The organism is Microbacterium jejuense, assembly GCF_019511665.1.
GTDB lineage: Bacteria > Actinomycetota > Actinomycetes > Actinomycetales > Microbacteriaceae > Microbacterium > Microbacterium jejuense_A.
Genome location: NZ_JAEUAW010000004.1, coordinates 170,140 through 227,810, shown reverse-complemented (window position 1 = coordinate 227,810; position 57,671 = coordinate 170,140). Strand labels below are relative to the sequence as shown.

Sequence of the window (57,671 nt, the reverse complement as noted above, 5' to 3'; positions counted from 1 at the left end):
ATCTGTGGTTCGCGTTCGCCGGCGCGTGCGTGGCCGCCGTGTTCGTCTGGTCGATCGCCTCACGCGGGCGCGACGGCGCCACGCCCGTCAAGCTGGCACTGGCGGGCGCGGCCGTCGCCGCGGCGTTCTCGTCGCTGGCCTCGGGGGTGCTCATCGCCGACCGGCAGGCGCTCGACACCATGCGGTTCTGGCAGGTCGGCTCCCTCGCCGGCCGCGGGTTCGACGTGCTGCTGCCGGCGCTGCCGGCCATCGTCGTCGGGGCCGTCGCCGCGCTCACCCTCGGGCGCACACTCAATCTGCTCGCGCTCGGCGACGACACGGCGGCGGCGCTCGGCGTGCGCGTCGGCCGCTCACGGCTCATCGGCGGAGTGCTCGTGGCCGTCCTCGCCGGTGCGGCGACGGCCGTCGCCGGACCCATCGCGTTCCTCGGGCTCATCGTGCCCCACGCGGTGCGCATCCTCACGGGAGCCGACTACCGCTGGATCCTGGCGTACTCCGCGCCGGCCGCGGCGACCCTGCTCGTGGCGGCCGACGTCGTGGCGCGCGTGGTGGCGCGTCCGGGAGAGGTGCAGGTCGGCATCGTCGTCGCGGTGATCGGAGCGCCGGTGTTCATCGCCCTCGTGCGGCGCGGCAAGGCGGCGACGCTGTGAGCGGGCAGACCGCGCCCTCCCCCGTCGCGACACCGGGTGCCGTGACGCGTCACTGGCGGGGGCGGCTGCGCCGTCGCACCGCCGTGGTGTGCGGATCGCTGGCCGCGCTGGTGCTCGCGCTGTTCGTGACCGCGCTGCTGCTCGGCGAGGCCGGGCTGTCGCCGGCGGAGGTGCTGTCGGCGTTCACCGGCAGCGCCGATCGCATCACCGCCTATGTCGTGCTCGAACTGCGCCTGCCGCGCGCGGCCGCGGCGGCGGTCGTCGGCGCGTGCCTGGGCGCGTCGGGCGCCGTGTTCCAGTCTGTCGTGCGCAACCCGCTGGCCAGTCCCGACATCGTCGGGATCACCGCCGGCGCCGGGTTCGCGGGCGTCCTGGCCGTGCTCGTCCTGCACCTGTCAGGTCTCGGCCTCTCGCTGGCGGTGATCGCGGGAGGCCTGCTCGCCGCCGTCAGCGTCGCCCTGCTCACGTGGCGTCGCGGCATCCACGGTCTGCGTCTCGTGCTCGTGGGGATCGGCGTGGCCGCGCTCGCCACGGCGCTCACGTCGTATCTGATGACGACGGTCGACGTGCGCGAGGCGGGCGTCGCGTACACGTGGCTGGTCGGCAGCCTCGCGGGCGCATCCTGGCCGATCGTGACGATCACACTGGTGCTCGCCGTCGCGGCCTTCACGGCGCTCGCCGCGCGCGTCCGCTCGCTGCGCGCGCTCGAGCTCGGCGACGCGACGGCGACGGCGCTCGGCTTCCGCGTCGAGCGCGACCGGATCGTGGTGCTGCTCATCGCGACGGTGCTCGCCGCCGTCGCGGTCGGCGCGAGCGGGCCCATCCCGTTCGTCGCGCTCATGGCGCCGCAGATCGCCCGCCGGCTCGTCGGGCGCACGTCGGTGTCGCTCACGGCCGCGGCCGCGACCGGCGCCGCGGTGGTCAGCGCCGCCGACCTTCTCGCGCAGTACGCGGTGCCCGGCATCTCGTTCCCCGTCGGCGTCGTCACCGGCGTCGTCGGCGCCCCCTACCTCGCCTGGCTCCTCGCCCGGTCGAACCGCACCCGTTCCGGAGGGACGACATGACCGCCTCCCGCACCCTCGCCACGCGCGACCTCACCCTGGCCTATGACGGCCGCACCGTCGTCGACGGGCTGACCTTCGACGTGCCGCCCGGGCGGATCACGGTGATCGTCGGCGCCAACGCGTGCGGCAAGTCGACGCTGCTGCGGGGACTGTCGCGGCTGCTCGCGCCTCGCGCCGGGTCGGTGCTGCTGGACGGCGGCGACATCCACCGGATGCCGACCGCGCAGGTCGCGCGGGTGCTCGGGCTGCTGCCCCAGGCGCCGGTCGCGCCCGACGCCATCACGGTGGCCGACCTCGTCTCGCGGGGACGCTACCCGCACCAGGGATGGCTGCACCGCCGCAGCGGCGACGACGACGCCGTCGCGGACGCGGCGATGGCGTCGGCCGGCGTGCTCGACCTCGCCGAGCGCTCCGTCGACGAGCTGTCGGGCGGGCAGCGGCAGCGCGTGTGGATCGCCATGGCGCTCGCGCAGCAGACCGACCTGCTGCTCCTGGACGAGCCGACCACGTATCTCGACATCAGCCACCAGATCGACGTGCTCGACCTGCTCGTCGACCTGAACGCCGAGCGCGGCACGACGATCGTCATGGTCCTCCACGAGCTCTCGCTCGCGTGCCGCTACGCAGATCACCTCGTCGCGATGCGCGACGGCGCCGTCGTCGCCGCCGGCGCGCCGGCCGACATCGTCGACGCCGACCTCGTCCGTGAGGTGTTCGGCATCGACTCCCTCGTCGTGCCCGACCCCGTCAGCGGCACGCCGACCGTCGCACCGTTCGGACGCCACCACCGCCCCCGCCAGGGCTGAGCGCCGGCGGCGCGGGCGCGCGATACGATCGAAGGCTATGTCTGCGCCCGCACCCGTCATCACGTATCCGCCGGAGCTCCCCGTCAGCGCCGCGCGCGACGAGATCGCGCGCGCCGTCCGCGACCACCAGGTCGTCATCGTCGCCGGTGCCACGGGGTCGGGCAAGACGACGCAGCTGCCCAAGATCGCGCTCGAGCTCGGCCGCACGCGCATCGCACACACGCAGCCGCGCCGCCTGGCCGCCCGCACGATCGCCGAGCGCGTGGCCGAAGAGCTGCAGGTGCCCCTCGGCACGACCGTCGGCTACAAGGTGCGCTTCACCGACAAGGTGTCGGCCGACACGAGCATCGCGCTCATGACCGACGGCATCCTGCTCAACGAGATCCACCGCGACAGACTTCTGCGCCGCTACGACACGATCATCGTCGACGAGGCGCACGAGCGCTCGCTCAACGTCGACTTCCTGCTCGGGTACCTGCGCCGCATCCTCGTGAAGCGCCCGGACCTCAAGGTCATCATCACGAGCGCCACGATCGACCCCGAGAGCTTCGCGACGCACTTCGCCGAGCCCGACGGCACGCCGGCGCCCATCATCGAGGTGTCGGGCCGCACCTACCCGGTCGAGATCCGCTACCGGCCTCCGGCCAAGCCGGCCAAGGGCGACGAGGAGTCCGACGACGTCGACGGCATCACGTCGGCGCTGCGCGAACTCGACCGCGAGCCCGCCGGCGACGTGCTGGTGTTCCTCCCCGGCGAAGCAGAGATCCGGGATGCCGCCGATGCGGTCCGCGGCCTGTACGCGCGGGACGCCGCCCCCACGGAGGTGCTGCCGCTGTACGGCCGCCTCTCGTCGGCCGAGCAGCATCGCGTGTTCGAGCCCTCGCAGGTGGCGGGCGTCCGCCGGCGGGTCATCCTCGCGACCAACGTCGCCGAGACGAGCCTCACCGTGCCCGGCATCCGCTACGTCGTCGACACCGGCACGGCGCGCATCTCGCGCTACAGCAACCGCAGCAAGGTGCAGCGTCTGCCGATCGAGCCGGTGTCGCAGGCGTCGGCCCAGCAGCGGTCGGGTCGTGCCGGGCGCACCAGCCCGGGCGTGGCCATCCGCCTCTACGCCGAGGACGACTTCATCGCGCGGCCCGAGTTCACCGAGCCCGAGATCCTGCGGACCAGCCTGGCGTCGGTGATCCTCCAGATGCTGTCGCTCGGCTTCGGAGACATCTCGTCCTTCCCGTTCCTGACACCGCCCGACTCGCGCGGCGTGAAGGCGGCGTTCGACCTGCTCGTCGAGCTCGGCGCCGTGAAGCCGGGCCGCGACCACCACACGCTCACGGATCTCGGCCGCGAGATCTCGCGGCTGCCCATCGACCCGCGCTTCGCGCGCATGCTGATCGAGGCGCGGCGCACCGGCGTGCTGCGCGACGTCCTCGCGATCGTCGCGGGGCTGTCGATCCAGGATGTGCGCGAGCGTCCGGAGGAGCGTCGTGAGGAGGCCGACCGGCTGCACGCGCGGTTCACCGACCCGACGAGCGACTTCCTCAGCCTGCTCAATCTGTGGAACCACCTGCAGGAGAAGCAGGCCGAGCTCGGCTCGAGCGCGTTCCGCCGGCTGTGCCGCGCGGAGCACCTCAACTACGTGCGCGTGCGGGAGTGGGCCGACGTGCACCGTCAGCTCAGCGCCCTGATCGGCTCTCCGCGCTCGAAGCGGGACGAGGCGCCGGCCGGCGCGGCCGACCCCGACGCCGTGCACAAGGCGATCCTGTCGGGCCTGCTGTCGCAGCTGGGCGTGCTCGACGAGCGCACGCCCGCACGCACGGGCGCACGCGGACCGTCCGGCGAGGCGAAGCGCCGCACGCCGCCGGCTGAGTATCTCGGCTCGCGCGGCACGCGGTTCGCGATCTTCCCCGGATCGGGCCTGCGCAAGCAGCGCCCGCAGGCTGTCATGGCCGCCGAGGTCGTCGAGACGAGTCGCCTGTTCGCCCGCACGGTCGCGGCGATCGACCCGGAGTGGGCCGAGCCCCTCGCGGGCGACCTCGCCAAGAGGTCGCTCAGCGAACCGCACTGGTCGAAGGCCTCGGGTGCCGCGTCCGCGTACGAGAAGGTGACGCTCTTCGGCGTCGAGATCGTCCCGAAGCGGCGGGTGCAGCTCGCCCGGTTCGACCGGCCGTTCGCGCGCGAGCTGTTCGTGCGCCATGCGCTGGTCGAGGGCGAGTGGGACACGTCGCATCTCGACAAGCGGCTCACGGCCTTCGAGCGCCGCAACCTCGAGCTGCGCCGGCGGCTGGAGAAGATCGAGGAGCGCGAGCGCCGCCGCGACATCCTGGTCGGCGACGAGGCCGTGTTCCGGTTCTACGACGCGCGGCTTCCGCACGACGTCTTCGACGCCCGCTCGTTCGAGGCGTGGTGGAAGGATGCCGCAGCCCGAACGCCGCGCCTGCTCGACATGACCGAGGCCGACCTCGTGGATGAGGCCTCGCGCGGCGACGAGCGGGACTTCCCCGCCCGCTGGCGCCAGGGCGATCAGGTGCTCTCGCTCGCGTACCGCTTCGAACCCGGCGCTTCGGACGACGGCGTGACCGCGGTCGTCCCGCTCGCCCTCCTCGCGCAGCTGCGTCCGGACGGCTTCGACTGGCAGGTCCCCGGCATGCGCGACGAACTCATCACCGCGCTGCTGCGGGCGCTGCCCAAGTCCATCCGGCGGCACGTCGTGCCGGCGGCCGACTGGGCGGCCTCGTTCGCCGCCGACCTCGCCGGCCTCGGCCCCGAGGCGCACGACGGCCTGCCGCCGACGGCGCTGCGCGACGCGCTCGCGGCGCGCATCCAGCGCGTGGCGAACCAGCCCGTGACCGCGGCGGACTTCGAGCTCGGCCGCGTGCCCGGGCACCTGCAGGTGTCGTTCCGCGCCGTCGACGAGCGCGGCCGCACGGTCGGCTCCGACCGCGACCTCGGGGCGCTGCAGGCGCGGCTCGCCGACCGCGCGCGGGCGTCGGTGTCGCGGTCGCTGAGCCGGGCATCGCTCGCCGCGCCGTCCCAGGGAGACGGGACGCCGCAAGGTGCTCCTGGGACGCCACCGCGTTTCGCCTCGCTCGTTCCTCGCTCGCTCAACGAACGGGATGCCGGGACGGCGTTCGTCGAACGCACCGGTCTCACCGAGTGGACGTTCGACGACCTGCCCGAGGTCGTCGACACGAAGGTGGCCGGCGGCGTCGTGCGAGGGTACCCCGCGATCGTCGACGAGGGCTCGTCGGTGGCTCTGCGCATCGAGGCGACCCCCGAAGCCGCGACGGCCGCCACGCGCGCCGGCGTCCGCCGCCTCGTGCTGCTCGCGGTGCCGTCGCCCGTCGCGTACGTGCTGGATCACCTGACGTCGCCCGAGAAGCTCGCGCTGGCGGCATCCCCGTATCCGTCCGCGAAGGCCCTCGTCGAGGACGCCCGCGTCGCGGTCGCGGATGCCGCCATCGCACGCGTCTCGCCCGACGCCGTTGTGCGCACCCGGGCCGGATTCGAGGCGGTGCGCGATGCGCTGTCGGCCGTGATCGTGGACGAGCTGTTCCAGACCGTGTCGCTGACGGCCCGCATCCTGACGGCCGCACGCGACGTGGAGCGCGGCATGCGCGATGCCAACTCGCTGACGCTCCTGGGCGCGCTGAACGACGTCAAGGCGCAGCTCGCCGGCCTCGTGTACCCGGGATTCGTCTCGCGCACCGGCACGGCGCGCCTCGCGCATCTGCCGCGCTATCTGCGCGGCGCCCTCGAGCGCGTCAAGTCCCTGCCCGACAACCCGGGTCGTGATCGGCAGCGCATGACGGAGTTCGAGCGGGCCGCGCTCGTGTACGCCGAGGCGGGCGGGACGATCCCGGCCGCCCCGGACGCGCCGCCGGCGATCGTGCACACGAGGTGGCTGCTGGAGGAGTATCGGGTGAGCCTGTTCGCGCAGGCTCTCGGCACGGCAGAGCCGGTGTCGCTGCAGCGCATCGGCAAGGCCCTGCGCGAATGACCGAAGACACACGGGAATGACCCGCCGCCCCGGAGGATTTCACTCGACATGACCAGAGCGATCGCGTACACCGAGTTCGGGGGCCCCGAGGTCCTGCACGAGATCGAGACGCCGCCCGTCGAGGCCGGTCCGGGCGAGGTCGCGATCCGCGTCGAAGCGGCTGGCGTGAACCCGATCGACGGGAAGCTCCGCTCCGGCCTGCGCGTGTCGGCGCCCATCGTCGAGCCGCGGCGCGTCGGCAGCGACGGCGCTGGCGTCATCACGGCGGTCGGAGAAGGCGTCGACGGCCTGCGCGTGGGAGAGGCGGTCGTGTTCGGGGGTGCGCGCGGCGCCTACGCGGACGCCGTCGTGGTGCGCGCCGAGAACGTCCACCCGCGTCCGGCGGGCGTCAGCGCCGCCGAGGGCGCAGCGCTCGGGGTCCCCGTCGGCACCGCGTACCAGACGCTGCGGTCGCTCGCCGTCGGCCCCGGCGACACTCTGCTCGTGCACGCGGGCTCGGGCGCCGTGGGCCAGGCCGCGGTCCAGTTCGCCGTCCTCTGGGGTGCGACCGTGGTCGCGACCTCCTCGCCCGCCCGGTTCGAGCGCCTGCGCGCACTCGGCGCGATCCCCGTCGCGTACGGCGAGGGCCTCGCCGACCGCGTCCGCGAGGCCGCGCCGCAGGGCGTGTCCGTCGCGATCGACGCCGCAGGGACTGACGAGGCTCTGCACACGTCGCTCGAGCTCGTGCCCGACCACCGGCGCATCGCGACGCTGGTGCGCGGCGCGGATGCCGCGGGCCTCGGCATCCGCGCGTTCTCGGGCGGATCGCCCGAGCCGCTCACCGCTCAGCAGCAGGCGTGGCGCGCCGAGGCCGTGCCGGTGACGCTCGCACTGCTCGCAGCCCGGGCGTTCTCGGTCGAGCTCGGACCCGAGTTCGCCCTCGCCGACGCCGCCGACGCGCATCGCGCGCTCGAGGCCGGCGCGGACGGCAAGATCACGCTCGTCCCCTGAGACCGCGGCTCACGGCGTCGCGCCGGTGGCGACGGGGCGGCCGGGCGTGTTCGACCACTGGCTCCACGATCCCGGGTACAGCGCGAGGTGCAGTCCTGCCAGCTCCGCGGCGAACACGGCCTGGGCGGCCGTGACGCCCGAGCCGCAGTAAGCCGCCGCCGCGACCCCGGGCACCACGCCGACAGAGGCGAACAAGCCGGCCAGGGTGGCGGCATCCGCGAATCTCTCGCCGTCCATGTACGCGGTCGTCGGAAGGTTCACCGCGCCGCGGATGTGGCCGGCGATGGGGTCGATCGGCTCGACCTCGCCGCGGTAGCGCTCGGCCGCGCGGACGTCGAGCAGCACCCCGGCGTCCGGGAACGCGGCGGCGTCGTCGATCGACAGCACGGGCTCGGCGACCTCGTGCACGACGGCGTCGCCCGCCTCGGGCTCGACCGGCCCGGATTCCAGCGCGAACCCGGCGTCGATCCAGCCGCGCAGGCCGCCGTCGAGCAGCCGCACGTCGGCGATGCCCGACCGCGTCAGCAGCCACCACGCGCGCGAGGCGCCGAGGGCGCGCGCGTCGTCGTAGACGACCACGGTCTCGCCCGTGCGCAGGCCCCAGCGGCGGACGGCCGCCTGCAGGTCGGCGACGGCGGGGAGCGGATGCCGTCCCTCGTGCGCCGCGCCGTGACGCGAGAGCTCCGACTCGAGGTCGACGTAGACGGCGCCCGGCACGTGCCCTGCCGCGTGGTCGGCGCTGCCGTCCGGCTTGTCGAGGCGGTAGCGGACGTCGAGGACGCGCACGGGGGCCTCGGCGCCGAGGAGGAGGTCGAGTTCTGACGGGGTGATGAGCTGCGCCACGGGTCCATTCTGTCCCGCGCGCGACTACTCCCCGGCCCGGCAGGGAGGGGCGGAGTCCGCAACAGTACGACACACGAGGGGGCGGCGCACGCCCTCCGGCCCGACAATGGGTGCCATGCCTGAAGCCACTCGTCCCGCCGCCGTCCCTCGCTCCTTCGCGACGGCGCAGGTGCAGGCGGGTTTCGTCTCGGGCGTGGCCGAGAACACCGCAGTGCCTTCGATCCACCAGTCCAACGGCTTCGAGTTCGCCTCGCTGAGCGAGGCGCGCGACCTCTTCGCCCTCCGCAAGGACGGCAACATCTACAGCCGCGCGGCCAACCCCACCGTGCTCGTCTTCGAGCGCCGGGTCGCGGAGCTCGAAGGCGGCATCGGCGCCGCGGGAGTGGCATCCGGTCAGGCGGCCGTCGCCGTCGCCCTGCTGGCCCTCGCCAAGCAGGGCGAGCACATCGTCGCGGCGCGCCAGCTCTACGGCGGCACCGTCGACCTGCTGCAGGACACCTTCGCCGACTGGGGCATCGAGGTCACCTTCGTCGACCAGGACGACGTCGCCGCGTGGGAGGCCGCCGTGCGCCCCACCACGCGCGCGCTGTTCGCGGAGTCGATCTCGAACCCGATCGCGCAGGTGCTCGACCTGGGTGCCGTCGCCGCCGTCGCCCGTCGCGCCGGCGTGCCGCTCGTGATCGACAACACCGTCGCGACGCCGTACCTGCAGCGCGCCAAGGACTTCGGCGCCGACATCGTCGTGCACTCCGCGACGAAGTTCCTCGGCGGCCACGGCACGTCACTCGGCGGCGTCGTCGTCGACCTCGGGACGTTCGACTTCACGGCCGAGCCCGAGCGCTGGCCCCAGCTCACGCAGACGTACCCGCGCGTGCCCGACGGCAGCCTCGTCGAGCGGTTCGGCGCCACCGCGTCGCCGTACATCGCCCTGGTGAAGACGAAGTACGTGCACGACCTGGGCCCGTCGCTGTCGGCCTTCAACGCCTTCCAGCTGCTGCAGGGCCTGGAGACCCTCGACTTGCGGATGCAGCGGCACTCCGCGAGCGCTCTCGCGGTCGCCGAGTTCCTCACGACGCACCCCGCCGTCGCCCGCGTGCACCACCCGGGCCTGGCGTCCAGCCCCTGGCACGCGAACGCGCAGACCTACCTGCCCGACGGCGCGAGCTCGGTCTTCGCGTTCGACCTGCACGCCACCGGCGACGCCGAAGCGGACTTCCGCCTCGTCGAGGACGTCATCTCGCGCCTGCAGGTCGTCCGGCTCGTCGCCAACATCGGCGATGCCCGCAGCCTCGTGGCCCATCCGGCGTCCATGACGCACAGTCACATGTCGCCCGCACAGCTGGCCGAGGCGCACATCTCGCCGACGACCGTCCGGCTCTCGATCGGCCTCGAGGACCCGCGCGACATCGTCGACGACCTCCGCCGCGCACTCGACGGCGCCGCCGTCGCCCCGTCGGACGACGCGGAGCGTCAGCTGGCCGAGAGCAGCTCGCGGTAGAAGCCGATCCCCCGCAGCCACACCTCGACGCGGATGCGCTCGTCGTGCGCGTGCAGGGCGTCGCGCTCGGCGCGCATCAGGTGGAACGGCGTGAAGCGGTACACGTGGTCCGAGATCGCGGTGAACCACCGGCTGTCGCTCGCGCCCAGCTGCAGGTAGGGCAGCGTCACGACCTCGTCGCCGAGGGATGCCGTCACGGCCGACACGATGCGCCGCCACGCGTCGCCGCGCCACGGTGACACCGGCGACGGGTCGGATCCGTGCGCGACGGTCACCTCGACGTGCGAGTCGGCGACGACGCGGCGCACCCGCTCGGTGGCACCGGTGACGGTGTCGCCCGTCAGCAGGCGGATGTTCACGGACGCCGTCGCCGAGGTCGCCAGGACGTTGTCGCCGGGGGCGCCGCGCAGTCGCGTGGCGACGGCGGTTGTGCGCACCGTGGCGTTCATCTCGGGTCCGAGCAGCGACAGCACGCGGGCCACGAGCGGCCCGGTCACCGCGAGGCTGCGGAACAGCGCGCGCAGCGGCTGCGGGGCATGCGGCGCGACGGTGGACAGCATCGCCCGCACGGGCGGGGCGAGGCGCGTCGGGAAGGGATGCCGGTGCAGGCGGTCGACGGCGCGCGCGAGGCGCGCCGTCGCCGGGTAGGACGGCGGCGTCGAGGCGTGCCCGCCGCCCTCGCGGGCGGTCAGCTCGAGGGTCATGACGCCGCGCTCGGCGACGCCGACCATCGCGGTGGGAACGGTGACCCCGGGGATCGCACCCTCGACGACCGCTCCGCCCTCGTCGAGCACGAGCGCGGGACGGACGCCGCGCTCGCGCAGCAGCGCGACGATCGCCTGCGCACCGCCGCCGGCGGTCTCTTCGTTGTGACCGAACGACAGATACACATCGCGGGCCGGCGTGAAGCCTTCGGTCACGAGCTGCTCGACCGCCTCGAGGATCGCCACGAGCGACCCCTTGTCGTCGATCGAGCCGCGCGCATGCAGGACGGCATCCTCCCCCTCGCCGACGATCTCGGCCGCGAACGGGTCGTGCTCCCATTCCTCGGCCACGACCGGCACGACGTCGATATGCGCCATCAGCACCAGCGGGTGAGCGGACTCGGCGCCGTGCCACCGGTACAGCAGCGAATGCCCGTCGACGCGCTCGCGCGCGAGTGCCCCGTGCAGCGCCGGATAGAGCCGCTCGACAGCAGCGGCGAAGGCGTCGAACGCCGCCCAGTCCGTCTGGGACTCGTCGGCGTGCGACACGGTGGGGATGCGCAGCAGCTCGCGGAAGCGCTCGACGGAAGAACTCACGCGAAGAGCTTACGCAGGCCGCTAGCCTCGGACTCATGACTTCTCAGGCATCCCTCCGCTGGGGCATCCTCGGTCCCGGCGGCATCGCCCGCGCCTTCACCGCCGACCTGCGCACGGCCGGGCTCGACGTCGTCGCGGTGGGCTCGCGCCGCCTCGACGCGGCGCAGGCGTTCGCCGCGGACTTCGGCATCCCCCACGCCCACGGCTCGTACGAGGACCTCGTCGCCGACCCCGACGTCGACATCGTCTACGTCGCCACGCCGCACCCGATGCACGCCGCCAACGCGCTGCTCGCCCTCGAGGCCGGAAAGCACGTCCTCGTCGAGAAGCCGTTCACGCTGACCGCCGCCGAGGCGGCCGCCGTCCGCGACGCGGCCGCCGCCCGCGGCCTCCTCGCGATGGAGGCCATGTGGACCCGCTACCTGCCGCACATGATCCGCATCCGCGAGATCGTCGCGTCGGGCGTGCTGGGCGAACTGCGTGCCGTGACGGCCGATCACACGCAGCTCATCACGAGCGACCCGGCGCATCGCCTCAACGCCCTGGAGCTCGGCGGCGGCGCGCTGCTGGACCTCGGCGTCTACCCGGTGTCGTTCGCGTGGGACATCCTCGGCGAGCCGCTGTCGATCGTCGCCTCCGCACGGCTCGGCGAGACCGGTGCCGACACCGAGGTGGCGACGATCATGGCCCACGCCTCGGGCGCCCTCTCGACCACGCTCTCGGCCTCCCGCGCCGCCGGCCCGAACGCCGCGTCCGTCATCGGCACGGAGGCGCGCATCGACATCGACCGCGTGTGGTACACCCCCACCTCGTTCCGCGTCGTCACTCCCGACGGGCGCGTGCTGGAGGAGTACCGCTCCGACATCGAGGGCCGGGGCATGCAGTACCAGGCGCTCGCGGCAGAGCGCATCATCGCGGCGGGACGCACCGACTCCGACGAGCTGCCGATCGACGAGACCGTGGCGATCATGGCGACGCTCGACGAGATCCGCTCGCTGATCGGCGTCCGCTACCCCGGAGAGGACTGACATGGCCGACCTGCAGGGCGCGCGCGTCGCCGTCTATCTCGACTTCGACAACATCGTGATGTCGTGGTACGACCGCGTGCACGGCAAGAACTCGTACTCGCGCGACCGGCAGAAGATCGCGACGGATGCCGCCGATCCCGCGATCGCCGAGCGCCTGGCCGCGGCGACCATCGACGTCGGGGCGATCATCGACTACGCGACCTCGTTCGGCACGCTCGTGCTGACGCGGGCGTACGCCGATTGGTCCTCGCCCGTCAACGCGGAGTACCGGTCGCAGCTCGTCGCCCGTGCCGTCGACCTCGTGCAGCTGTTCCCCGCCGCCGCGTATGCGAAGAACGGCGCCGACATCCGCCTCGCGGTGGATGCCGTCGAAGACATGTTCCGCCTGCCCGACCTGACGCACGTCGTGATCGTCGCGGGCGACTCCGACTACGTGCCGCTCGCGCAGCGGTGCAAGCGCCTGGGCCGCTTCGTCGTGGGGGTCGGGGTGGCGGGCTCGACGGCCAAGTCGCTGGCCGCCGCGTGCGACCAGTTCGACTCGTACGACGCGCTGCCCGGTGTGGCTGCACCCCCGACGGGAAAGAAGGATGCCGCGCCCGCAGCCTCCTCGCGCGGTGGACGCCGCACGAAGAAGGCGTCCGCGGACCCGGTCGAGAGCCTCCTCGAGCGCGCACTGCGCCTGGAGAGCGACAAGGAGGGCGTGGAGTGGCAGCACGCATCCGCGGTGAAGAGCCTGATCAAGCGGCTGGACCCCTCCTTCAGCGAGAAGGGGCTCGGCCACAAGAGCTTCTCGGAGTTCGTGAAGGCGCACCCCGACGTGGCCGAGGTCGACGAGTCCGGCAACATCGTCCTCATCCGCCTCGCGCCCTCGCGCCGCTGATCCGCATCACGGTTCGCACCGATCCAGCCGCCGAAAACGGCCTGTCCGGTACAGTGTGACCCGTGGCACGCCGTCAAGCCCCGCCGGGCTCGCAGACCTCGCTGCGCGAGGCCAATCGCGCGCGCGTGGTCGAGTCGCTGAAGCGTCACGGCCGCCTCACGCAGATCGAGCTCGCCGGCAGCACCGGGCTGTCGCCTGCCACGGTGTCGAACATCGTGAAGGAGCTCACCGCCTCAGGGCTGCTGCACACGTCGTTCACCACGAGCAGCGGCCGCCGCGCGACCCTCGTGTCGCTCGCCCGACGGCTGGGCCTGGTGGCCGGCGTGCACTACAGCTCGAGGCACCTGCACATCGCCATCGCCGACACGGCGCGCACGATCGTGACGCAGTCCTCGCTGCCGCTGCCGCTCGACCATCGCCACGACTCCGAGCTCGACCGGCTCGCGCTGCTCCTCGGCGACATGATGGAGTCGCTCGGCAGTTCGCTGTCGGACCTTCTCGCGGTCGGCCTGGCCCTGCCCGCCCCGATCGACCCCCGCACCGGCATGGTGTCGACCCCCGGCCTGCTGCGCGGATGGGAGGGCGTCGACGTCGCGGAGTCGCTGTCGGTCCGCATCGGCCGTCCGGTCTACGTCGACAGCGAGGCGAACCTCGGCGGGCTCGCCGAGGCGCGCGAGGGGAACGGCCGGGCCGCGGCATCCACGGTCTTCATCCGCGTCGGGCACACGATCAGCGCGGGGCTCGTCGTCGGAGGCGACCTGTTCCGCGGCGTCAACGGCAAGGCCGGCCAGATCGGGCACGTCACGCTCGACGAGAACGGGCCGATCTGCCGCTGCAGCAACCGCGGCTGCCTCGAGACCTACGCGGGCGGACCGGCGCTGCTCTCGCTGTTCCCGCCGAGCGAGGGCATGCACCGACTGGGCGACCTGCTGCAGGCCGCCGAAGCGGGCGACGGCAGCGCACGACGCGTCATCGCCGACGCGGGTCGCCACATCGGCATCGCGGCCGCCAGCCTGTGCAACCTCTTCGATCCCGAGCTGATCGTCGTGGGCGGCGAGCTCGGGCAGGCCGGCGAGATCCTCATGGCCCCGATGCGGCACTCGCTCGAGCGCACCGCGCTGCCGTCGGCCGACGGCCTGCCCGAGATCGTCGGAGCCTCGTTCGGCGAGTGGGCCGAGACGCGCGGCGCGATCGCCATCGCCCTCGACCATGTGACCGTCCTCGACGCCGGTGCCGGGCTCGACGGCGCATCGGCGACGGGGTCGGCTGCATCCTCCCTGCCGATCACGGCTTAGGCTCTTGCGATGCCCCTCACGCGACTGCTCAGGCCGCGACGGCGCCCGGCGCCCTCGCGTCGTGCAGTGATGCGCGCGCTGGGTACGGCATCCACTCTGCTCTTCGGAGCGGCGATGCTGGCCGCATGCACGGCGACCCCCGCGCCGACGGGCACACCCGGCGACACGACGATCGCACTGCTGCTGCCCGACGCCAAGACCGCCCGCTACGAGACGTTCGACCGGCCGCTGTTCGAGGAGCGCGTCGCAGAGCTGGGCGACTACGACGTGCTGTACGCCAACGCCGATCAGGACGCCGCGAAGCAGCAGCAGCAGGCGGAGTCCGCCCTGACGGCAGGGGCGGGCGTCCTCGTGCTCGACCCCGTCGACGCCACCGCGGCCGTGAGCATCGTCGCGTCGGCGAACGCGCGCGGCGTGCCCGTCATCTCGTACGACCGCCTCATCGCCGGCGGCGACCTCGCCTACTACGTGTCGTTCGACAACGAGAAGGTGGGCGTCCTGCAGGCGACCGCGTTCGTCGAGGGTGTGCGCGACAGCGTGGACGGAGGCGCCGAGGGCAGCGGCATCCTCATGGTCAACGGCTCGCCCACCGACAGCAACGCGGCGCTGTTCAAGGACGGCGCGCACAGCATCATCGACGACAGCGGCCTGCACGTGCTCGCGGAGTACGACACCCCCGGCTGGAACCCCGAGAAGGCGCAGGAATGGGTGTCGGGCCAGATCGCGCAGCATCGCGACGAGATCGCCGGCGTGTATGCCGCCAACGATGCGACCGCCGGCGGCGCGGTGGCCGCGCTGCGGGTCGCGAACGTCAGCCCGTGGCCGATCGTCACCGGGCAGGACGCCGAGCTGTCGGCGATCCAGCGGCTGCTCACGGGCGACCAGTACATGACCGTCTACAAGGCGATCAAGCCTCAGGCGCGCCTCGCGGCCGAGGTGGCGGTCAAGCTGCTGCACGGCGAGACCGTGACCGCGCCGCTGGAGATCCAGGGCACGCCGTCGACGCTGCTCGACCCCGTCGCCGTCACGGTCGACAACATCATGCAGACGGTCGTCGCCGACGGGTTCTGGACCGTCGAGGACATCTGCACGCCGGCCTACGCCGATGCGTGCGAAGCCGCGGGCATCGAGTAGGGTCCCGATGATGTCGATGACGCCCCCGCGAACCGGACGATCGCGCGAACGAGTGTTGACGATGCGCGGCATCGGCAAGCGCTTCGGTGCCGTCAAGGCGCTCACCGACGTCGACTTCTGGGTCAACGAGGGCGAGGTCGTGGCCCTCGTCGGCGACAACGGCGCCGGCAAGTCCACGCTGGTCAAGGTGCTCGCCGGAGTCCATCCGCCCGACGCGGGCACGATCGAGTTCGACGGCGAGCCGGTGCACATCGACTCGCCTGCCGACGCGCAGCGACTCGGGATCGAGACGATCTTCCAGGACCTCGCGCTGTGCGACAACCTCGATGTGGTCGCGAACCTGTGGCTCGGGCGCGAGCTGCGCGACGGCGCGACGCTCGACGAGGTCGACATGGAGCAGCGCACCTGGACCCTCCTGCGCGAGCTGTCGGCGAAGATCCCGTCGGTGCGGGTGCCGGTCGCCTCGCTCTCGGGCGGTCAGCGTCAGACCGTCGCCATCGCGAGGTCGCTCATCGGCGAGCCGCGCGTCGTCATCCTCGACGAGCCGACCGCCGCCCTCGGCGTGGCGCAGACCGCCGAGGTGCTGAACCTCATCGAGCGGCTGCGCGAGCGCGGCCACGGCGTCATCCTCATCAGCCACAACATGGCCGACGTGCTCGCGGTGGCCGACCGCGTCGTCGTGCTGCGTCTCGGCCGCAACAACGGCGTGTACAACGTCGCCGACGTCACGAGCGAGACGCTCATCGCCGCCATCACGGGGGCCGTCGACCACTCCGGAGCCCGGTGGACGCGGCCGGCTCCCACGCCGGAGCCGACGCCTGTGCCCGCACCCGAGCCCGCGGCCGGATCCGCGCGGGCCGACGACTCCGACCTGGGCGACGACGACGACGGAGACACCGGCGGGACCGTGATCCGCATGCCGCGCACGCGTCCGCGGCGGCTCCCCCGCGAGGACGGGCGCCGGTGAGCGCGCGCGGCGATGAGCGGCTGGCCGAGACGGGAGCGGACGAACGGCTGCTGAGCGGACGCGGGATCCGCAGCATGCTCCAGGGGTTCGTGGAGCGCGTCCGCGGCGGCGACCTCGGCGCGGTCCCGGTGGTGCTCGGGATCGTGGTGATCTGGACCGTGTTCGAGGCCCTCAACCCGGCCTTCCTCTCCAGCGAGAACCTCGTCAACCTCACGATGCAGTGCGCGGCGATCGGCACGATCGCCCTCGGTGTGGTCGTCGTGCTGCTGGTCGGCGAGATCGACCTGTCGGTCGGCTCGGTCTCGGGGCTCGCGGCCGCCGTCCTCGCGGTCACCTTCGTGCAGCTGCAGTGGAACCTCGTGCTCTCGCTGGTCGCGGCGCTGGCGATCGGCTGCCTCGTCGGGCTCCTGTACGGCTACCTGTTCACCCGCTTCGGCCTGCCGAGCTTCGTGATCACGCTCGCCGGCCTGCTCGGCTTCCTCGGCCTGCAGCTGTGGGTGCTCGGCAAGACCGGGTCGATCGCCATCCCCTTCGACTCGTGGATCGTCCAGTTCGCGCAGCAGCTCTTCCTGCCGCCGTGGGCGGCCTACGCGCTCGCCGTCGCGTCGACCGGCGTGTACGCGTGGTCGCGCGTGCGGCATGCCCAGCGGCGCGCGGCCGCCAATCTCGTCAGCCAGAGCTATGCCGCCATCGCCGTGCGCAGCGGCGTGCTCCTGGCGTTCCTCGTGGCGGCGATCTGGTACCTCTCGCTGGATCGCGGCGTCGGGGTCATGTTCCTGTTCTTCCTCGCCCTCGTGGTCGTCATGAACTTCCTCCTCACGCGCACGCGGTGGGGCCGCTCGGTCTACGCCGTCGGCGGCTCGGTCGAGGCCGCGCGTCGCGCCGGCATCCGCGTCGACCGCATCTACCTGTCGGTCTTCGCACTGTGCGCGACCCTCGCCGCCGCAGGCGGGATCCTCGCCGCCGCGCGGCTCGGGTCGGCGAATCAGAGCTCGGGCACCGGCGACGTCAACCTCAACGCGATCGCGGCCGCCGTGATCGGCGGCACCAGCCTGTTCGGCGGACGCGGGTCGGCCTTCTCGGCCCTCGTCGGCATCGTGGTGATCCAGTCGATCTCGTCCGGGCTCACTCTGCTCAGCCTCGATTCGTCCGTGCAGTTCATGGTCACGGGGGTCGTCCTCGTGCTCGCGGTGATCGTCGACTCGCTCTCGCGCCGCACCCGCGCAGCGACGGGACGCGCCTGAACGAAGGATCGGCGCTGCCTTCACTTGACGAACGCGGTCGGGTGCGGCATCCACGACACCTCCTGCGTAGCTGCGCATAATTCCTGATCAGGATGCCGCCAGCTGTGCATTCTGCACGGTAAGCGCTGTCTCGGGAAGAGCCGATCGTCGTCGGTCGGCCAGCGCATCGACGCGTTGCCAAAGCGTTACGTTCAAGACTTGACGACAAGAATCGTCATCGTCGATGATCGCTCTCAGCGATGAACGCAGGGACGATCCTGCGCAGACCCGCTCGCTTCAACGACGAAAGGCGCAAGATGAAGAAGTCTTCTCTCCTGGCCGTGGCCGCCCTCGCGGGCGCCGCCGCCATGACCCTCGCCGGCTGTTCCAGCAGCGGCAACGGCGACGGTGGCAGCACCGACGCCGGCTCCGACGCGCAGGGCCGCGCCTGCGTGATCCTGCCCGACGCGGCGTCGTCGCCGCGCTGGGAGAACTTCGACAAGAAGTACCTGCAGGAGGGCCTGGAGGCCGCCGGCTTCGAGGCCGACATCCAGAACGCCCAGGGCGACGTCAACAAGTACTCGACGATCGCCGACCAGCAGCTCACCAAGGGCTGCGGCGTCATGCTGCTCGTCGACTACCAGGGCGCAGCCGAGGCCGTCGCCGAGAAGGCGAAGGGCGAAGGCATCCCCGTGATCGCCTACGACCGCCCCTTCACCGGCGCGGACTACTACGTGTCGTTCGACAACGTGAAGGTCGGCGAGCTCGAGGGCCAGACCGTGCTCGACGGCCTCGCCGCCGCCGGCAAGGACCCGGCGACCGCGGTCGTCGTGTACATGGGCGGCGACCCGACCGACGGCAACGCCGCGATGTTCCACGACGGCGCCGTCGAGGTCATGGAGGCCGCGGGCATCAAGCCGGCCGCCGAGCCGACCGGTGTGTGGGACCAGGCCAAGTCCCAGACCAACTTCGAGCAGGCGCTGACCTCGCTCGGCGGCAAGGTCGACGGCGTCTGGGTCGCGAACGACACCAACGCGGCCGGCGTCATCAAGGTCCTGCAGGACAACAACCTGACCGGCGTCGCCGTGTCGGGTCAGGACGCGAACGTCGCGGGTCTGCAGAACATCCTGCTCGGCTGGCAGACCGCCACGGTCTACAAGCCGGTCAAGGACGAGGCGACCGCCGCGGTCGACACCGCCGTCGCGCTGCTGAAGGGCGACAAGCCCTCGACCAGCGCCAAGCTCGACGACGGCACGCCCTACATCCAGGTCACGCCGATCCTCGTCGGCCCCGACAAGGTCAAGGACGTCATCGCCGCCGGCGACGCCGACTACGACGACGTCTGCACGCCCGACGTGATCGCCGCGTGCGAGCAGTACGGGGTCACGCAGTAAGTTCCGCTGCACGGCGAGGGCGTCGCGTCGACCAGGCGCGGCGCCCTCGCATGCACGAGACCCTCTCCTCGAACTCCGAACCCACGCGAGACCCGCAAGGAAGCGAGCATGTCAGACACCATTTCCCCACCCGCGGTCGATGCCCCCGTCGGCGTCGGGGCGGAGCCGATCATCCAGCTGGTCGGCGTCAAGAAGTCGTTCGGCCCGGTGAGCGTCCTCAAGGGCGTCGACCTCGTCGTCCGCCCGGGCCGGGTCACGGCCCTCGTCGGCGACAACGGCGCCGGCAAGTCCACCCTCATCAAGGGCCTCGCCGGCGTGCAGCCCTACGACGAGGGCGAGGTGCTCATCGACGGCACCCACCGCGACCTGCACGCGCCGCGTGACGCGGCCGGACTGGGCATCGAGGTCGTGTACCAGGACCTCGCGCTGTGCGACAACCTCGACATCGTGCAGAACATGTTCCTCGGCCGCGAAGAGCTGTCGTTCGGCACGTTCGACGAGGGCCGCATGGAGAAGGAGGCGTCCGACACCCTCCGCTCCCTGTCGGTGCGCACGGTCAAGTCCGTGCGGCAGAAGGTGTCGAGCCTCTCGGGCGGGCAGCGCCAGACCGTCGCGATCGCCCGCGCCGTGCTGAAGAAGGCTCGCGTGGTGATCCTCGACGAGCCGACGGCGGCGCTCGGCGTCGCGCAGACCGAGCAGGTGCTCAACCTCGTCAAGCGACTGTCCGAGCAGGGCGTCGCAGTGGTGCTCATCAGCCACAATCTCGCCGACGTGTTCGCCGTCGCCGACGACATCGCCGTGCTCTACCTCGGCCAGATGGTCGCGCAGATCCCGACCTCTGAGACCACGCGCGACGACATCGTCGGCTACATCACCGGCACCAAGGCCCCGCAGGGCGGCGTCGGCATCATCGACACGTCCACCGTTCGCACCGAAGGAGGCGCGGAATGACCAGCAGCACGACCCGGACCGAGGCGGCACCCGATCCCGTCGCAAGCGACCTCATCGGCAGCGGCGTCGAGGGTGGCCTCGCCGACCAGCTCTCGGCGTGGTGGCAGCGCGTGCGCGGCGGTGACATGGGCGCGCTCCCCGCGGTGGGCGGCCTCGTCGTGCTCGGCGTCCTCTTCTCCATCCTGAGCCCCTACTTCCTCACGGAGCGCAACTTCGCCAACCTGATGAACCAGGCGGCGACGCTCGTGGTGCTGGGCATCGCGCTCGTGTTCGTGCTGCTCCTCGGCGAGATCGACCTGTCGGCCGGTGTCACGGGCGGCGTCGGCATGGCGCTGTTCGTGGTGCTGAACTCGCAGTTCCACGTGCCGTGGCCGCTGGCGCTCCTCGTGGGCTTCGGCTTCGGCTTCGCCACCGGTGCGCTGATCGGCTTCTTCGTCGCGCGCGTCGGCATCCCTTCGTTCGTCGTGACGCTCGGCCTGTTCCTCGGCTTCCAGGGTCTGGCTCTCGTCGTCATCGGCTCGGGCGGCCAGTTCCGTCTCGAGGTGCCCGAGCTCATCGCCCTGCAGAACGGCAACCTGCCGGTGTGGGGCGGCTGGGTGATGCTGGCGATCATGCTGCTGATCTCGGGCGGCACCGCGTTCTGGGACCGCTCGCGCCGCACGCGTGCCGGCGTGCCCAACCGCGCGCTGTCGCTCGTGTTCATCAAGCTGGCGGCCATCGCGGTCGGCGGCGGCATCGTGGTGTACTTCCTCAACCAGAACCGCGGCCAGTCGGTCGTCGAGGTGTCGGGCGTGCCGATCGTCGTCCCGATCGTCCTGACGCTGCTGTGGCTCGGCACGTTCCTGCTCGACCGCACGAAGTTCGGCCGGTACCTCTACGCCATCGGCGGCAACGCCGAGGCGGCACGCCGCTCGGGCGTGAAGGTCCGCTGGATCAAGTGGTGGGCCTTCGTCATCTGCTCGGCCCTCGCCGTGTTCTCGGGCCTGCTGAGCGTCGCGCGCGTCGGCGCGGTGGACGCCACGGTCGGTCGTGACATCGTGCTGTCGGGTGTCGCCGCAGCCGTCGTCGGCGGCGTCAGCCTCTTCGGCGGACGCGGCCGGCTGGTGCACGCGGCGATCGGCGCCCTGGTGATCGCGACGATCACGAACGGGCTCGGCCTGCTCAACCTGCCCGCCGGCATCAACCTGCTGGTCACCGGCGGCGTGCTGATCCTCGCCGCGACCGTCGACGCGCTGTCGCGGGTGCGCTCGGGAGGCGTGCGCATGTAGCGCGGCTCCGCACGCGAAGAGCGCCGGGTGGATGCTCCACCCGGCGCTCTTGCGTCGGTCCTTCGTCACCGCCGGGCGAGCACTTCTTCCACCCATGCCGGCACCAGCTCGCCCGCGCGCCCGGCGCGCACATCGTCGAGCGGCACCGCCGGATCGCTCGGCTCCAGGTTGAGCTCCACGGTCCGGGCGCCGAACGCCGCAGCGAGCGCGACGTAGCCGGCGGCCGGGTACACCTCCCCCGACGTGCCGATGGACACGAACACATCGCACGCGACGACCGCCTGCTCGATGCGGTCGAGCCCGTACGGCATTTCGCCGAACCACACGACGTCGGGTCGCAGCATCCGCTCGCCGCACCGCGGGCACCGTGGACGGTCGCGGAGGTCGTCGTCCCAGTCCGGTCGCGCGTCGCACGCGAGACAGCGGGCGCGGCGCAGCTCGCCGTGCATGTGGACGAGGTTGCGGGTGCCCGCGCGCTCGTGCAGGTCGTCGACGTTCTGCGTCACGACGAGCAGCCTGTCGCCGATCGCGCCCTCGAGGCGGGCCAGCGCCCGGTGCGCCGGATTGGGATGCGTGGATGCCACGGCCCGCCGCCGCGCGTCGTAGAAGGCGAGCACGGCGTCGGGGTCGCGCTCGTACCCCTCGGGCGTCGCGACGTCCTCCACGCGGTGCCCCTCCCACAGTCCGTCGGAGCCCCGGAACGTGGGCACGCCGCTCTCTGCCGAGATGCCGGCCCCGGTCAGCACCACGATGCGCACGGCGGGCCTCAGCCGCGCAGCAGCGCGCGGAGCGTCTGGATGGTGTCGGCGTCCTCCGGGCGCTTGTCGGGTCGGTACGCCTTGACCCGGGCGAAGCGCAGCGCGATACCGCCGGGGTAGCGGGTCGAGCGCTGCACGCCGTCGATCGCGATCTCGACGACCGTCTCGGGCCGCACATGCACCGCGTACGCCGTCCGGCGCGTCTCGATGGTCGGGAAGTGCTCGGTCTGCCAGCGGAGCGTGGCATCGGTCAGCCCTTTGAACGTCTTGCCGACCATGACGAAGCCGCCGGGTTCGCCGAACTCCCCCGTCGGGTCGAGCGCGCCCAGGTGCAGGTTCGACAGCAGGCCGCTGCGCCGCCCCGACCCGGGCTCGACGGCGAGCACGACAAGGTCGTACGTGAGCACCGGCTTGACCTTGAGCCAGCTCTTGCCGCGCCGCCCCGCGGCGTACGGCGCGTCGAGCGCTTTCACCATGACGCCTTCGTGGCCCGCGGCGAGCGCGTCGCGCGAGAAGGCCTCGGCCTGTGCGGCGTCGGCGGTGACGACGCCGGGCATGAGCGCGTCGCCGGCCACGCGGGCGAGCGCCTCCAGCCGCGCCGACAGCGGCTCGTCGATGAGGTCGACGCCGTCGAGGTGGAGGATGTCGAAGAACCACGGGCGCAGGATGGCGGCGGCCGCGTCGTCGGTGCCCATCGATCCGAATCGCGCCATCGTGTCCTGGAACGGGCGCGGACCGCCGTCCTCGTCGAGCGACAGGGTCTCGCCGTCGAGGATCACCCGCTGCGCGGGCAGCGCCCGCGTCGCCTCGACGATCTCGGGCACGCGATGCGTGATGTCGGCGAGACTGCGCGTGAAGACCCGCACGTCGTCGCCGTCACGGTGCACCTGGATGCGCGCGCCGTCGAGCTTGTACTCGACGGACGCCGCTCCCCCGAGCGCCTGCAGCGCCTCGGTCGTCGAGCCGGCGGTCGAGGCCAGCATGGGCATGACTCCGCGCCCCACCTGCAGTCCGACCCCGGCGAGCTCCTCGGGGGCTCCGGTGAGCGCCAGGCGCGCCGTCGCACCGAGATCGCCCGAGAGCATCGCCGCCCGGCGCACCGTGACGGCGTCGTTGCCGGACGCCTTCGCGACGGCATCCAGCAACACTCCCTCGAGCGCTCCCGTGCGCAGCTCGCCCATCATGACGCGCGCGATGAAGTCCCATTCGTGCGCCGTTGCAGCGCGCGCGAGGTCGTTCAGCGCCGCCGTGCGGGCAGCGGCCGAGCCGGGACCGTCGGTCGCGGCCAGGCGGTCGAAGGCCGCGTCGACGTCGGCCACGGTCAGCGCCGGCTCGTCGGCGTGGGTCACGCTCAGGTTCGACAGGCTCCGCCACCCGACGCCCAGGCGCCCCTGGCGGGGGCTCGCGGTCAAAAAGCCGATCGCCGGGGCGATCTCGTCGGCGTCGAGCCCCCGCAGCACGTCGGCGAGGGCGGCGACCTTGGCCAGACGCGACGACGTGGAGGCGACGGCATCCGTCGCCGTCACGAGCTCATGCAGCAGCATGATCGCATTCTCGCACCCGGCACCGACACCTTCAGGTCGTCGCCCGGCCGAGCTTCGAGACCACGTCGCGCAGCGCCGGCTCGAGCGTGGGATGCTCGAAGACGTACCCGGCAGACACCAGCGTCTCGGGGAAGACCCACCTGCTCTTGAGCACCAATTCGGGCTCGGTCCGCAGCGCCCACATCGCCGGCTCGAGCATGAACCGCCACGCCGGCAGCCCGACCGGCACCCGGACGACCCGTCGGAGGGTCGCCATCAGCTCGCGGTTGTCGGATGCACCCGGCGCCGCGAGGTTCACCGGACCGGCGATTCCGGGGTGGTCGCGGACGAAGCGCACGGCGCCCACGACGTCGTCGATGTGGATCCAGCTGAAGCGCTGACGACCGCGCGAGCGGTGCCACGGCGGCGGGCCGTCGCCGCTCGGGTGCGGGCCGATGCCGCGGTAGCGCCGATGGGGGAACCACCAGCCGTCGTGCTGCGCTCCGCCCAGCCCTGCGCGGGCGAGCCGCACGAGGGTGCGGGTCGCGGGGCCGTCGCCGAGGACGATCGCCATCCGCAGCACGACGCGCCGCGTGCCCGCGAGGTCCCCCGAGAAGAACTCGTCCTCCCACGTGCGCGCCACGTCGACCGAGAAGCCGCTGCCGAGTTCGCCCCGGGACTCGGTCTGCGGGCGGTCGAGCGCGTAGCGGTAGATCGTCGCCGTGCCGGCGTTGAGCCACAGCGGCGGCGGCGCCTCGGCGCGGGCGATGGCCTCACGGAGGGCCCGACGGAGGGCCCGGGTGGTGTCGACGCGCGACCGCAGGATCTCGTCGCGGTTCTCGTCGGTGTAACGGCAGTTCACCGATCGGCCGGCCAGGTTCACGACGATCGCCGATCCGTCGACGAGATCCCGGATGCCGTCGGCGTCGGTCCACGCGACGTCGGCGCCCGCGCGCCCGATGGTGCGCACGTCGCAGCCGTCAGCGGCGAGGGCGGCCGTCAGCGCCCTCCCGACGAATCCCGATGCGCCCGCGACGACGGCGACAGGACGACGATCGTCACTCATCGCGCGACGGCTTCTCGCACGGCGTCGATGAAGCGCAGATGGTCATCGGCGTCGCCCGAGGGCGTGATCGCACGCAGCACCACTTCGTCGACTCCCGTCCGGTAGGCGGCGATGCGGTCGCGCAGCTCCTCGGGCGCGATCACCGTCTGCGCGGCGTCGAATCCGAGCCGCGCGAAGTTCGCGGCATATGCCGGATACCCGGCGTAACGCGCCGCCTCCTCGGCCAGCGCGGCGCGTGCCGCCTCGTCGACCGCCGTGCGCACGTAGAGCGAGACGCGGGTCGACGGCGCCAGGGCGCGCGCCTGCGCCGCCTGCTCCGCCGCGGCCTGCGGGGTGAGCCAGCTGAGCAGGAGCCCGTCGGCCGCAGCAGCGCCTTCGCGCCGCATCCTCGGCCCCAGCGCGCCGACGACCACGCGGGCCGAGGTGAGCCGTCGCAGCTCGGCGGCGGCATCCCTCACCCGCTCCACGGCACCGTGCCGCAGCTGGCCCGAGCCGATCCCGAGCACCAGCCGATCGGCGGGCAGCGAGGCGGCGGCCTCGGCGATCTCGCCGGGCGACCGCCGGTCGACCGGCAGCACCCCCGTCGCGAGCATGAGCCGCTCGGTCGCGGCCGCGGCGGCGGCGAGCACCGCCAGCGCATCGTGCCCGGGCGTGTCGTTGACCCACAGCGCATGCAGGCCCGCGGCCTCGGCGGCCGGCGCGATGCGCGCCGCCAGCTCCGGCCCCGCGGCGGCCGCGATGCCCAGTGAGACCCGCGCGGTCATCCGGCGGCTCCTGCCACGAGGCGGGCGACCTCGCCGGACGCGCGGTAGAACTCGGCGATGTCGCCCCGCGAGGCCGGCAGCAGCACGACGTCGTCCACACCGGCGTCGAAGAAGCGCCGGGCGCCGGCCGCCACCTGTGCGGGATCGCCCCACAGCGCTCGTTCGGCGGGATCGGACTTGTCGCCCACGTCGGCGATGGCGCGGGCCTCCGCGTCCGCGCCGAAGGCGGTGACGACGTACGCGACGACGTCGTGACCCCCACCGCGGCCCGCCTGCGTGCGCGCATCGCGGATGGCGGCGATGGCGCTCTCGTACTCCGCGGCGGTGTGACCGCTGTCGAGCACCGTGCCGTCGGCGACCTCGCCGCTCACGCGCAGCGTCTTGGGCCCCTCGGCGGCGGCGTACACGCGCGAGGGCGCGGCAGGCGGGTACTCCAGCCGCACGCCGTCGAGCGTGACGAAGCGGCCGGCGGAGCTGACCGGCTCTCCGGCGAGCAGCGAGCGCAGCGCCGGAACGTACTCGCGCATGAGGGTCAACGGCGACGCGACGCGCGCGCCGGCCTGCCCCATCCACTCCAGCACGCCGTGGCCGACACCCGGCAGGATGCGGCCGGGGAAGAGCCGGTCGAGCGTCGCGATCTCCATCGCCGTGGCGGCGACGTTGCGCAGCGGCATGGGGGCGATGCCGATGCCGATCCTCAGGTTCTCGGTCCAGGCCAGCGCGGCGCCCGCGGTGGCGAAGGCCGACTGCCGGAAGCAGTCCTCCCAGATCCACAGTTCGGGGACGCCTGCGGACTCCGCCGCGAGCACGGCGTCCCGGAACTCGTCCGGGGCGTGGGTGTACGGATTGAAGATCGCACCGATGCGGGTCATGCACCCACTCTGGCAGGAGCAGCCGACACCCGCGACGCGGGCGTCGCGGGTGTCGGCTGCGGGTCAGGCCGCGGCTGCGAACGGGGCGGCGGCGTGCACCGTGAGGCCGTCGGCCGTGGCATCCACCGTCACATTCCCGCCGTCGACCAGCGCACCCGTCACGAACAGGTCCGCGATGCGGTCGTCGACCTCGCGCTGGATCAGGCGGCGCAGCGGCCGGGCGCCGTACTCGGGCTCGTACCCGTTGTCGGCCAGCCACGCCACGGCCTCGTCCGTGACGGCCAGGCCGACGTCGCGCTTGGCGAGGCGGGCGTCCGAGGCGCCCAGCAGCAGCCGGACGATCGACTGCAGCTGCGGCTTCTCGAGCTTGCGGAACAGCACGATCTCGTCGATGCGGTTGAGGAACTCGGGCCGCATCGCCTCACGCAGCTTCGCGAACACGCGGTCGCGGAGGTCCTTCTCGGAGCCGAAGCCGGTCGCACCGCCGCCGTCGGCGAGGAAGCCGATGGCGCCGCCGCGCGAGGCGAGGAACTCCGAGCCGAGGTTCGAGGTCATGACGACGACCGTGTTGCGGAAGTCGACCGTGCGACCCTGCCCGTCGGTCAGGCGACCGTCGTCGAGCACCTGCAGCAGCAGGTTGAACACGTCGGGGTGGGCCTTCTCGATCTCGTCGAACAGCACGATCGAGTACGGGTTGCGCCGCACGCGCTCAGTGAGCTGCCCGGCCTCGTCGTAGCCGACGTATCCGGGAGGGGCGCCGACGAGGCGCGACACCGTGTGCCGCTCGCCGAACTCGCTCATGTCGAAGCGGATCACGGCCCCTTCGTCGTCGAACAGCGAGGCCGCCAGGGCCTTCGCCAGCTCGGTCTTGCCGACGCCGGTCGGTCCGAGGAACAGGAACGATCCGACCGGCCGGCGCGCGTCGCCCATGCCGGTGCGGTTGCGGCGCACGGCCTTGGCGACCGCCGTCACGGCGTCGTCCTGCCCGATGACGCGATCGTGCAGCTCGTCCTCGAGCGAGGCGAGACGCTCGCGCTCGGTCTCGGTGAGGCGGTTGACCGGGATGCCGGTGGCCCGGCTGATCACGGCCGCGATCTCGGGCTCGTCCACGATCGCTGCGGTCGTCGTCGCCGCGCCGGAGGCGGTGGCCCGCTCCAGGCGCTCCTGCACCTCGGCGATCTGGTCGCGGATCTGCGACGCCTCTTCGTAGTGCTCGGCCGAGACCGCCGCGTTCTTGTCGGCCTCCAGGGTCGCGAGGCGCTCCACGAGGGCGCTCACGTCGACCTTCGAGCCCAGGCGCAGCCGCAGCCGCGCCCCGGCCTGGTCGATGAGGTCGATCGCCTTGTCGGGCAGCACGCGCTCCGTGAGGTAGCGGTCGCTCAGCTCGACGGCGGCGCGCAGCGCCTCGTCCGTGTAGACGATGCCGTGGTGCTCCTCGTACGCCGGCTTGAGGCCGCGCAGGATCAGCACGGCGTCCTCGATCGAGGGCTCGCCGACGCGTACCGGCTGGAAGCGGCGCTCCAGTGCCGGGTCCTTCTCGATGACGCGGTACTCCTTGAGCGTGGTCGCACCCACGAGGTGCAGCTCGCCGCGCGCGAGGCGGGGCTTGAGGATGTTGCCCGCGTCCATGCCGCCGTCGCCCGCGCCACCGGCGCCGACCACGGTGTGCACCTCGTCGATGAAGACGATGAGCTCGCCCTTGCGGGCCGAGATCTCGTCCATCGTTTTGGTGAGCCGCTCCTCGAAGTCGCCGCGGTACCGCGTGCCGGCGAGCATCGCCGGGAGGTCGAGCGCCACGACGCGCTTGCCGATCAGCTGCTCGGGCACCGCGCCGTCGACGATCGCCTGCGCGAGGCCCTCGACGATCGCGGTCTTGCCGACACCGGCCTCGCCGACCAGCACCGGGTTGTTCTTGGTGCGGCGGCTCAGGATCTCGATGGTCTGCTCGATCTCGTCGGCACGGCCGATCACGGGATCCAGCTCACCGGCGGCCGCGCGGGCGGTGAGGTCGGTGCCGTAGGTGTCGAGCATCGGAGAAGCGGATGCCGCGGCATCCCCCTCTCCGTCCGGCGCGGGCGCACCCGACGGCGCGACCGTCTCGCGCGCGCCCTGCGTCAGCGCCTCGGCCGTGACGCCGGCACGTGCCAGCACCTGACCGGCGGGGGTGTCCTGCGCGAGCACGAGGGCGAAGAAGAGGTGCTCGGGATCGACGTACGTCGATCCCGACGAGCGCGCGACCTGGAACGAGTGGAACAGCGCGCGCTGCACGGAGGGCGTGATCACGGCGCCGTCGACGTCGGCGGGAGTGGATGCCGCGGGCAGGCGCTCTTCGGTGGCCCGGACGATCGCGTCGGGGTCGGCCCCGATGCCGCGGATCGCCTCGCGGGCGGGCGCCTCGGCGGCCAGGATGCGCAGCACGTGCAGCGCGTCGAGCTCGCGCTGACCGCGGTCGAGCGCGTACTTGCCGGCGCGCTGCAGCAGCTCCTGCGTGCGTGCGCCGAGGAAGCGGCTGAGGTCGATCGAGCGCTCCGCGCGGGCGCGCTCGCCGGCGAGGTAACGCGCCAGGAAGTCGTCGAACGCGCTGCCGTCTCCGGACGGGGAGGTGAAGTCTTCGGGCATTCCGTCTCTCCTGAAACTTGAGTGAACAGGCATCAAGTTTCGAACTTGACACACGGGATGTCAAGTTCAACAGGAGGGGCGACCAGCTATTCCCGCGTCCGCGAAACAATCGGAGGCCCGCGGATGTCGGCGCCCCGGCGTAGCGTCGCTCGCGAGGGGAACCGCATCAGCGCAGAGAAGAGGAACCCATGGACTGGAAGATCGAGCTCATCTTCGTGCCGGTCACCGACGTCGACCGCGCCAAGGACTTCTACGAGCGGATCGGCTGGAACGTCGACCACGACCAGACCCCCTTCGAAGGCCTCCGCTTCGTGCAGGTGACGCCGCCCGGCTCGGCGTGCTCCATCGCGTTCGGCACGGGGCTCGGCATCGACCTGGAGCCCGGCCGCCAGAAGACGGTCCAGCTCGTGGTTCCCGACGCCGACGAGGCGCTCGCGCACCTGCGCAGCGTCGACGTCCCGGCGCGGGGCGTCGACGAGCAGGCCTGGGGCCGGTTCGTGCAGTTCGACGACCCCGACGGCAACACCTGGACGCTCCAGCAGCTTCCGCCCCGCTGAACGACGACGGCCGGCATCCTCTCGCGAACGAGAGGTGCCGGCCTCGCCGATCGTCCGTCAGTCGCGTCCGCCCGGCGGCCCGATGAGCAGCAGCACGACGAACAGCACCACGACGGCAAGCGCGATGAGCGCGCCGAGCACCCACGGGCGGCGCAGGAACCAGCGCATCAGCCGGTCGTACCAGCGCCCATCGCGAGGGTCGTCGGTCGCCTCGAGCCGCCAGGCTCCCGCGAGGCGCCCGGTGCGCTGCAGCCAGATCTCGGCCGGGATGGTCGCATACGGCACGACCGCGCTGACGAGGGCGACGAGGGTCGGCGACGCACGCCACCGGTTGTTCAGGGCGACGAGGATCACCGTCGCGCCGTACGACAAGAAGATGAAGCCGTGGATGCCGCCGCCGATCGTGACGCCGGGCGCCCAGCCGGTCGTCGCGCGGAGGATCAGGCCGGCGATGAGGAGCGTCCACGAGATCGCCTCGGCGATCGCGAGCGCGCGGAAGAGGGTGTGAGGATTTCGGAACACACCTTCAGCCTAACTGAAAGCGCTTCAGGCCCGCTGAAGGTCAGCTGAGACCGAAGGGCTCTTCGTGCAGCCCCTTGAGCGCCGCGGCGAGGTCGGGGGCGCCGCTCGCGAGGTCCGCGTCCAGCGCCGCCAGCCGCTGCTCCGCGGCCAGCAGCACCTCGCCGCCGCGGTCGGTGACCCGCAGATCCGATGCCGCGCCCGCATGCGCCGTCGCGTCCGCGACGAGCCCGTCCGCGACGAGCGACTGCACGGCGGTGTGCGCGGACTGCACCGTCACCTGCGAACGTCGGGCGAGCTCGCTGAACGAGATGCCCGGCGTCGATCGGATGTGCGCCAGCAGGCCGTACTTGCGCGTCGTGAGCCCGAGGTCGCGCAGCTGGGCGCCGAGGTGGGCGTCCCACACGCTCGCCACCGTGAGCAGCGAGATGACAGGGCTGAAAGGACGCTCCGACGACACGGGGTAAATGCTAGCCCGCTACCGTGGGACGGTGACGTTCTCGCTCGACGGCCTGCGCCGCCGGCCCGATGTCGAAGCGCCGGGCCTCGTCGCGGTGGATGCCGCCGACCGGCTGATCCTCGACGAGTCCGCCGCCGCGCGCTCCGGCGTCGCACCCGGCGGTCTGGTCGTCATCGGCGATGCGTACGGCGCCCTCACGCTGGGCGCCGCCGCCGACGGAGCCCGCGGCATCCGCGTCCACCAGGATCCGCTCACCGGCGAGCGCGCCCTCGCAGCGAACGCCGACGCCTGCGGACTGGGGGATGCCTTCACGTCGGGCGCCCTCGACGCCGAGCTGGTGCGCGGGGCCGAGGTCGTGCTGCTGCGGCTGCCGCGCTCGCTCGACGCGCTGCGCGACATCGCCGGGCTGATCGCCGCGCACGCCGCACGCGACGTCGTCGTGTACGCAGGCGGCCGGCTCAAGCACATGACCCTCGCGATGAACGACGTGCTGCGAGCCGACTTCGCGCGCCTGGACGTCTCCCTCGCCCGGCAGAAGTCGCGCGTCCTCGTCGCCCGTGAGCCCGGCGACGGTCGCGATCCGGTCCCGTCGCGCGAGACCCATGACGGTCTCGTCGTGTGCGCGTTCGGCGGCGCGTTCGCCGGTGCGTCCGTCGACATCGGCACACGGCTGCTCATCGCGCACCTGCCCGAGACGGCGCCTGCCGGCGGCACCGTCATCGACCTCGCGTGCGGGACGGGAGTCATCGCGACGACCCTGGCCCTGCGGCATCCCTCGCTCGAGGTCATCGCGTGCGACCAGTCGGCGGTAGCCGTCGCGTCCGCGCGCGCCACCGCTCAGGCCAACGGTGTCGGCGACCGCGTCGACGTCGTCCGTGACGACATGCTGGCGTCGCAGCCCGATGCGACCGCGGCGTTCATCGCGCTCAATCCCCCGTTCCATTCCGGCTCTGCCGTGCACGAGGGCATCGCGCCGCGCATGTTCGCCGACGCCGCCCGGGTGCTGCGCCCCGGCGGCGAGCTGTGGACGGTGTGGAACTCCGGTCTGCGCTACCGGCCCGCACTCGAACGGCTGGTCGGTCCGACGCGTCAGGTCGCGCGCAACGCCAAGTTCACGGTCACGGCCTCGACGCGTCGCTGACGGCCGCCCGGCAGGGGCACGGCACAGGCGCGCTCGTCGCGATCCCGATGACCGGGGGGCCGACGCGAGATGCCGGCTCCCCCGGTAGCCGCAGGCTCGGGACCCGCGGCCGGGGACGCCGGACCGGGGCTCCGGCATATCCCCGACTGAGAGACGGCGGCGGGGCGCACTTATTACGCGAGTCCGCCGCTTTGCGAGCGGTCGATATCGGTTCGTTACGCGAGCACGGGGATGACGTTGCGCTCCGCGAGGTCGCCGAGCCACGACAGGCTCGGCTTCGGGGTGCGCACGAACGTCTCGCGGTCGACCGCGATGAGTCCGAACGTCGGCCGGAACGAGCCCCACTCGTAGTTGTCGAGCAGCGACCAGTGCAGGTATCCGCGCACGTCGCAGCCGTCCGCCATCGCCGCGGCCATGCCCGCCAGGGCGCCCGTCGTGTAGTCGATGCGTCGCGCGTCGTCGGTGGTCGCCATGCCGTTCTCGGTGACGATCATGGGGATGCCGCCGGTGACCTCGCGCGTGTGCCGGAGCGCGTGGCCGAGCGCCTCGGGGTAGTACTCCCACCCCGTCAGCGTGCGCTCGGTGCCTTCCGGCCACTCCTGCGGGCCGTAGCCGAGCTCGTCGTCGCTCGGTCCGATGATCGTCCGCAGATACGACTGCACGCCGATGAAGTCGTCGCCCCGCGACTGCTCGAGGAAGAAGTCCTCGCGCCAGTACTGCCACTCGTCGCGCTGCTTCTCCCACCCCGGCACGGCCTGGAACACCTGGTTGGCGACAGTCCAGCCCGAGCGGATGCCGCCCACCCCGCGCAGCACCTCGGTCGACGCGTGGTGCGCCCGGGCGATCGCCTCGGCGACGAACGGCGACGGCCCCGGGAAGTTGACGCCGTTCTCGGTGTCGATGCGCGCCTCGGTCTGGTTCACCATCATGTTCGGCTCGTTGATCGTCACGACGAGGTCGACGTCGTCGAGGATCGTCGCCGCGATCTCGGTGAAGCGACGGAACCGGTCGGTGCTCTGCTCGGCGTACCAGCCGCCGGAGTGCTCCCACCACCGCGGGAACGTGAAGTGGTGCAGCGTCACGATCGGCTGCACGCCGTGATCGCGGCACGTGTCGATCATGCGGCGGTAGTGGGCGAGCTGCGCCCGCGAGACGACGCCCTCCTCGGGCTCGATGCGCGACCACTCCAGCGAGAACCGGTACGCGTTCAGCCCCGCATCTGCCAGCAGCGCGATGTCTTCGGGATACCGGTGGTACGAGTCGCACGCGTCACCGGACGGCTCCGGGATCTGCGTGCCCGGGGCGTACTCGTTCTCCCAGTGTCCGGTGTTGACGTTGCCGCCCTCGATCTGGTGACCGGCGGTGGCCGCTCCCCAGATGAACCCCTCGGGTGCGGCGATGACACGGCTCATGAATGCTGATTCCTTTCGTATGGGTCGGTGTGCCGGGGATCAGGGGTCACTTGATCCCCGTCAGGGCGATGCCCTGGATGAAGTGGCGCTGCATCGCGATGAAGAGGATGAGCACCGGGATGACGATGAGGAACGATCCCGCCATCTGCAGCCCGTAGTCGGAGCCGTGACCACCGGCCTCTGCCGAGAACAGCGCGAGCGACACCGGCAGGGTGTACATCGAGTCGTCCTGCGAGATGATCAGCGGCCACAGGAAGCTGTTCCACGACCCCATGAACGTGAAGATCGCGAGCGTCGCCAGCGGTGCCTTGCACAGCGGCAGCACGATCTGGAAGAACGTGCGGAACTCCCCCGCGCCGTCGATCCGCGCAGCGTCGAGCAGCGAGTCGGGGATCTCGAGCATGAACTGCCGCATCAGGAAGACGCCGAACGCCCCCACCATGCCCGGCAGGATCAGGCCCCAGTAGGTGTTGACCATGCCGAGGTTCGCGACCAGCACGAACTGCGGGATGAGCGTCACGATGCCGGGCACGAACAGCGTCGACAGCACGACGACGATGATCACGTTCTTGCCGGGGAAGGTCATCTTCGCCAGCGCCCAGCCCACCATCGACGAGAACAGCAGCGTCGTCGCGACGGTCACGACCGCAAGGAGCACCGAGTTGAAGAACGGGCGCGCGATGTCGAACTCGAACAGCCACGCGCGGAAGTTCTCGAGGGTGGGATGCTGCGGCCACCACGTGACCGGCCGGGCCATGATCTCGGCCTTGGTCTTGAAGGCGCCGAGCACCATCCAGACGAAGGGCAGCACCGTGGCGGCGAGCCCGACCGAGAGCACGACCAGCACCGCGAGGTTGCCCCAGCGGACGGGCTTGCGCGGGGCTCGCGCCGCGATGGGCGCGACATCCGCGGCGGCTGATCTTTCGAGTGTTGTCGTCATGTCAGGTCCTCTGGCGGAAGAAGCGGAACTGGATGAGCGCGAGGATGCCGACGAGCGCGAACAGCACGTAGGCGCCGGCGGCGCCGATCGAGTAGTTGCCGTACTTGAACTGGTTGTAGACCTGCAGCGCGATCGAGGTCGTCGACTCCAGCGGGCCGCCGTTGGTCATGACGAAGGGCTCGTCGAAGAACTGCATGTACCCGGTCGTGACGAGGATCGTGTTCAGCAGGATCGTCGGCATCATCATCGGGATCGTGATGCGGAAGAACTTCTGCACCGCGTTCGCACCGTCGATCGAGGCAGCCTCGTTGACGTCGGCGGGGATGCCCTGCAGCCCCGCCAGGAAGATCACCATCGACGCGCCGATGTTGCGCCACACCGCCATGATCGTGATCGCCAGCAGCGCCGTGTTCGGGTCGCTCAGCCAGTTCGGTCCGGAGATGCCGACCCAGCCGAGGATCGTGTTGATGACCCCGGTGTTCTGGTACATGATGCGCCACACGACCGCCACGGCGACGATCGTCGTGATGACGGGCGTGTAGTAGCCCACGCGGAAGAACGTCGCCACCTTGCGGCTCACCGAGTTCAAGAGCACCGCCAGCACGAGCGCGAGGAACAGCGTGGCCGGCACACCCACGACGACGAACATCAGCGTGTTGATGAGCGCGCGCTGGAACGACGGGTCGGAGAGGACCGTGACGAAGTTGTCGAACCCGACGAAGTTCACGTTGAACGGGCTGCGGATGTCGCGCGCCTTCAGGTCGGTGAACGACATCGCGAGCGAGCTGACGAGCGGGATGAGTCCGAACACCCCGAATGTCAGGACGAAGGGCGCGACGAAGACCCATGCGATCAGGGCCGAGCGGCGCCGCTGCGCGGCCAGGGAAGAGACCTTCCCCGGCCGCGCCGGCATGGTTGTCACCACCCGAAGCCGATCTTGTCGGCCTCGGCCTGGATCTGCTTCGCCGCATCCGCCCCCGTGATCTCGCCCCGGGCGACCTGCTCCGAGTACTTGCTGATGAGATCCGAGATCTGCGACCAGGCCGGGTAGTTCGGGGTTGCGACGGTGTTCTCCAGCTGCTCGGTGAGCGTCTTGGTCACCGGGTTGTCCTGGATCGGCGCGTACTGGCCCGCTTCGACATTGGCCGGCAGCTCGCCCTGCAGGTCGTACCAGGCCTCCTGCTGGTCCTGCTCGCCCAGCCACGACAGCAGCGACCACGCAGCCGACTTGTTGTCGGAGGCCGAGAAGACGCCGAGGTTGCCGCCGCCGATGTACTGGTCGTTGTTGCCGCCGGGACCGGTCGGCGAGACGGTGTACCCGACGGAGTCCATCGTGAAGCCCTCCGGCGCGGTGCCCTCGTCGATCTCCTCCTGGTAGACGTCCAGCATCCACGGGCCCGAGATGAACATCGGAGTTCCGCCGTTCTCGAACGTCGCGTCGGTGTCGCCGAGGGGCGCTTCGCCTCGCTGGAAGAAGCCGCCGTAGAAGTCGAGCGCCTCGACGAACTCGGGGGTGTCGATCGTCCAGGCGTCACCGTCGGTCATCTCACCGCCGGCCTGCGCGTCGAACGGGACGATGACCTGCGCCGGCTGCTCGGTGGGCTTGGGCAGGCTCAGGCCGAACGTGCCGCCCGGGCGCGACGCGAAGGCCGCCGCCATCGCCTGCATCTCTTCCCACGTCGTGGGCGCCGACAGGCCGAGCTCGGCCGCGATGTCGGCGCGGTAGAACAGGAAGCGCGTCTCGACGTACCAGGGCATGGCGTACAGGCCGTCCTCCCCCGTCGCGGAATCCACCGCCGCCGGGTAGAAGTCGTCCTCGTCGTAGACGCCATCCGGCACGGGGTCGAAAGCACCCATCCCGATGACGGTCGCGGTCTGGTCGGCGCCGGTCATGATGATGTCCGGGCCCTTGCCCGCCGCCGTCGCCGTCTGCGCCTTCGTGATGACCTGGTCCCACGGCACGTCGGTGACCTTGATGCTGGCGTCGGGGTTGGCCTTCAGCCAGTCCTTCGTGAGCTTCTCCAGGTTGTCGGCGTGCCCGCCCGCCGTCCAGATCTCGACGGTGCCGGTCGCCTTGCCCTCCTCGGCCGGCGCGGCCGACGAACCCTCCGCCGCGCCGTCCGCGCTGCGTCCGCAGCCGGACAGCACCAGGACGGCGCCGAGCGCCATCGCCGTCATCGCCGTGACTCGCATCCCTTGCATGCTCACTCCCTTGTGTGATTTCGATACAACGACTCGAAATTTCGTGCCTCAGTGGGAGACTATAGAGCGAGATCGCGGCGCTCGTCCACCCGAAGTCTGGAAATGAGCACGAAAACGTTGTTGTTTCCGCTAGCATTTTCGGAAAGTTGATCCGGAGGAAGAATGGCAGTCCAGCTCGCCCAGATTGCGACCGAAGCAGGGGTCTCCATCCCGACGGTGTCGAAGGTGCTCAACTCCCGGCCGGATGTCTCGCGCGCAACGCGCGATCGGGTCGCGGCGGTGCTGGAGCGGCACGGCTACGAGATCCGGAGCCGGCCGCGCATGGCCACCGGGTTCCTCGACATGCGGGTCGTGAATCTCGACCAGGCCTGGTCGGAGGCGATCGTCCGCGGTGCCGCCGAGGCTGCGAAGGTGAACGGCAAGGACCTCGTTCTCGCGGTGGAGCCCGATCCGGTGGAGTGCGACGACTGGGTCATGCACGCCCTCGAGCGCGGGTCGGACGGGCTGCTGAGCGTGGTGGCCGTGCCCAGCGCCGAAGCACGCCGTCAACTCGCCGAGGCCGGCATCCCACTCGTCGTGGTCGACCCGCTGCACCGCGTCCCTGAAGGCACGTACTCCGTCGCGGCCACGAACTTCCAGGGGGCCTTCGACGCCGCCCAGCACCTGCTCGAGCTGGGCCACCGGCACATCGCGACGATCACCGGCCCGCTCGATCAAGACAACGGGATCGCGCGCCTGGCCGGGTTCCAGGCCGCCTTGCAGCAGGCGGGCGTGCCCATCGACGACGACCTGATCGTCCGCACCCAGTACGGCGTGGACCAGGGTTACGACGCGACCCGCCTGCTGCTCACGCGCGATACCCGTCCGACCGCGATCTTCGCCGCCAGCGACGACACCGCGCTGGGCGCGATCCGCGCCCTGCGCGAGAGCGACCTGCGGGTCCCCGACGACATGTCGGTGATCGGCTTCGACGACCTGCCGCATTCGTCGTGGATCGACCCGCCCCTCACGACGATCCGGCAGCCCCTCGCACAGATGGGCAGCGCCGCCGTCGACGCGATCGTCCGGGTGCGCTCCGGCCGGCACCCCGCCGCGCGCACCGAGCTGTCGACGACCCTCGTGGTGCGGTCGTCGACGTCACCGCTGCCGGACTGACGCCGGTCTGCCTCCACAACGAAGATGAGGGATGCCGCGAGCCGCGGCATCCCTCATCTTCTCGTCGTTCAGGGCGACGTTCTCAGAAGTCCCAGTCCTCGTCCTCGGTGGCCTCGGCCTTGCCGATGACGTACGACGAGCCCGACCCCGAGAAGAAGTCGTGGTTCTCGTCGGCGTTCGGCGACAGGGCCGACAGGATCGCCGGGTTCACGTCGGTGACGGTCGAGGGGAACATCGCCTCGTAGCCCAGGTTCATGAGGGCCTTGTTGGCGTTGTAGTGCAGGAACTTCTTGACGTCCTCGGTGAGGCCGACGCCGTCGTAGAGGTCCTGCGTGTACTGCACCTCGTTGTCGTAGAGCTCATAGAGCAGCGAGAACGTGTAGTCCTTGATCTCGTCGCGCTTGGCCTGGTCGATCGTCTCGAGTCCGCGCTGGAACTTGTAGCCGATGTAGTACCCGTGCACGGCCTCGTCGCGGATGATGAGGCGGATGAGGTCGGCCGTGTTGGTGAGCTTCGCGCGGCTCGACCAGTGCATCGGCAGGTAGAAGCCCGAGTAGAACAGGAACGACTCCAGCAGGGTCGAGGCGACCTTGCGCTTGAGGGGCTCGTCGCCGCGGTAGTACTCCATGACGATCTGAGCCTTCTTCTGAAGGTTCGGGTTCTCGACCGACCAGCGGAACGCCTCGTCGATCTCCTTCGTCGAGCACAGCGTCGAGAAGATGGACGAGTACGACTTGGCGTGCACCGACTCCATGAACGCGATGTTCGTGTAGACGGCCTCCTCATGCGGCGTGATCGCGTCGGGGATGAGCGACACCGCGCCCACCGTCCCCTGGATCGTGTCGAGGAGCGTGAGCCCTGTGAACACGCGCATCGTGAGGGTCTGCTCCTCAGGGGTGAGCGTGTTCCACGACTGGATGTCGTTCGACAGCGGCACCTTCTCGGGCAGCCAGAAGTTGTTCACGAGGCGGTTCCACACCTCGAGGTCCTTGTCGTCCTGGATGCGGTTCCAGTTGATGGCCTGGACGTGGTCCAGGAGCTGAAGCTTCTCGCTCATTGTTCTTTCTCTTCGCGTTTCGACTCGCTGCGCTCGCTCAACGACGGGCCGTCACAGAGTGCACGAGACGCACTCGGTCATGTCCGTACCCTCGAGCGCCATCTGACGCAGGCGGATGTAGTAGATCGTCTTGATGCCCTTGCGCCAGGCGTAGATCTGGGCCTTGTTGATGTCGCGCGTAGTCGCGGTGTCCTTGAAGAACAGCGTGAGCGACAGGCCCTGGTCGACGTGCTGGGTGGCGGCGGCGTACGTGTCGATGACCTTCTCGTAGCCGATCTCGTACGCGTCCTGGTAGTACTCCAGGTTGTCGTTCGTCATGAACGCCGCCGGGTAGTAGACGCGACCGAGCTTGCCTTCCTTGCGGATCTCGATCTTCGCGGCGATCGGGTGGATCGACGACGTCGAGTTGTTGATGTACGAGATCGAGCCGGTCGGCGGCACGGCCTGCAGGTTCTGGTTGTAGATGCCGTGCTGCTGGATCGAGGCCTTCAGCGCGCGCCAGTCGTCCTGCGTGGGGATGTGGTGGCCGGCGAACATCTCCTTGACCTTGTCGGTCGCGGGCACCCACTCCTGCTCGATGTACTTGTCGAAGAACTCACCCGACGCGTACTTCGAGTCCCAGAAGCCGTCGAAGACCTCGCCGCGCTCGATCGCGATCTTGTTCGACGCGGTCAGCGCGTGGAACAGCACCGAGTAGAAGTAGATGTTCGTGAAGTCGATGCCCTCTTCGGAGCCGTAGTAGACGTGCTCGCGGGCCAGGTAGCCGTGCAGGTTCATCTGGCCGAGGCCGATGGCGTGCGAGCGGTCGTTGCCGTCCTCGATGGAGCGGACCGAGCGGATGTGGCTCTGGTCGCTGACCGCGGTGAGGGCGCGGATGCTGGTGTCCACGGTGCGGGCGAGGTCGCCGCCGTCCATCGCCAGGGCGATGTTGAGCGAGCCCAGGTTGCACGAGATGTCCTTGCCGATCTGGTTGTACGACAGGTCCTCGTTGAACGTGGTGGGCGTGTTGACCTGCAGGATCTCGGAGCACAGGTTGGACATGTTGATCCGGCCCTTGATCGGGTTGGCCTTGTTCACCGTGTCCTCGAACATGATGTACGGGTAGCCGGACTCGAACTGGATCTCGGCGAGGGTCTGGAAGAACTCGCGCGCGTTGATCTTCGTCTTCTTGATGCGCGGGTCGTCGACCATCTCGCGGTACTTCTCGGTGACCGAGATGTCGCCGAACGGCACGCCGTAGACGCGCTCGACGTCGTACGGTGAGAAGAGGTACATGTCTTCGCCGTTCTTGGCGAGCTCGAACGTGATGTCGGGCACGACCACGCCGAGCGACAGCGTCTTGATGCGGATCTTCTCGTCGGCGTTCTCGCGCTTCGTGTCGAGGAAGCGCATGATGTCGGGGTGGTGCGCGTTGAGGTACACCGCGCCCGCGCCCTGGCGCGCGCCGAGCTGGTTGGCGTACGAGAAGGAGTCTTCGAGCAGCTTCATCACGGGGATGATGCCGCTGGACTGGTTCTCGATCTGCTTGATGGGGGCACCCGACTCGCGGATGTTCGACAGCAGCAGCGCAACGCCGCCGCCGCGCTTGGACAGCTGCAGCGCGGAGTTGATGCCGCGTGCGATCGACTCCATGTTGTCTTCGATGCGCAGCAGGAAGCACGAGACAAGCTCGCCGCGCTGCGCTTTGCCGGCGTTGAGGAACGTGGGGGTGGCGGGCTGGAAGCGGCCCGAGATGATCTCTTCGACGAGCGAGGTCGCGAGCTTCTCGTCACCATCGCCCAGTGCGAGGGCGGTCATGACGACGCGGTCCTCGAAGCGCTCGAGGTAGCGCTTGCCGTCGAAGGTCTTGAGCGTGTAGCTCGTGTAGTACTTGAACGCGCCCAGGAACGTCTCGAAGCGGAACTTCTTCGAGTACGCGAGGTCGTTGAGCTTCTGGATGAACTCGAACGAGTACTTCTCGAGGACGGCGCCCTCGTAGTACTCCTTCTCGACGAGGTAGTCCAGCCGCTCCTTCAGGGAGTGGAAGAACACCGTGTTCTGGTTCACGTGCTGCAGGAAGTACTCCCGCGCCGCACGCTTGTCGGCGTCGAACTGGATCTGCCCGTTCGCGTCGTACAGGTTCAGCATCGCGTTGAGGGCGTGATAGTCCATGCCCTCGAAGCGTGCCTCGGTCTTGAAGTCCATCTGCGTCAGAGTTCCCACCATCGTTCCAATCCCGCGCTCACGCGTTCCACATCTTCAGGCGTGCCGAATACCTCGAGCCGGTACAAGTGCGGCACGTGACACTTGCGGCTGATGATGTCGCCGGCGATGCAGAAGTGCTCGCCGAAGTTGGTGTTCCCCGCGGAGATCACTCCGCGGATGAGGCTGCGGTTTCGCTCGTCGTTGAGGAACCGGATCACCTGTTTGGGAACGGCGCCCTTCTCGACCCCCCTGCCCTGGCCTCCGCCATAGGTGGGTGTCACGAGGACGTACGGCTCGTCGACCACGAGCGCCGGATCCGTCGAATGCAGCGGGATCCGGACCGCTCGTGCGCCGAGCTTCTCGATGAAACGCGCGGTGTTGCCCGACACGCTCGAGAAGTAGACCAGCAGCGGCGCGCTCGTCGCGACCGTGCTCATGCCTGCCCCCTTTCGTCGAGACAGACCTGCGGGCGGTGGTTGAGCGCCGCCGAAACCTCAGGCCAGACGCGCGGCGAGCTCGTCGATCTTGTCGGGGCGGAAGCCCGACCAGTGGTCCTCATCGGTGATGACGACCGGCGCCTGGAGGTAGCCCAGCGCCTTGACCTGCTCGAGGGCCGTAGGGTCCTGCGAGAGGTCGTGGACTTCGTACTCGATGCCCTTCGAGTCGAGGGCACGGTAAGTCGCCGTGCACTGCACGCATGCGGGCTTGGTGTAGACCGTGATCGCCATGTCGATTCTGCTCCCGTCGTTCCTTCTCCGGCAGTCCCCCCGCCGGGAGACCAATACTACATATGGGTACCGACATCCGTAAGCACCACAAGGGCTAGTAGTTACATCGGTGTGATTTTCCACCGTTCTCCCCATGTACAACACAGGTTCTCCACGGATTCATCCACAGCCCCGGCGGCTGAGAAAAGGCCGGGATCACGGGGGTTTCGGGAGCCACGGCCGCATCCCTCCACAGCCGCGACGGTAGCCGCACTGTCCGACATCGGATTCGGCTGTGGAGAACATCCCCGGCGTGTCGCGCCCGCGCCCGGCGTGTCGTGACGCAGGCGGCGTGGCGTAACGTTGTCTGGTGGCCGGCTACGGGGATCTTCTGCGCACTCCCGGCGTCCTGCGCATGATCTCGGCGCAGCTGGTCGCGCGGTTCCCCAACGGGATGATCAGCCTCGTCATCCTCCTGCACATCGAGGGGATCACGGGCTCGTACGGCGCCGCGGGCGTCGTGCTGGCGGCGGTGTCGATCGGCCAGGCGATCGCCGGCCCGGTGACGAGCCGCTGGATGGGCCGCTGGGGCATGCGGCGCGTCCTGACCCTCACGACGCTCGTGTCGGCGGCATCCCTTCTCGGCATCGCGTTCCTCATCGCGCCGGTGCCGGTGTACGTCGTGCTGGGGTTCATCGCGGGGATGTCGACGCCGCCCATCGTGTCGGCGGTGCGGACGATCTACCCGAAGCTCGTCAACTCGAAGCAGCTGACCGGCCTGTACTCGCTCGACGCCTCGCTGCAGGAGATCATCTGGATCCTCGCGCCGGTGCTCATCACGTTCGTGGCGACGCAGGCGGGAACGGTCGTCGGCCTCGTGCTCGTCGTCGTCATCCTGCTGTCGGGCTGCGCGTGGTTCATCCTGTCGCCTGAGGTCGGCCGCGTGCGCATCCCGCGCAGCAAGCGGTCGCTGGGCAAGGTCCTCACACGCCCGCCGATCCTGCTCGCGACCGTCATCGGGTTCCTGCTCATCGGCTCGTTCTCGGCGGTGGAGGCCGCCGTGGTGGCGACGTTCTCGCACGGCGGCGTCGAGGCGGGCGTCGTGCTTGCGGTGTTCTCGGTCGGCAGCCTCGCGGGCGGTCTCGCGTTCGGACACCTGCCGATGGGGCGCTGGGCGATGGTCCGCCGCCTCGCGGTCGTCGCGTTCGGTCTCGCGCTCACGACGCTGTGGGTGAACGTGTGGTGGATCGGCGCGACCCTGTTCGTCGCCGGCATCGGCATCGCCCCGGCCCTCGGCGTGCTGTCGGCCATGACGACCGCGAGCGTCAAGTTCAGCGACACCGCCGAGGCGTTCGGCTGGGTGGGCACCGGGCAGCTCATCGGCGCCGCGGTGGGCTCGGCGGTCGCCGGGTTCCTCATCGACGGTCCCGGCGGGGTCACGGCGGCCTACAGTGCGGCAGCCGCATTCTGCGCCCTCGCCCTGCTGGTCGCCCTGGTGTTCGTGCGGCACCAGCCCGATCTGCGCGAGCGCGGCGCGAGCCCCATCCCCGACACCGAGCCGGTCCCGACGATCGGCTGAGCCCTCGCGACGTGACGGGCGGTCGCGTCACTCGAGCCGGCGCAGCAGCTCCAGCACCGCCAGCGCGTACGCGTCTGCGGGTTCCGGGTGCTCGAAGACCTTCCGGTCCCCCGCCACGACGATCTCGACCTCGTGGGTGTCGGGCAGTCGCCGCAGCGACCGGAACGCCCCGCGCAGCAGCTCGCGCAGCTGATGCTCGTGCGGCAGCCACAGCGCGTCCTCGAGCGCGACCGAGTCGAGCGCCCACTCGGTGGTGCCGTTGAACGCGAGGATGCGGCCGGTCGGGTACTCGCGCGGCTCGATCGTCATCTCGCTCACGGTGAAGACGTCCGCCTCGAACTCGGGCTCGTCGAGCTGGAATCGGTCGCCCGAGCGCGGGTGCCACACCAGCCCCGCGTCGCGCAGGGCCATCGCCAGTTCCGTCGAGATCACGCCAACCTCCGCCTCCATCCTGCCGTGCGTGACGCCGAGAGGCTCCCGCGGCGGGACCGAGCGGTCCGAACTTCTAGGCTGAACCCCATGCCCACGCCCGTCTCGCTCCCCCGCCTGACGTGGGGCTCGGTGGCCGCCGAGCGCCGCGCACTGCTCGTCCACGGCCTCGGCTCCACGGGAGCCCTGATGTGGCGGTACGGCACTGCCCTGGCCGACGCCGGCTGGCGCGCGGACGCCGTCGACCTGCGGGGTCACGGCGCCGCACCGCGCGCGCTGGACTACACGCTCGCCGCGTACGGCGCCGACGTGGCCGCTGCGCGCCCCGCAGACGGCGGCGCGTGGGACCTCGTCGTCGCGCACTCGCTCGGCGGTGCCGCGGCGGTCCTCGCGAGCGCGGCCGACCCGGAGTGGACGCGGCGCCTGGTGCTCGTCGATCCCGCGATCGCGCTGCAGGCGGACGATCGCGCCAGCATCGGCGCGGGGCTCGCGGCCGCGTTCGCCGACCCGTCGCCCGAGGCGGTGCGCCGCGCGCACCCGCACTGGCACGAGCACGACATCGAACTGAAGGCCCAGGCCTCGCAGGTGAGCAGCCGTTGGGCCGTCGAGCAGACGACGGTGCAGAACCCGTCGTGGGATGTGACGGATGCCGCACTGCGCGTCGACGTGCCGGTCGACGTGATCGCCGCCGATGCAGGATCGATCTTCCGCGGCCTGCCCGTCGAGGCGGCCGTCGCGGCGAACGCCCGCTTCTCTCGGGCCGTCGTGATCCGCGGCGCCGGGCACTCGCCGCACCGCGATCAGCCCGAGGCGACGATCGCGGCCCTGCTCGAGCTGCTCGGCTGAGGCTCCCCGCGACCGCTCGCCGCAAACGGGCCGGGCGGGGGAAGAATGGCGGGGTGACGTCCTTCGATCCGACACAGCTCCTGCCCGACGACCTGCTCGAGCGCTTCCGTGCGCGCGCGGCCGTCCACGATCGCGAGAACACCTTCCCCGACGACGATCTCGCCGACCTCAAGGCCGCCGGCTACCTGGCCATCCTCGTGCCCCGCGAGCTCGGCGGGGCGGGACTGGGCCTGGCCGAGGCATCCCTTCTTCAGCAGCGGCTCGCGGGCGCTGCCCCGGCGACCGCCCTCGCGATCAACATGCACCTGGTGTGGACGGGCGTCGCGAAGGTGCTCGCCGACCGCGGCAGCGACGACCTGCGCTTCGTGCAGGAGGGTGCGGCAGCCGGCGAGGTGTTCGCGTTCGGGATCAGCGAGGCGGGCAACGACCTGGTGCTGTTCGGGAGCGGGACGGATGCCGCACCCCTCCCCGACGGCGGCTATTCGTTCACCGGCACGAAGATCTTCACGTCGCTGTCGCCGGTGTGGACGCAGCTGGGGCTGCACGGCCTCGACACGTCGTCGGAGGACGCGCCGCGCATGGTCTACGCGTTCGTGCCGCGGTCCGAGGTGCAGACGGGGCGCGTGGTCGTGCGCGACGACTGGGACACCCTCGGCATGCGGGGCACGCAATCGCGCACCACAGAGCTGCACGACGCCGTCGCGCCGGCCGATCGGGTGGTGCGACGCCTCGCACCGGGCCCCAACCCCGATCCTCTGGTGTTCGGCATCTTCAGCGTGTTCGAGCTGCTCCTGGCGTCGGTGTACACCGGCATCGCGCGGCGGGCGCTGGAGCTCGCCGTCGCCACGGCCGGCAAGCGGACGTCCAAGCGCACGGGCAAGGCCTACAGCCAGGACCCCGACATCCGCTGGCGCATCGCCGACATGGCGCTCGAGTACGACGCGCTGCCGCCGCAGCTGCAGGCGCTCTCGCGCGATGTCGACGAGCTCGCCGACCACGGCTCGCAGTGGTTCGCCCAGCTCGCCGGCGTGAAGCATCGCGCGGTGTCCGCCGCGAAGTCCATCGTCGACGAGGCGATCCTCGTCGCGGGCGGATCGTCCTACTTCTCGGGCAACGAGCTCGGGCGCCTGTACCGCGACGTGCTGGCGGGACTGTTCCACCCGTCCGACCCGGAGTCGACGCACTCCACGGTCGCCACCGCGTGGCTCGGACCTCTCGAGGACTGACGTGTCGCCGACGCCGACGCACCTGCTGAGTCCTGCCGACCAGGAGCGCCGCCGCGCGCTGCGACGTATGAAGGGCGTGGCGCTCGGCGCCCTGCTGTTCATGGCCGCGCTGTTCGCGGTGTCGTTCGCGTTCCAGCAGGAGGTCCCCGCGCTCGCCTACCTGCGGGCGGCGGGCGAAGGCGGCATGGTCGGTGCGCTGGCGGACTGGTTCGCGGTGACGGCGCTGTTCCGGCATCCACTGGGCATCCCGATCCCGCACACCGCGATCATCCCGAGCCGCAAGGACGAGATCGGCCGCACCCTCGGCGAGTTCGTCGAGACCGAGTTCCTGCGCGGCGACGTCGTGCGCACCAAGCTGGTCGAGACGCCCATCGCGGCGCGGCTCGGCGAGTGGCTGAGCGCTCCCGCGCACGCCGAGCGCGTCGCCGCCGAGGCGTCCGTCATGGCCTCGAGCGTGCTGCAGGCGCTGAGCGACGACGACGTCCGCGACGTCATCGAGGAGCTTGCGCGCGAGCACCTCATCGCGCCGGAATGGGGTCCGCCGCTGGGCGAGTGGCTGCAGCGGATCGTCGACGCCGGAGCGCACCGCGGCGCGGTCGACCTCGCCGCCGACAGCGTCGCGACGTGGCTCGCCGCCAACCACCGCGCGTTCACCGGGCTCGTCTCTCGACGCCTGCCGTCGTGGGTGCCGTCGGTGGCGCACCGGTTCGTCGACGACACCGTGTACAACGAGGCGGTCAAGTTCGTGGGTGCGGTGCAGCGCGACCCCCGGCATCCCGCCCGCCTCGCGATCGACGGCTACCTCGAGCGCCTCGCCGCGAACCTGCAGCACGACCCTGCCACGATCGGCCGGTTCGAGGACGCCAAGCTCGCGGTGTTCGACAGCCCGCGCGTGCGCGACCTCGCCGCCGAGGCGTGGGCGACCGCCAAGGCGGGACTGCTGCGCTCGCTCGCCGATTCCGACAGCGGCCTGCGCCGGCGGGCCGTGGAGGCGCTCGTCGAGATCGGCCAGCGCTTGACGACGGATGCCGCCCTGCAGCGTCGCGTGGACACGTGGGTCACCGACACCGCCGTCTTCCTCGTCGACCGCTACCGCCACGACATCGCGTCGATCATCACCGACACCGTGGAGCGGTGGGATCCGGCGGAGACCACCGAGAAGATCGAGCTCATGGTCGGCCGCGACCTGCAGTACATCCGCCTCAACGGCACGATCGTCGGGGCGCTCGCCGGCGTGGCGATCTTCACGGTCGCGCACGCGCTCCTCGGGTAGCGTCGAATCGTGGCGCTCTCACACGACGACCTCTGGCCCCGCGCCGGCGCCTGGCCGCGCATCGACGACACGAACGGGGATGGCGCGGAGAGAGATGGCCCGGAGAGAGACGGCGCGGACGGGTGGGATGCCGTCCTCCTGGGCGTGCCGACCCACCTGACGTCGCTGTCCCCCACGGGGGCGCACGCCACTCCCGCGGCGATCCGCGACGCGCTGCGCCGCTACAGCCCCACGCTGCTCGGGCCGCCGCCCGTGGACCTGAACGCGGTGCTGCGCATCGCCGACGGGGGCGACGTCGCCGATCCGGACGGGGCCGAGGGCGAGGCATCCGTCCGCTCCGCGGTCGCGGCGGCGCGCGAGCGCGCCGACCTCGTGATCGCGCTCGGCGGCGACAACTCGCTGACCTACGGCGTCGCGCAGGGGGCCGCCGCGCAGGGCCTCATCACGATCGACGCGCACTTCGACCTGCGTGACGGGGCGTCCAACGGCTCGCCGGTGCGGCGGCTCATCGACGGCGGGCTCGACGGACGCCGCGTGGTGCAGCTCGGCATCGCCGACTTCGCGAACTCCGTCGCGTATGCGCGGCGCGCGGCCGACCTCGGGATCACCGTCATCACAATGGACGACGTGCGCCGCCGCGGCGCCGCGGACGTCGTCGCCGAGGCCCGGGAGATCGCCGGCGCCGGCGGCGGCGGCATCCACCTCGACATCGACGTCGACGTGTGCGATCGCTCCGTGGCGCCCGGGTGCCCCGCCTCGGTGCCGGGCGGCCTCGCCGCCTGGGAGCTGCGCGCGCTCGTGCGCGAAGCCGCCGCGGACCCGCGCCTGCACAGCGCCGACATCGCCGAGGTCGACGCGACCGCCGATGCCCCCGACGGGCGCACCGTGCGCCTCGCCGCACTGTGCGTGCTCGAACTGCTCGCCGGCCTCGCCGCGCGGCGGAGCGCCTCGTGATCCGCCTCGCGCTCGTGCGCCACGCCAAGTCCGACTGGGGCGATCCGGGCCTGGACGATCACGACCGCCCCCTCAACGACCGCGGCATGCGGGACGCGCCCGTCATGGCGGCGCGCCTGGCGGCATCCGGATTCCGCCCCGACGTGATCCTGTCGAGCACGGCGCTGCGCGCCCGCACGACGGCCGAGGCCTTCGCAGCCGAGCTCGGCGTCGCGGTGTCGCTCGATCCCGCTCTGTACGGCGCACCGGCGAACTCCCTGCTCGCGGCGGCCGCGGCCACCGGCGCCGGGTCGGTCCTCGTCGTCGCGCACGATCCCGGCATGAGCGTCCTGGCCGGACGGCTCTCGGGCGAGGGCATCGGCCACATGCCCACGTGCGCCGTCGCGACCTTCGCGTGGGACCAGGACGACTGGGACGTCGCGACAGCCCTCGATCCCGACGACTGGACCTTCGACACCCCGCGGTGACCGGGGGCGTCGCGCGGCGGCGTCAGACCTGTTCGCCCCCGAGCCACACCGTGTGCACGAGCGGGACCCCCGGTCGATAGGCGAGGTGCACGCGCGTCGGTGCGTCGAGCATCACGAGGTCGGCGCGCATGCCCGGGCCGAGAGCGCCGACATCGGTCCGCCGGAGCGCCCGCGCACCACCGGCCGTCGCCGCCCACACGGCCTCGCCGGGCGTCATGCCCATCTCGCGCACGGCCAGGGCGATCATGAGCGGCATCGAGCTCGTGAAGCTCGACCCCGGGTTGCAGTCGCTGGCGAGGGCGACCGTCACGCCCGCCTCGAGCAGACGCCGCGCGTCGGGGTAGGGCTGCCGCGTCGAGAACTCGACGCCCGGCAGCAGCGTCGCCACGGTGTCGGCGCCGGCGAGAGCGGCGACGTCGGCGTCGTCGAGGTACGTGCAGTGGTCGACGGATGCCGCGCCCATCGCGACCGCGAGGCGCACGCCCTCACCGGGGCCGAGCTGATTGCCGTGCACCCGTGGCAGCAGTCCGTGCGCGACGCCGGCGGCGAGGACGCGGCGCGACTCCTCCGGCGTGAACGCCCCGCGCTCGCAGAACACGTCGATCCAGCGTGCGTGGGGCGCGCATGCCCGCAGCATCTCGTCGCACACCAGGTCGACGTACTCGTCGCGGCGGTCGGCGAACTCGGCGGGCACGACGTGCGCTCCGAGGTACGTGACCTCGGGCGTGACCTCGGCCGCGAGCCGAGCCAGCCGTGCCTCGTCGGCGACGGTCAGCCCGTACCCCGTCTTGATCTCGAAGGTCGTGGTCCCCTGCGTCCGCAGCTCGCGCGTGAACCGCTGCAGGCGCTCGCGGAGCTCGTCGTCGCTCGCGGCGCGCGTGGCGACGACGGTCCGCCGTATGCCTCCCGCCGCATACGGGGTGCCGCTCATGCGCGCCTCGAACTCGTCGGCCCGGTCGCCGCCGAACACGAGGTGCGTGTGACTGTCGACGAAACCGGGGATGACGGCTCGGCCGCCGGCATCCACCACCTCGACGGTCGTCGATCCAGCGAAGCGAGACGACAGGTGCGGGGCCTCGGCCGCCGGCCCTGCCCACGCGACGCGATCGCCCTCGAGCAGCAGTGCCGCATCGCGCAGCGTGCCCAGCGGATCGCCGTCGCGGCCGACGTTGGTGGTCAGCTCGCCGATGTTCGTGATGAGCACGGCGCTCACGGCATCCACCCCTTCATGTCCAGATCTCTCGAGGTCGTGTCCCACGCCCCTCTCCTGGACGACATCGGGACGCGCAGGAGGAGCTGCGGGGTCGTCATGACGTCACTGTTCCAGCATCGGCACCTGGAGGCCGCGCTCGCGGGCGACCTCCTTGGCGCGGTCGTAGCCGGCGTCCACGTGGCGCATGACGCCGGTGCCCGGGTCGTTCGTGAGCACGCGCTCCAGCTTCTCGGCGGCCAGCGGCGTGCCGTCGGCGACGGTCACCTGGCCGGCGTGGATGCTGCGCCCGATGCCGACGCCTCCGCCGTGGTGGATCGACACCCACGACGCGCCCGACGCGGTGTTGAGCAGGGCGTTCAGCAGCGGCCAGTCGGCGATCGCGTCCGAGCCGTCGGCCATCGCCTCCGTCTCGCGGTACGGCGACGCGACCGAGCCGGCGTCGAGGTGGTCGCGGCCGATCACGATCGGGCCGGCGAGCTCGCCCGAGGCCACCATCTCGTTGAACTTCAGGCCCGCGAGGTGCCGCTCCTTGTAGCCGAGCCAGCAGATGCGGGCCGGGAGTCCCTCGAAGTGCACGGCGTTGCCGGCCTTGTCGAGCCAGCGGACCAGCCCCGCGTTGTCGGGGAACAGCGCCTTGACAGCCTCGTCGGTCTTGCGGATGTCGTCGGGATCGCCCGACAGCGCGACCCAGCGGAACGGTCCGCGGCCCTCCGCGAACTGTGGCCGGATGTACGCCGGCACGAAGCCCGGGAACGCGAAGGCACGGTCGAAGCCGCCGAGCTGGGCTTCGGCGCGGATCGAGTTGCCGTAGTCGAAGACCTCGGCTCCGGCATCCTGGAACCCCACCATCGCCGCCACGTGCTTGGCCATGCTCCCGCGGGCACGCGCGGTGAAGGCCTCGGGATCGCGGGATGCCTCGGCCTTCCAGTCCTCGAAGGCGATGCCCACCGGAAGGTACGCCAGCGGATCGTGCGCGCTCGTCTGATCGGTGACGATGTCGACTGTGAACTCGCCCGCCTGCTGTCGGAGCAGGACGTCGGCGAACACCTCGGCGGCATTGCCGACGACGCCGACGCTGAGCGCCTCACCGGCTGCCTTCGCGGCGACGACGCGGGCCAGGGCGGCATCGAGGTCGGTCGTGTACTCGTCGAGGTACCCGTGCTCGACGCGGCGGGCCAGGCGCGACTCGTCGACGTCGACGATGAGCACGGCTCCCCCGTTGAGCGTCACCGCGAGCGGTTGCGCGCCGCCCATCCCGCCGGCGCCGCCGGTCAGGGTGAGCGTGCCCGACAGGTCGTCGCGCCCGAGCGAACGCGCGACCGCAGCGAACGTCTCGTACGTGCCCTGCAGGATGCCCTGCGTGCCGATGTAGATCCATGAGCCGGCGGTCATCTGGCCGTACATCGTGAGCCCGAGCGATTCGAGGCGGCGGAACTCGGGCCACGTCGCCCAGTCCCCGACGAGGTTCGAGTTCGCGATGAGCACCCGCGGCGCCCACTCGTGCGTGCGGAACACGCCGACCGGCTTGCCGGACTGCACGAGCAGCGTCTCGTCGGGCTCGAGCTCGTCGAGCGTGCGCACGATGGCGTCGAAGGCCTCCCAGCTGCGCGCGGCGCGGCCGGTGCCGCCGTAGACGACGAGGTCCTCGGGATGCTCGGCGACCTCCGGGTCGAGGTTGTTCATCAGCATGCGCTTGGCGGCCTCGGCGCCCCAGCTCTTGGCGGTGCGCTCGGCGCCGCGCGGGGCGCGGACGGTGCGGGGTGTCGTGTGGGCGGTGCCGGGGTTCATGTCGGTCGTTTCCCTCCGTTGGGCTGCCGAGATCAGGAGATCTGGCGAAGACAGGATCTTGTGCGCGTTTTCGTCCTGCATCCGTCAGATCTCCCGATCCGGCGAAGCGGAAGTGGATGCCGCAGCCACGGGCTTCAGGGCCGCCCGCGCGACGGCGCCGGACGCGACGAGCGCGGCCACGGCCTCCATCTCGGGCGACAGGAAGCGGTCGGGTCCGGGACCCGCGACGCCCGTCCCGCGGACGAGCTCGCGCACCGCGCCGGTGGCGGCGCCCGGCTGCAGCGGGGCGCGCAGGTCGAGCGCGCGGGCGGCGGTCAGCACCTCGATCGCCAGCACACGCGCAAGGCCGTCGAGGGCGCGACGGAGCTTGCGGGCGGCGGCCCAGCCCATCGAGACGTGATCCTCCTGCATCGCCGACGACGGGATGGAGTCGACGGATGCCGGCACGGCCAGTCGCTTGAGCTCGGACACGATTCCGGCGGCGGCGTACTGCGCGATCATGAGGCCGGAGTCGACGCCCACCTCGTGGGCGAGGAACGGCGGCAGGCCGTTGCTGCGGGCGGGATCGAGCGCGCGATCGGTGCGCCGCTCCGAGATGCTCGCCACGTCCGCCACCGCGATCGCCAGGAAGTCGAGCACGTACGCGATCGGCGCACCGTGGAAGTTGCCGTTGGATTCGACGCGCCCGTCGTCGGTGATGACGGGGTTGTCGACGGCCGCCGCGAGCTCACGCTCCGCGATCATCCGCGCGTGGTCGGCGGTGTCGCGGGCTGCGCCATGCACCTGCGGCGAGCACCGCAGCGAGTACGCGTCCTGCACGCGCGTGCACACGGCCGGGTCGCGGTGCGACGCGACGATCGGCGACCCCGCGAGCACGGTGCGCAGGTTCGCCGCCGACACGGCCTGCCCCGCCTGCGGGCGCAGCGCCTGCAGGTCGGCGGCGAACACCGCGTCGGTGCCGAGCTGCGACTCCACCGACATGCCCGCCGCGACATCGGCCGTGTCGAGCAGCACGGAGAGGTCGTGCAGGCCGAGCAGCAGCATCCCGAGCATGCCGTCCGTCCCGTTGATGAGGGCGAGACCCTCCTTCTCGCGCAGCACGAGCGGAGCGATGGATGCCGCACCCAGCGCGTCGGCGGCGTCCATCTCCACCGCCTGTTCCGGTTGCTGAGCCTGTCGAAGCACGTGCACGCGACCCTCGCCCATCGCGGCGAGCGCGACATGCGACAGCGGAGCGAGGTCGCCCGAGCAGCCGAGCGAGCCGTATTCGCGGACGATGGGGGTGATGCCGGCGTTGAGCATCGCGGCGTACGTCTCGACGACGATCGGGCGCACCCCCGTGTGGCCGGTCGCCAGGGTCTGCAGCCGCAGCAGCATGAGGGCGCGCACGACCTCCCGCTCGACCTCGGGGCCTGTGCCGGCGGCGTGCGAGCGGATGAGGCTCGCCTGCAGCTGCCGCCGCCGCTCGGGCGCGATGAAGGTGGTCGCGAGCGCACCGAACCCGGTCGAGATGCCGTAGTGCGGCTCGGGGTCGTCGGCCAGGCCCTCCACGAGGGCACGCGCGGCGGCGACGCGTTCGAGCGCCTCGGGGGCGATCTCGACGCGGGCGTCGTGACGGGCGACGGCGACGACGTCCTCGGGGCGCAGGGGTGCGGCGCCGACGATGACGGAGGACTCAGCGATCATGGCTCGATTCCACACCGCCGGGCTGCCGTCGAACAGCGGGTCGTGGCATCCTGTGTCTGTGATCCCAGACGCACGACCGCAGGTGCCGGCGGCCGACCACACGCTGCGGATCCTGTCGTTCCTGGCACGGCAGCGGGGCCCCGCTCCCGCGCGCACGATCGCCACGGCCCTCGGCATCCCGCGGTCGACGGTGTACCACCTGCTCACGACGCTGCAGCAGCACCAGTTCGTCGTGCACCTGCCCGAGGACCGCCGGTGGGGACTGGGGCTCGCGGCGTTCGAGCTCGCCGGCGGCTACTCGCGGCAGGAGCCGCTGGCCCGGCTGGGACGCCCCGTGCTCGCCGAGCTCGCAGACCGCACCGGCGAGAGCGCGCACCTCGCCGTCATGCACGGGCGGGACGTGCTGTACATCGTCGAAGAGCGCGCACCCCGGCGGCCCGCTCTCGTGACCGACGTGGGCGTGCGGCTTCCCGCGCACCTCACCGCGACCGGACGCGCGATGCTGGCCGCCCTCCCCGCCGAGCAGGTGCGGGCGCTGTTCCCGGATGCGGCGGCCTTCGCCGACCGGACAGGACGCGGACCCCGGCGGCCGGCCGAGCTGCGCGAGCTCCTGCGGGAGGTCCGCTCCCGCGCGTTCGCCGAGGAGGACGGAGAGGTGACCCTGGGCATGCGCTCGGTGGGCGTCGCCGTGCGCGATCACACCGGCTGGCCCGCTGCCGCGATCGCGCTCACGTGGCCCGCCCAGGCCGACAGTCCCGACGACGCCCGTGCGGGCGAGCTCGCCGAACGGGCGGGCGCTGCCGCCGGCGAGCTCGAGCGGCGCATCGGACGCGCACGGCCGACTCCGGCCTGAAGCGGCTCAGTCGACCTTGGCCACGGTGCCGCCGGTGAGGCCCACGAGCTCGTCGTAGGTCAGCGGGAACACCGTGTGCGGAGTGCCGCCCGCCGCCCAGATCTCGGGGTAGCGCGCGAGCTCCTCGTCGACGATCGTCGTGAGGGGTGCGGGGTGGCCGGTGGGGGCGACGCCGCCGATGGCCTGCCCGGTGGCCTCGCGCACCTGGTCGGGATTCGCGCGCTGGATCCTGCCGCGCCCCAGCCGCTCGGCGAGCGCGGCGGTGTCGACGCGGTGGGCACCGCTCGTCATCACGAGAAGCGGCTCGCCATCGCTCATGAAGACGAGGCTGTTCGCGATCGCGCCGACCTCGACTCCCAGCGCCTCGGCGGCCAGGACCGCCGTGGAGGCGGCATCCGGAAGCACGACGATGTCGCCGGCGATCCCGGCGGCACGGAGGGCGTCATGGACGAGCTGGCTGCGCGCGGGGAGGACGGTCACGGCCACAGCATAGCCAGCGGCGTGATCGAGCCGTGCGCCGCCTCGCACGGTTACGCGCACGGATGCCGGCACGCCGCCCGCGTCGCGGTCGGATTCCGGCGCGAAGCCCCGCTCGCCCCGTTGTGCCTGCAATCCTGCACGATTGTGCGCAAGACCACCGTCGAATCACCCGGGCGGCCGAGCACTCTGCGCACTCGCTGCGCGCACGGTTGAACAATCCGCCGCTCCGGTGTGGAATGAGAGTGGATGCCGCAACGCAGCGGCGTCCGCTGCGACACGCCACCCGCACCCGCAGCACACCCCGCGGCCCACGAAGCCCGCCGAAGGAAGCACCGCGATGACGCACACGCCGACCCTGCCCCTCCCCGATTTCGCGCACGAACGGGTGGAGGTGATCACGGGGCGACGGAGCGGTCTGTTCATCACGGTGGCGCTGCACTCGTCGGTGCTCGGCTCGGCCCTCGGCGGCGCACGGCTGTGGAGCTACCCGCACTGGAGCGACGCGCTCGGCGACGCGCTGCGGCTGTCGGCCGCGATGACGCTCAAGAACGCGGCCGCAGGACTCGACGCGGGCGGCGGCAAATCCGTCATCGCCCTGCCGCCGGGCACAGTGCTCGACGACGACCGCCGCCGTGCGGCCTTCCTCGACCTCGGCGACGCCGTCGAGTCGCTGCACGGCCTGTATCGCACCGCGGAGGACGTGGGTTCGACCACGGACGACATGCTCGTCGTCCGCGAGCGCACCGAGCACGTCGTCGGACTGCCCGACGCGGTGGGCGGATCGGGTGAGCCGGCCGGCCCCACGAGCCTCGGCGTGTACGAGTCGCTCCGGGCGACGCTGGAACGCGTCACCGGCACGGCCGACGTCGCCGGTCGTCGCATCACGATCTCGGGCCTCGGCCAGGTCGGCAGCCGTCTGGCCGTGCGTCTGTCGGCCGAGGGCGCGCACCTGACCGTGACCGACGTCAACCCCGCCAAGCGCGACCTCGCGGTCGAACTGGGCGCCGCGTGGGCGGAGCCCGGCTCGGAGCACCTGGTGCCGGCCGATGTGTTCGTGCCCGCCGGCATCGGCGGCCTCCTCACCGACGAGGTCATCGACGCGCTCGACACGAAGGCGGTGTGCGGCCCCGCGAACAACCCGCTGGCTGACCACAGCGGCGCGTCGCGGCTCGCCGGGCGCGGCATCCTCTACGCCCCCGACTTCGTCGTTAACGCGGGCGGCGTGATCTATCTCGACCTCGAGGCGAAGCAGCGCGGCACGCGGGCCGAGATCATGGGCCGCGTCGCGCAGATCGGCGACACGGTGCGCCGCATCTTCGACGAGGCCGAGGCGCGCGGCGTGACGCCGCTGGAGGCCGCCGAGGGCCTCGCCGCCGAGCGTCTCGCCACCGGCGGGCGCCAGGCCGTGCTCGCCTGACACTGCGTTCCACCGGATCGGGGATCGCGTTCCACATTGCCGCGACGAAGTGGCATGATGGGCGCACGCCGCGCTGCGCGACCCCTACCGATCAAAGGAGATCCGGTGTTCACCAGTACCCACCCCGATGTCGAGATCCCTGAGCTCAGCGTCTACGACTACCTGTTCGCGACGCTGACGGACGAGGACCTCGGCCGTGTCGCCCTCATCGACCCCGCCACGGGCGCCGAGACGACGTACGGCGCGCTGCGGATGCAGATCGACCTGTTCGCCGGGGCGCTCGCGGCGCGCGGGGTCGGCCTCGACACCGTCGTGGGGCTGCTGTGCCCGAACGTGCCCGCGTTCGCGACGGTGTTCCACGGCATCCTGCGCGCCGGCGCGACGGTGACGACGATCAACTCCCTGTACACGGCGGGCGAGATCGAGAAGCAGGTGAGGGATGCCGGGGCCACATGGCTCGTGACGGTCAGCCCCCTCCTCCCCCAGGCCGCCGCGGCTGCCGAGGCCGCCGGCATCCCCCACGAACGCGTCATCGTGCTGGACGGCGCCGCCGGCCACGCGAACCTGCGCGAGCTGCTGGGCGAGGGCTCGCCGGCGCCGGAGGTGTCGTTCGACCCGGCGACGCACGTCGCGGTGCTGCCGTACTCGTCGGGAACGACCGGCATCCCCAAGGGCGTCATGCTGTCGCACCGCAACCTCGTGGCGAACGTCGCCCAGTGCGTGCCCAACATGAACCTCGACGCGTCGGACCGTGTGCTGGCGGTGCTGCCGTTCTTCCACATCTACGGCATGACGGTGCTGCTGAACCTCGCGCTGCGCAAGCGGGCGAGCCTGGTCACGATGGCGAAGTTCGATCTCGTCGAGTTCCTCACCAACATCCAGAAGTACCAGTGCACGTACCTGTACATCGCACCGCCGATCGCGGTGGCATTGGCCAAGCACCCGATCGTCGACCAGTTCGACATCTCCAGCGTGCACACCGTGTTCTCGGGCGCCGCGCCGCTGGACGGCGAGACCGCCGAGGTCGCCGGGCGCCGCATCCACGCCCGCTTCCTGCAGGGCTACGGCATGAGCGAGCTGAGCCCGGTCTCGCACGCGATGTACTACGGCCGCGACGACGAGCCGGTCAGCTCGGTGGGCGGCATGCTGCCGAACACGCTCAACAAGCTCGTCGACACCGAGACCGGCGAAGAGATCACCGAGATCGGTCCCGACGGCATGACGAAGCCGGGCGAGCTGTGGGTCAAGGGCCCCAATGTCATGCTCGGCTACCTCAACAAGCCCGAGGCGACGGCCGAGACGCTCGACGCCGACGGGTTCCTGCACACCGGGGACGTGGCCGTCTACCACGAGGGCGGCTACTTCTCGATCGTCGACCGCGTGAAGGAGCTCATCAAGTACAAGGGCTACCAGATCGCCCCGGCCGAGCTCGAGGCTCTGCTGCTCGGCCATCCGAAGGTGATGGATGCCGCCGTCATCGGCGTCCTCGACGACGACAAGCAGGAGATCCCCAAGGCCTTCATCGTCGCCGCGCCCGATTCCGGGCTCACGGAGGAGGAGGTCATGGCGTTCGTCGCCGACCAGGTCGCGCCGCACAAGAAGGTGCGCCGCGTCGAGTTCGTGGACGCGATCCCGAAGTCCAGCGCAGGCAAGATCCTCCGCAAGGACCTGCGGGCGCGCGAGACCGCGGGGGTGTGACGGCGCGGGGACTGCACCCGGCCGTTGAGCGAGCAAGGCGAAACGCGGCGTTTCATCCGCGGGCGAGAGAGCACGACCGGCGCACCCCCGCCGTTGAGCGAGCGAGGACGCTTCGTCTCGTCGCTGGCGCTCCTCGCTCAGCGATCGACTCCCGAGACGAAACGCCCCGACCGCACGAACGACCCCGGTGACAGACCCCGTTTCGTCTGCGGGCGCCAGAGCGCCCTCCGCTCAACGACCGGCACCCACCCCCGGCCGTTGAGCGAGCGAGGAACGAGCGAGACGAAACGCCCCGACCGCACGAACGACCCCGGTGACAGACCCCGTTTCGTCTCCGGGCGCCAGAGCGCCCTCCGCTCAACGACCGACACCCACCTCCCCGGCCGTTGAGCGAGCGAGGAACGAGCGAGACGAAACGCCCCGGCCGCACGAGCAACCCCGGGCCAGCCCGCGTTTCGTCTGCGGGCGCCAGAGCGCCCTCCGCTCAACGACCGACACACCCCCGGCCGTTGAGCGCCCGACTCCCGAGACGAAACG

The 57,671-nt window shown here is 71.4% G+C and carries 50 protein-coding genes (1 of these 50 running past the window's edge); 27 read left to right on the top strand and 23 right to left on the bottom strand.

What is annotated here, in order from left to right:
• The 5 genes in view from JNB62_RS06970 to JNB62_RS06950 are tightly spaced (at most 48 nt apart) and all read left to right on the top strand, a layout consistent with a single transcriptional unit that may run on beyond the window.
• Nucleotides 1-650: the 3' portion of a FecCD family ABC transporter permease gene (locus tag JNB62_RS06970; protein ID WP_308291744.1), read on the top strand. The gene continues 409 nt to the left of window position 1, outside the view; the window shows 650 of its 1,059 coding nt (coding positions 410-1,059); its start codon lies beyond the left edge, outside the window; the stop codon is at nt 648-650.
• Nucleotides 647-1,714, top strand: a complete 1,068-nt coding sequence (locus tag JNB62_RS06965; protein ID WP_220300141.1) for a FecCD family ABC transporter permease — start codon at nt 647-649, stop codon at nt 1,712-1,714. The genes JNB62_RS06970 and JNB62_RS06965 overlap by 4 nt, the downstream gene beginning before the upstream one ends.
• The gene (locus tag JNB62_RS06960) at nt 1,711-2,520 is read left to right on the top strand and encodes an ABC transporter ATP-binding protein (protein WP_220300140.1); all 810 of its coding nucleotides are present in this window, start codon (nt 1,711-1,713) and stop codon (nt 2,518-2,520) included. Before JNB62_RS06965 ends, JNB62_RS06960 begins: the two co-directional genes overlap by 4 nt.
• A 37-nt stretch (nt 2,521-2,557) precedes the next feature.
• Nucleotides 2,558-6,517, top strand: a complete 3,960-nt coding sequence (hrpA, locus tag JNB62_RS06955; protein ID WP_220300139.1) for an ATP-dependent RNA helicase HrpA — start codon at nt 2,558-2,560, stop codon at nt 6,515-6,517.
• Between the two features lie 48 nt (nt 6,518-6,565).
• Entirely contained in the window at nt 6,566-7,507 is a 942-nt protein-coding gene (locus tag JNB62_RS06950) for a quinone oxidoreductase family protein (protein WP_220300138.1), read from the top strand.
• A gap of 9 nt (nt 7,508-7,516) precedes the next feature.
• Here JNB62_RS06950 and JNB62_RS06945 read toward each other — a convergent pair whose 3' ends face one another.
• Nucleotides 7,517-8,350 carry a sulfurtransferase gene (locus JNB62_RS06945; RefSeq protein WP_220300137.1) on the bottom strand — a complete coding sequence of 278 codons (834 nt, stop codon included), beginning with the start codon at nt 8,348-8,350 and terminating at the stop codon, nt 7,517-7,519.
• Between the two features lie 115 nt (nt 8,351-8,465).
• Between JNB62_RS06945 and JNB62_RS06940 the strand changes: the two genes are divergently transcribed.
• Complete coding sequence (locus JNB62_RS06940; protein ID WP_220300136.1) at nt 8,466-9,848, top strand: O-acetylhomoserine aminocarboxypropyltransferase/cysteine synthase family protein; 1,383 nt, start codon at nt 8,466-8,468, stop codon at nt 9,846-9,848.
• On the opposite strand, the gene JNB62_RS06935 is transcribed toward JNB62_RS06940, so the two are convergent.
• Entirely contained in the window at nt 9,821-11,149 is a 1,329-nt protein-coding gene (locus tag JNB62_RS06935) for a M20/M25/M40 family metallo-hydrolase (protein WP_220300135.1), read from the bottom strand. The genes JNB62_RS06940 and JNB62_RS06935 overlap by 28 nt on opposite strands.
• A 35-nt stretch (nt 11,150-11,184) precedes the next feature.
• Here JNB62_RS06935 and JNB62_RS06930 point away from each other — a divergent pair, with 35 nt between their 5' ends.
• From JNB62_RS06930 to JNB62_RS06890, 9 genes are all read left to right on the top strand, one after another.
• Nucleotides 11,185-12,177: a Gfo/Idh/MocA family protein gene (locus JNB62_RS06930; protein ID WP_220300134.1), complete on the top strand. Its 993-nt coding sequence runs from the start codon at nt 11,185-11,187 to the stop codon at nt 12,175-12,177.
• A 1-nt stretch (nt 12,178) separates the two neighbouring features.
• Nucleotides 12,179-13,057 carry an NYN domain-containing protein gene (locus JNB62_RS06925; protein WP_220300133.1) on the top strand — a complete coding sequence of 293 codons (879 nt, stop codon included), beginning with the start codon at nt 12,179-12,181 and terminating at the stop codon, nt 13,055-13,057.
• 62 nt (nt 13,058-13,119) lie between these two features.
• Nucleotides 13,120-14,352, top strand: coding sequence for an ROK family transcriptional regulator (locus JNB62_RS06920; protein WP_220300132.1), 1,233 nt, complete (start codon nt 13,120-13,122; stop codon nt 14,350-14,352).
• Between the two features lie 9 nt (nt 14,353-14,361).
• Nucleotides 14,362-15,486 carry a sugar ABC transporter substrate-binding protein gene (locus JNB62_RS06915; RefSeq protein WP_223230989.1) on the top strand — a complete coding sequence of 375 codons (1,125 nt, stop codon included), beginning with the start codon at nt 14,362-14,364 and terminating at the stop codon, nt 15,484-15,486.
• A 61-nt stretch (nt 15,487-15,547) separates the two neighbouring features.
• Nucleotides 15,548-16,453 (top strand): ATP-binding cassette domain-containing protein, encoded by a 906-nt coding sequence (locus JNB62_RS06910; protein WP_374450520.1) that lies wholly within the window; start codon nt 15,548-15,550, stop codon nt 16,451-16,453.
• Nucleotides 16,450-17,697 carry a sugar ABC transporter permease gene (locus JNB62_RS06905; protein WP_220300130.1) on the top strand — a complete coding sequence of 416 codons (1,248 nt, stop codon included), beginning with the start codon at nt 16,450-16,452 and terminating at the stop codon, nt 17,695-17,697. Before JNB62_RS06910 ends, JNB62_RS06905 begins: the two co-directional genes overlap by 4 nt.
• A gap of 296 nt (nt 17,698-17,993) precedes the next feature.
• Nucleotides 17,994-19,070: a substrate-binding domain-containing protein gene (locus tag JNB62_RS06900; RefSeq protein WP_220300129.1), complete on the top strand. Its 1,077-nt coding sequence runs from the start codon at nt 17,994-17,996 to the stop codon at nt 19,068-19,070.
• Nucleotides 19,071-19,178: 108 nt separating this feature from the next.
• The gene (locus JNB62_RS06895) at nt 19,179-20,021 is read left to right on the top strand and encodes an ATP-binding cassette domain-containing protein (RefSeq protein ID WP_220300128.1); all 843 of its coding nucleotides are present in this window, start codon (nt 19,179-19,181) and stop codon (nt 20,019-20,021) included.
• On the top strand, nt 20,018-21,289 hold the full coding sequence (locus tag JNB62_RS06890; RefSeq protein WP_220300127.1) for a sugar ABC transporter permease: 1,272 nt from the start codon (nt 20,018-20,020) through the stop codon (nt 21,287-21,289). Before JNB62_RS06895 ends, JNB62_RS06890 begins: the two co-directional genes overlap by 4 nt.
• Nucleotides 21,290-21,354: 65 nt before the next feature.
• On the opposite strand, the gene JNB62_RS06885 is transcribed toward JNB62_RS06890, so the two are convergent.
• From JNB62_RS06885 to JNB62_RS06860, 6 genes are all read right to left on the bottom strand, one after another.
• Nucleotides 21,355-22,047, bottom strand: coding sequence for an NAD-dependent deacylase (locus tag JNB62_RS06885; RefSeq protein ID WP_220300126.1), 693 nt, complete (start codon nt 22,045-22,047; stop codon nt 21,355-21,357).
• An 8-nt stretch (nt 22,048-22,055) separates the two neighbouring features.
• Nucleotides 22,056-23,591: an ATP-dependent DNA ligase gene (locus JNB62_RS06880; RefSeq protein ID WP_220300125.1), complete on the bottom strand. Its 1,536-nt coding sequence runs from the start codon at nt 23,589-23,591 to the stop codon at nt 22,056-22,058.
• A gap of 31 nt (nt 23,592-23,622) precedes the next feature.
• A complete protein-coding gene (locus tag JNB62_RS06875; protein ID WP_220300124.1) occupies nt 23,623-24,636 on the bottom strand; it encodes an epimerase in 1,014 nt (337 codons plus the stop codon).
• Nucleotides 24,633-25,400, bottom strand: a complete 768-nt coding sequence (locus JNB62_RS06870) for an LLM class flavin-dependent oxidoreductase (protein WP_220300123.1) — start codon at nt 25,398-25,400, stop codon at nt 24,633-24,635. Before JNB62_RS06870 ends, JNB62_RS06875 begins: the two co-directional genes overlap by 4 nt.
• Nucleotides 25,397-26,272 (bottom strand): LLM class flavin-dependent oxidoreductase, encoded by an 876-nt coding sequence (locus JNB62_RS06865; protein WP_220300122.1) that lies wholly within the window; start codon nt 26,270-26,272, stop codon nt 25,397-25,399. Before JNB62_RS06865 ends, JNB62_RS06870 begins: the two co-directional genes overlap by 4 nt.
• A gap of 63 nt (nt 26,273-26,335) precedes the next feature.
• Nucleotides 26,336-28,891, bottom strand: a complete 2,556-nt coding sequence (locus JNB62_RS06860; RefSeq protein WP_220300121.1) for an ATP-dependent Clp protease ATP-binding subunit — start codon at nt 28,889-28,891, stop codon at nt 26,336-26,338.
• Between the two features lie 188 nt (nt 28,892-29,079).
• Here JNB62_RS06860 and JNB62_RS06855 point away from each other — a divergent pair, with 188 nt between their 5' ends.
• The gene (locus JNB62_RS06855; RefSeq protein WP_220300120.1) at nt 29,080-29,448 is read left to right on the top strand and encodes a VOC family protein; all 369 of its coding nucleotides are present in this window, start codon (nt 29,080-29,082) and stop codon (nt 29,446-29,448) included.
• Nucleotides 29,449-29,505: 57 nt separating this feature from the next.
• Here the strand turns inward: JNB62_RS06855 and JNB62_RS06850 are convergent, their stop codons facing one another.
• Together JNB62_RS06850 and JNB62_RS06845 are read right to left on the bottom strand one after the other, a co-directional pair.
• The gene (locus JNB62_RS06850; protein WP_220300119.1) at nt 29,506-29,970 is read right to left on the bottom strand and encodes a DUF3817 domain-containing protein; all 465 of its coding nucleotides are present in this window, start codon (nt 29,968-29,970) and stop codon (nt 29,506-29,508) included.
• 40 nt (nt 29,971-30,010) lie between these two features.
• A complete protein-coding gene (locus tag JNB62_RS06845; protein WP_220300118.1) occupies nt 30,011-30,427 on the bottom strand; it encodes a MarR family winged helix-turn-helix transcriptional regulator in 417 nt (138 codons plus the stop codon).
• Nucleotides 30,428-30,458: 31 nt separating this feature from the next.
• Between JNB62_RS06845 and JNB62_RS06840 the strand changes: the two genes are divergently transcribed.
• On the top strand, nt 30,459-31,568 hold the full coding sequence (locus JNB62_RS06840) for a class I SAM-dependent methyltransferase (RefSeq protein WP_220300117.1): 1,110 nt from the start codon (nt 30,459-30,461) through the stop codon (nt 31,566-31,568).
• A 215-nt stretch (nt 31,569-31,783) separates the two neighbouring features.
• Here JNB62_RS06840 and JNB62_RS06835 read toward each other — a convergent pair whose 3' ends face one another.
• The 4 genes from JNB62_RS06835 to JNB62_RS06820 are packed head-to-tail and all read right to left on the bottom strand — an operon-like array spanning nt 31,784 to nt 36,122.
• On the bottom strand, nt 31,784-32,980 hold the full coding sequence (locus JNB62_RS06835) for a glycoside hydrolase family 1 protein (RefSeq protein ID WP_220300116.1): 1,197 nt from the start codon (nt 32,978-32,980) through the stop codon (nt 31,784-31,786).
• A 46-nt stretch (nt 32,981-33,026) separates the two neighbouring features.
• A complete protein-coding gene (locus tag JNB62_RS06830) occupies nt 33,027-33,920 on the bottom strand; it encodes a carbohydrate ABC transporter permease (RefSeq protein ID WP_220300115.1) in 894 nt (297 codons plus the stop codon).
• Nucleotide 33,921: 1 nt separating this feature from the next.
• A complete protein-coding gene (locus JNB62_RS06825) occupies nt 33,922-34,833 on the bottom strand; it encodes a carbohydrate ABC transporter permease (RefSeq protein WP_222855822.1) in 912 nt (303 codons plus the stop codon).
• A 5-nt stretch (nt 34,834-34,838) separates the two neighbouring features.
• Complete coding sequence (locus tag JNB62_RS06820) at nt 34,839-36,122, bottom strand: extracellular solute-binding protein (RefSeq protein WP_220300113.1); 1,284 nt, start codon at nt 36,120-36,122, stop codon at nt 34,839-34,841.
• A gap of 162 nt (nt 36,123-36,284) precedes the next feature.
• On the opposite strand from JNB62_RS06820, the gene JNB62_RS06815 reads away from it, so the two are divergent.
• A complete protein-coding gene (locus tag JNB62_RS06815) occupies nt 36,285-37,277 on the top strand; it encodes a LacI family DNA-binding transcriptional regulator (RefSeq protein ID WP_220300112.1) in 993 nt (330 codons plus the stop codon).
• An 82-nt stretch (nt 37,278-37,359) separates the two neighbouring features.
• On the opposite strand, the gene nrdF is transcribed toward JNB62_RS06815, so the two are convergent.
• Genes nrdF through nrdH form a run of 4 tightly spaced genes read right to left on the bottom strand, consistent with a single transcriptional unit; the run spans nt 37,360 to nt 41,246 of the window.
• Nucleotides 37,360-38,334, bottom strand: a complete 975-nt coding sequence (gene nrdF / locus JNB62_RS06810; RefSeq protein WP_116196301.1) for a class 1b ribonucleoside-diphosphate reductase subunit beta — start codon at nt 38,332-38,334, stop codon at nt 37,360-37,362.
• Nucleotides 38,335-38,385: 51 nt separating this feature from the next.
• A complete protein-coding gene (nrdE, locus tag JNB62_RS06805) occupies nt 38,386-40,518 on the bottom strand; it encodes a class 1b ribonucleoside-diphosphate reductase subunit alpha (protein WP_220300288.1) in 2,133 nt (710 codons plus the stop codon).
• 5 nt (nt 40,519-40,523) lie between these two features.
• On the bottom strand, nt 40,524-40,955 hold the full coding sequence (gene nrdI, locus JNB62_RS06800) for a class Ib ribonucleoside-diphosphate reductase assembly flavoprotein NrdI (protein WP_220300111.1): 432 nt from the start codon (nt 40,953-40,955) through the stop codon (nt 40,524-40,526).
• Nucleotides 40,956-41,012: 57 nt separating this feature from the next.
• Entirely contained in the window at nt 41,013-41,246 is a 234-nt protein-coding gene (gene nrdH, locus JNB62_RS06795) for a glutaredoxin-like protein NrdH (protein ID WP_220300110.1), read from the bottom strand.
• A gap of 349 nt (nt 41,247-41,595) precedes the next feature.
• Here nrdH and JNB62_RS06790 point away from each other — a divergent pair, with 349 nt between their 5' ends.
• Complete coding sequence (locus JNB62_RS06790; RefSeq protein WP_220300109.1) at nt 41,596-42,804, top strand: MFS transporter; 1,209 nt, start codon at nt 41,596-41,598, stop codon at nt 42,802-42,804.
• 27 nt (nt 42,805-42,831) lie between these two features.
• Here the strand turns inward: JNB62_RS06790 and JNB62_RS06785 are convergent, their stop codons facing one another.
• Nucleotides 42,832-43,236, bottom strand: coding sequence for a pilus assembly protein CpaE (locus tag JNB62_RS06785; protein ID WP_220300108.1), 405 nt, complete (start codon nt 43,234-43,236; stop codon nt 42,832-42,834).
• 87 nt (nt 43,237-43,323) lie between these two features.
• Between JNB62_RS06785 and JNB62_RS06780 the strand changes: the two genes are divergently transcribed.
• Genes JNB62_RS06780 through JNB62_RS06760 form a run of 5 tightly spaced genes read left to right on the top strand, consistent with a single transcriptional unit; the run spans nt 43,324 to nt 47,999 of the window.
• Nucleotides 43,324-44,079 (top strand): alpha/beta fold hydrolase, encoded by a 756-nt coding sequence (locus tag JNB62_RS06780; RefSeq protein ID WP_220300107.1) that lies wholly within the window; start codon nt 43,324-43,326, stop codon nt 44,077-44,079.
• Between the two features lie 53 nt (nt 44,080-44,132).
• Complete coding sequence (locus JNB62_RS06775) at nt 44,133-45,305, top strand: acyl-CoA dehydrogenase family protein (RefSeq protein WP_220300106.1); 1,173 nt, start codon at nt 44,133-44,135, stop codon at nt 45,303-45,305.
• 1 nt (nt 45,306) lies between these two features.
• The gene (locus JNB62_RS06770) at nt 45,307-46,578 is read left to right on the top strand and encodes a DUF445 domain-containing protein (protein WP_220300105.1); all 1,272 of its coding nucleotides are present in this window, start codon (nt 45,307-45,309) and stop codon (nt 46,576-46,578) included.
• A 9-nt stretch (nt 46,579-46,587) separates the two neighbouring features.
• Nucleotides 46,588-47,532 (top strand): arginase family protein, encoded by a 945-nt coding sequence (locus tag JNB62_RS06765; protein ID WP_220300104.1) that lies wholly within the window; start codon nt 46,588-46,590, stop codon nt 47,530-47,532.
• Nucleotides 47,529-47,999, top strand: coding sequence for a SixA phosphatase family protein (locus JNB62_RS06760; RefSeq protein WP_220300103.1), 471 nt, complete (start codon nt 47,529-47,531; stop codon nt 47,997-47,999). Before JNB62_RS06765 ends, JNB62_RS06760 begins: the two co-directional genes overlap by 4 nt.
• Before the next feature lie 22 nt (nt 48,000-48,021).
• On the opposite strand, the gene hutI is transcribed toward JNB62_RS06760, so the two are convergent.
• The 3 genes from hutI to hutH form a co-directional block, all read right to left on the bottom strand.
• Complete coding sequence (gene hutI / locus JNB62_RS06755; RefSeq protein WP_220300102.1) at nt 48,022-49,212, bottom strand: imidazolonepropionase; 1,191 nt, start codon at nt 49,210-49,212, stop codon at nt 48,022-48,024.
• Between the two features lie 102 nt (nt 49,213-49,314).
• The gene (hutU, locus tag JNB62_RS06750) at nt 49,315-51,000 is read right to left on the bottom strand and encodes a urocanate hydratase (protein WP_220300101.1); all 1,686 of its coding nucleotides are present in this window, start codon (nt 50,998-51,000) and stop codon (nt 49,315-49,317) included.
• Between the two features lie 84 nt (nt 51,001-51,084).
• A complete protein-coding gene (gene hutH, locus JNB62_RS06745) occupies nt 51,085-52,686 on the bottom strand; it encodes a histidine ammonia-lyase (protein ID WP_220300100.1) in 1,602 nt (533 codons plus the stop codon).
• Between the two features lie 52 nt (nt 52,687-52,738).
• On the opposite strand from hutH, the gene JNB62_RS06740 reads away from it, so the two are divergent.
• The gene (locus JNB62_RS06740; protein WP_374450569.1) at nt 52,739-53,539 is read left to right on the top strand and encodes an IclR family transcriptional regulator; all 801 of its coding nucleotides are present in this window, start codon (nt 52,739-52,741) and stop codon (nt 53,537-53,539) included.
• A 6-nt stretch (nt 53,540-53,545) separates the two neighbouring features.
• Here the strand turns inward: JNB62_RS06740 and JNB62_RS06735 are convergent, their stop codons facing one another.
• The gene (locus JNB62_RS06735; protein WP_220300098.1) at nt 53,546-54,019 is read right to left on the bottom strand and encodes a YbaK/EbsC family protein; all 474 of its coding nucleotides are present in this window, start codon (nt 54,017-54,019) and stop codon (nt 53,546-53,548) included.
• A 337-nt stretch (nt 54,020-54,356) separates the two neighbouring features.
• Between JNB62_RS06735 and JNB62_RS06730 the strand changes: the two genes are divergently transcribed.
• Both JNB62_RS06730 and JNB62_RS06725 read left to right on the top strand, forming a co-directional pair.
• Entirely contained in the window at nt 54,357-55,436 is a 1,080-nt protein-coding gene (locus tag JNB62_RS06730; RefSeq protein ID WP_220300097.1) for a Glu/Leu/Phe/Val dehydrogenase family protein, read from the top strand.
• 105 nt (nt 55,437-55,541) lie between these two features.
• Nucleotides 55,542-57,134, top strand: a complete 1,593-nt coding sequence (locus JNB62_RS06725; RefSeq protein ID WP_220300096.1) for an AMP-binding protein — start codon at nt 55,542-55,544, stop codon at nt 57,132-57,134.
• The last annotated feature ends 537 nt before the right edge of the window (nt 57,135-57,671 follow it).

Excerpts from the sequence above, each read along its gene's own strand:
- JNB62_RS06960 (WP_220300140.1), top strand. The coding sequence starts at position 1,711 with ATGACCGCCTCCCGCACCCTCGCCACGCGCGACCTCACCCTGGCCTAT.
- hrpA (WP_220300139.1), top strand. The coding sequence starts at position 2,558 with ATGTCTGCGCCCGCACCCGTCATCACGTATCCGCCGGAGCTCCCCGTC.
- JNB62_RS06950 (WP_220300138.1), top strand. The coding sequence starts at position 6,566 with ATGACCAGAGCGATCGCGTACACCGAGTTCGGGGGCCCCGAGGTCCTG.
- JNB62_RS06940 (WP_220300136.1), top strand. The coding sequence starts at position 8,466 with ATGCCTGAAGCCACTCGTCCCGCCGCCGTCCCTCGCTCCTTCGCGACG.
- JNB62_RS06930 (WP_220300134.1), top strand. The coding sequence starts at position 11,185 with ATGACTTCTCAGGCATCCCTCCGCTGGGGCATCCTCGGTCCCGGCGGC.
- JNB62_RS06925 (WP_220300133.1), top strand. The coding sequence starts at position 12,179 with ATGGCCGACCTGCAGGGCGCGCGCGTCGCCGTCTATCTCGACTTCGAC.
- JNB62_RS06915 (WP_223230989.1), top strand. The coding sequence starts at position 14,362 with ATGCCCCTCACGCGACTGCTCAGGCCGCGACGGCGCCCGGCGCCCTCG.
- JNB62_RS06910 (WP_374450520.1), top strand. The coding sequence starts at position 15,548 with ATGCGCGGCATCGGCAAGCGCTTCGGTGCCGTCAAGGCGCTCACCGAC.
- JNB62_RS06900 (WP_220300129.1), top strand. The coding sequence starts at position 17,994 with ATGAAGAAGTCTTCTCTCCTGGCCGTGGCCGCCCTCGCGGGCGCCGCC.
- JNB62_RS06895 (WP_220300128.1), top strand. The coding sequence starts at position 19,179 with ATGTCAGACACCATTTCCCCACCCGCGGTCGATGCCCCCGTCGGCGTC.
- JNB62_RS06890 (WP_220300127.1), top strand. The coding sequence starts at position 20,018 with ATGACCAGCAGCACGACCCGGACCGAGGCGGCACCCGATCCCGTCGCA.
- JNB62_RS06880 (WP_220300125.1), bottom strand. The coding sequence starts at position 23,591 with ATGCTGCTGCATGAGCTCGTGACGGCGACGGATGCCGTCGCCTCCACG.
- JNB62_RS06875 (WP_220300124.1), bottom strand. The coding sequence starts at position 24,636 with ATGAGTGACGATCGTCGTCCTGTCGCCGTCGTCGCGGGCGCATCGGGA.
- JNB62_RS06870 (WP_220300123.1), bottom strand. The coding sequence starts at position 25,400 with ATGACCGCGCGGGTCTCACTGGGCATCGCGGCCGCCGCGGGGCCGGAG.
- JNB62_RS06865 (WP_220300122.1), bottom strand. The coding sequence starts at position 26,272 with ATGACCCGCATCGGTGCGATCTTCAATCCGTACACCCACGCCCCGGAC.
- JNB62_RS06860 (WP_220300121.1), bottom strand. The coding sequence starts at position 28,891 with ATGCCCGAAGACTTCACCTCCCCGTCCGGAGACGGCAGCGCGTTCGAC.
- JNB62_RS06855 (WP_220300120.1), top strand. The coding sequence starts at position 29,080 with ATGGACTGGAAGATCGAGCTCATCTTCGTGCCGGTCACCGACGTCGAC.
- JNB62_RS06835 (WP_220300116.1), bottom strand. The coding sequence starts at position 32,980 with ATGAGCCGTGTCATCGCCGCACCCGAGGGGTTCATCTGGGGAGCGGCC.
- JNB62_RS06830 (WP_220300115.1), bottom strand. The coding sequence starts at position 33,920 with ATGACGACAACACTCGAAAGATCAGCCGCCGCGGATGTCGCGCCCATC.
- JNB62_RS06825 (WP_222855822.1), bottom strand. The coding sequence starts at position 34,833 with ATGCCGGCGCGGCCGGGGAAGGTCTCTTCCCTGGCCGCGCAGCGGCGC.
- JNB62_RS06820 (WP_220300113.1), bottom strand. The coding sequence starts at position 36,122 with ATGCAAGGGATGCGAGTCACGGCGATGACGGCGATGGCGCTCGGCGCC.
- JNB62_RS06815 (WP_220300112.1), top strand. The coding sequence starts at position 36,285 with ATGGCAGTCCAGCTCGCCCAGATTGCGACCGAAGCAGGGGTCTCCATC.
- nrdF (WP_116196301.1), bottom strand. The coding sequence starts at position 38,334 with ATGAGCGAGAAGCTTCAGCTCCTGGACCACGTCCAGGCCATCAACTGG.
- nrdE (WP_220300288.1), bottom strand. The coding sequence starts at position 40,518 with ATGGACTTCAAGACCGAGGCACGCTTCGAGGGCATGGACTATCACGCC.
- nrdI (WP_220300111.1), bottom strand. The coding sequence starts at position 40,955 with ATGAGCACGGTCGCGACGAGCGCGCCGCTGCTGGTCTACTTCTCGAGC.
- nrdH (WP_220300110.1), bottom strand. The coding sequence starts at position 41,246 with ATGGCGATCACGGTCTACACCAAGCCCGCATGCGTGCAGTGCACGGCG.
- JNB62_RS06780 (WP_220300107.1), top strand. The coding sequence starts at position 43,324 with ATGCCCACGCCCGTCTCGCTCCCCCGCCTGACGTGGGGCTCGGTGGCC.
- hutU (WP_220300101.1), bottom strand. The coding sequence starts at position 51,000 with ATGAACCCCGGCACCGCCCACACGACACCCCGCACCGTCCGCGCCCCG.
- hutH (WP_220300100.1), bottom strand. The coding sequence starts at position 52,686 with ATGATCGCTGAGTCCTCCGTCATCGTCGGCGCCGCACCCCTGCGCCCC.
- JNB62_RS06730 (WP_220300097.1), top strand. The coding sequence starts at position 54,357 with ATGACGCACACGCCGACCCTGCCCCTCCCCGATTTCGCGCACGAACGG.